Source organism: Candidatus Defluviilinea proxima (assembly GCA_016721115.1).
Lineage (GTDB): Bacteria > Chloroflexota > Anaerolineae > Anaerolineales > Villigracilaceae > Defluviilinea > Defluviilinea proxima.
Window position 1 is genome coordinate 192,844 of the sequence record JADKIW010000001.1, and the last position, 57,671, is coordinate 250,514.

General features: G+C 49.8%; 50 protein-coding genes (2 of these 50 only partly in view). 19 read left to right on the forward strand and 31 right to left on the reverse strand.

The genetic code is table 11. From position 1 onward, the window contains the following. Positions 1-245, reverse strand: the start of a protein-coding gene (locus IPP66_00950; protein ID MBK9923833.1) for a hypothetical protein. The gene continues 1,978 nt to the left of window position 1, outside the view; only the first 245 of its 2,223 coding nucleotides appear in the window; the start codon lies at positions 243-245; the stop codon falls past the left edge of the window. Between the two features lie 521 nt (positions 246-766). Between IPP66_00950 and IPP66_00955 the strand changes: the two genes are divergently transcribed. The 4 genes from IPP66_00955 to nrfD are packed head-to-tail and all read left to right on the forward strand — an operon-like array spanning position 767 to position 4,135. Further along, the gene (locus tag IPP66_00955) at positions 767-1,084 is read left to right on the forward strand and encodes a hypothetical protein (protein MBK9923834.1); all 318 of its coding nucleotides are present in this window, start codon (positions 767-769) and stop codon (positions 1,082-1,084) included. 24 nt (positions 1,085-1,108) lie between these two features. Further along, the gene (locus IPP66_00960) at positions 1,109-2,113 is read left to right on the forward strand and encodes a hypothetical protein (protein MBK9923835.1); all 1,005 of its coding nucleotides are present in this window, start codon (positions 1,109-1,111) and stop codon (positions 2,111-2,113) included. Then, the gene (locus IPP66_00965) at positions 2,106-2,879 is read left to right on the forward strand and encodes a 4Fe-4S dicluster domain-containing protein (GenBank protein ID MBK9923836.1); all 774 of its coding nucleotides are present in this window, start codon (positions 2,106-2,108) and stop codon (positions 2,877-2,879) included. The genes IPP66_00960 and IPP66_00965 overlap by 8 nt, the downstream gene beginning before the upstream one ends. Before the next feature lie 2 nt (positions 2,880-2,881). Continuing rightward, positions 2,882-4,135 carry a polysulfide reductase NrfD gene (gene nrfD, locus IPP66_00970; GenBank protein MBK9923837.1) on the forward strand — a complete coding sequence of 418 codons (1,254 nt, stop codon included), beginning with the start codon at positions 2,882-2,884 and terminating at the stop codon, positions 4,133-4,135. 73 nt (positions 4,136-4,208) lie between these two features. On the opposite strand, the gene IPP66_00975 is transcribed toward nrfD, so the two are convergent. The 3 genes from IPP66_00975 to IPP66_00985 form a co-directional block, all read right to left on the reverse strand. Continuing rightward, on the reverse strand, positions 4,209-5,375 hold the full coding sequence (locus IPP66_00975; protein MBK9923838.1) for a cytochrome b/b6 domain-containing protein: 1,167 nt from the start codon (positions 5,373-5,375) through the stop codon (positions 4,209-4,211). Further along, a complete protein-coding gene (locus IPP66_00980; protein MBK9923839.1) occupies positions 5,372-6,544 on the reverse strand; it encodes an ammonia-forming cytochrome c nitrite reductase subunit c552 in 1,173 nt (390 codons plus the stop codon). Before IPP66_00980 ends, IPP66_00975 begins: the two co-directional genes overlap by 4 nt. A 153-nt stretch (positions 6,545-6,697) precedes the next feature. Then, positions 6,698-7,210: a hypothetical protein gene (locus IPP66_00985; protein MBK9923840.1), complete on the reverse strand. Its 513-nt coding sequence runs from the start codon at positions 7,208-7,210 to the stop codon at positions 6,698-6,700. A gap of 224 nt (positions 7,211-7,434) precedes the next feature. On the opposite strand from IPP66_00985, the gene IPP66_00990 reads away from it, so the two are divergent. The 6 genes from IPP66_00990 to IPP66_01015 all read left to right on the forward strand — a co-directional run bounded on the left by IPP66_00990 (position 7,435) and on the right by IPP66_01015 (position 17,552). Continuing rightward, entirely contained in the window at positions 7,435-8,208 is a 774-nt protein-coding gene (locus IPP66_00990) for a hypothetical protein (protein ID MBK9923841.1), read from the forward strand. A 90-nt stretch (positions 8,209-8,298) separates the two neighbouring features. After that, a complete protein-coding gene (locus IPP66_00995; protein ID MBK9923842.1) occupies positions 8,299-9,456 on the forward strand; it encodes a thiolase domain-containing protein in 1,158 nt (385 codons plus the stop codon). 113 nt (positions 9,457-9,569) lie between these two features. Continuing rightward, on the forward strand, positions 9,570-9,959 hold the full coding sequence (locus IPP66_01000) for a PilZ domain-containing protein (protein MBK9923843.1): 390 nt from the start codon (positions 9,570-9,572) through the stop codon (positions 9,957-9,959). A 112-nt stretch (positions 9,960-10,071) separates the two neighbouring features. After that, positions 10,072-10,734 (forward strand): 1-acyl-sn-glycerol-3-phosphate acyltransferase, encoded by a 663-nt coding sequence (locus IPP66_01005; GenBank protein MBK9923844.1) that lies wholly within the window; start codon positions 10,072-10,074, stop codon positions 10,732-10,734. Next, the gene (locus tag IPP66_01010; protein MBK9923845.1) at positions 10,731-11,387 is read left to right on the forward strand and encodes a 1-acyl-sn-glycerol-3-phosphate acyltransferase; all 657 of its coding nucleotides are present in this window, start codon (positions 10,731-10,733) and stop codon (positions 11,385-11,387) included. The genes IPP66_01005 and IPP66_01010 overlap by 4 nt, the downstream gene beginning before the upstream one ends. Before the next feature lie 75 nt (positions 11,388-11,462). Continuing rightward, a complete protein-coding gene (locus tag IPP66_01015; protein ID MBK9923846.1) occupies positions 11,463-17,552 on the forward strand; it encodes a hypothetical protein in 6,090 nt (2,029 codons plus the stop codon). Positions 17,553-17,595: 43 nt separating this feature from the next. Here the strand turns inward: IPP66_01015 and hydA are convergent, their stop codons facing one another. The 5 genes from hydA to IPP66_01040 are packed head-to-tail and all read right to left on the reverse strand — an operon-like array spanning position 17,596 to position 23,466. Then, on the reverse strand, positions 17,596-19,008 hold the full coding sequence (gene hydA / locus IPP66_01020) for a dihydropyrimidinase (GenBank protein ID MBK9923847.1): 1,413 nt from the start codon (positions 19,006-19,008) through the stop codon (positions 17,596-17,598). A gap of 4 nt (positions 19,009-19,012) precedes the next feature. Beyond that, positions 19,013-20,851 carry an SLC13 family permease gene (locus tag IPP66_01025; GenBank protein ID MBK9923848.1) on the reverse strand — a complete coding sequence of 613 codons (1,839 nt, stop codon included), beginning with the start codon at positions 20,849-20,851 and terminating at the stop codon, positions 19,013-19,015. Beyond that, on the reverse strand, positions 20,841-21,398 hold the full coding sequence (locus IPP66_01030) for a hypothetical protein (protein ID MBK9923849.1): 558 nt from the start codon (positions 21,396-21,398) through the stop codon (positions 20,841-20,843). Before IPP66_01030 ends, IPP66_01025 begins: the two co-directional genes overlap by 11 nt. Positions 21,399-21,444: 46 nt before the next feature. After that, positions 21,445-22,911, reverse strand: coding sequence for a pyridoxal-phosphate dependent enzyme (locus tag IPP66_01035; GenBank protein MBK9923850.1), 1,467 nt, complete (start codon positions 22,909-22,911; stop codon positions 21,445-21,447). A 39-nt stretch (positions 22,912-22,950) separates the two neighbouring features. Continuing rightward, entirely contained in the window at positions 22,951-23,466 is a 516-nt protein-coding gene (locus tag IPP66_01040; protein ID MBK9923851.1) for an ATP-binding protein, read from the reverse strand. Between the two features lie 96 nt (positions 23,467-23,562). Between IPP66_01040 and IPP66_01045 the strand changes: the two genes are divergently transcribed. After that, positions 23,563-24,000, forward strand: coding sequence for a hypothetical protein (locus tag IPP66_01045; protein MBK9923852.1), 438 nt, complete (start codon positions 23,563-23,565; stop codon positions 23,998-24,000). Positions 24,001-24,321: 321 nt separating this feature from the next. Here the strand turns inward: IPP66_01045 and IPP66_01050 are convergent, their stop codons facing one another. From IPP66_01050 to IPP66_01065, 4 genes are all read right to left on the reverse strand, one after another. Beyond that, positions 24,322-25,482, reverse strand: a complete 1,161-nt coding sequence (locus IPP66_01050) for a pyridoxal phosphate-dependent aminotransferase (GenBank protein ID MBK9923853.1) — start codon at positions 25,480-25,482, stop codon at positions 24,322-24,324. Positions 25,483-25,503: 21 nt separating this feature from the next. Further along, positions 25,504-26,142 carry an O-methyltransferase gene (locus IPP66_01055; protein ID MBK9923854.1) on the reverse strand — a complete coding sequence of 213 codons (639 nt, stop codon included), beginning with the start codon at positions 26,140-26,142 and terminating at the stop codon, positions 25,504-25,506. A gap of 109 nt (positions 26,143-26,251) precedes the next feature. Beyond that, positions 26,252-27,004, reverse strand: coding sequence for a tryptophan-rich sensory protein (locus IPP66_01060; protein MBK9923855.1), 753 nt, complete (start codon positions 27,002-27,004; stop codon positions 26,252-26,254). Positions 27,005-27,065: 61 nt separating this feature from the next. Further along, positions 27,066-28,013 (reverse strand): phytoene/squalene synthase family protein, encoded by a 948-nt coding sequence (locus IPP66_01065; protein MBK9923856.1) that lies wholly within the window; start codon positions 28,011-28,013, stop codon positions 27,066-27,068. A gap of 166 nt (positions 28,014-28,179) precedes the next feature. Here IPP66_01065 and crtI point away from each other — a divergent pair, with 166 nt between their 5' ends. The 7 genes from crtI to IPP66_01100 all read left to right on the forward strand — a co-directional run bounded on the left by crtI (position 28,180) and on the right by IPP66_01100 (position 36,607). Then, a complete protein-coding gene (gene crtI, locus IPP66_01070; protein ID MBK9923857.1) occupies positions 28,180-29,715 on the forward strand; it encodes a phytoene desaturase in 1,536 nt (511 codons plus the stop codon). A 3-nt stretch (positions 29,716-29,718) separates the two neighbouring features. Then, a complete protein-coding gene (locus IPP66_01075; protein ID MBK9923858.1) occupies positions 29,719-31,038 on the forward strand; it encodes a MerR family transcriptional regulator in 1,320 nt (439 codons plus the stop codon). Positions 31,039-31,085: 47 nt separating this feature from the next. Then, on the forward strand, positions 31,086-32,315 hold the full coding sequence (locus IPP66_01080; GenBank protein ID MBK9923859.1) for an MFS transporter: 1,230 nt from the start codon (positions 31,086-31,088) through the stop codon (positions 32,313-32,315). A 23-nt stretch (positions 32,316-32,338) separates the two neighbouring features. Continuing rightward, positions 32,339-33,007: a hypothetical protein gene (locus IPP66_01085; protein MBK9923860.1), complete on the forward strand. Its 669-nt coding sequence runs from the start codon at positions 32,339-32,341 to the stop codon at positions 33,005-33,007. After that, the gene (locus IPP66_01090) at positions 33,004-34,368 is read left to right on the forward strand and encodes a deoxyribodipyrimidine photo-lyase (protein ID MBK9923861.1); all 1,365 of its coding nucleotides are present in this window, start codon (positions 33,004-33,006) and stop codon (positions 34,366-34,368) included. The genes IPP66_01085 and IPP66_01090 overlap by 4 nt, the downstream gene beginning before the upstream one ends. Then, on the forward strand, positions 34,365-35,660 hold the full coding sequence (locus IPP66_01095) for a cytochrome P450 (GenBank protein ID MBK9923862.1): 1,296 nt from the start codon (positions 34,365-34,367) through the stop codon (positions 35,658-35,660). The genes IPP66_01090 and IPP66_01095 overlap by 4 nt, the downstream gene beginning before the upstream one ends. Positions 35,661-35,788: 128 nt before the next feature. Then, on the forward strand, positions 35,789-36,607 hold the full coding sequence (locus tag IPP66_01100) for a lycopene cyclase domain-containing protein (protein ID MBK9923863.1): 819 nt from the start codon (positions 35,789-35,791) through the stop codon (positions 36,605-36,607). Here IPP66_01100 and IPP66_01105 read toward each other — a convergent pair. The 5 genes from IPP66_01105 to IPP66_01125 form a co-directional block, all read right to left on the reverse strand. Beyond that, complete coding sequence (locus IPP66_01105; protein ID MBK9923864.1) at positions 36,552-37,955, reverse strand: MATE family efflux transporter; 1,404 nt, start codon at positions 37,953-37,955, stop codon at positions 36,552-36,554. The two genes, IPP66_01100 and IPP66_01105, sit on opposite strands and share 56 nt — an antisense overlap. A gap of 80 nt (positions 37,956-38,035) precedes the next feature. Next, positions 38,036-38,968 carry a glycosyltransferase family 2 protein gene (locus IPP66_01110; protein MBK9923865.1) on the reverse strand — a complete coding sequence of 311 codons (933 nt, stop codon included), beginning with the start codon at positions 38,966-38,968 and terminating at the stop codon, positions 38,036-38,038. Between the two features lie 39 nt (positions 38,969-39,007). Next, positions 39,008-40,201 (reverse strand): AI-2E family transporter, encoded by a 1,194-nt coding sequence (locus IPP66_01115; protein ID MBK9923866.1) that lies wholly within the window; start codon positions 40,199-40,201, stop codon positions 39,008-39,010. Then, complete coding sequence (thrC, locus tag IPP66_01120) at positions 40,198-41,466, reverse strand: threonine synthase (GenBank protein ID MBK9923867.1); 1,269 nt, start codon at positions 41,464-41,466, stop codon at positions 40,198-40,200. Before thrC ends, IPP66_01115 begins: the two co-directional genes overlap by 4 nt. Before the next feature lie 67 nt (positions 41,467-41,533). After that, a complete protein-coding gene (locus IPP66_01125; protein MBK9923868.1) occupies positions 41,534-41,944 on the reverse strand; it encodes a YjdF family protein in 411 nt (136 codons plus the stop codon). Between the two features lie 199 nt (positions 41,945-42,143). On the opposite strand from IPP66_01125, the gene IPP66_01130 reads away from it, so the two are divergent. Then, complete coding sequence (locus IPP66_01130) at positions 42,144-43,016, forward strand: alpha/beta hydrolase (protein MBK9923869.1); 873 nt, start codon at positions 42,144-42,146, stop codon at positions 43,014-43,016. A gap of 48 nt (positions 43,017-43,064) precedes the next feature. Here IPP66_01130 and IPP66_01135 read toward each other — a convergent pair whose 3' ends face one another. From IPP66_01135 to IPP66_01195, 13 genes are all read right to left on the reverse strand, one after another. Further along, entirely contained in the window at positions 43,065-43,901 is an 837-nt protein-coding gene (locus tag IPP66_01135) for a thioesterase family protein (GenBank protein ID MBK9923870.1), read from the reverse strand. Positions 43,902-44,005: 104 nt separating this feature from the next. Next, positions 44,006-44,491, reverse strand: a complete 486-nt coding sequence (locus IPP66_01140; protein ID MBK9923871.1) for a hypothetical protein — start codon at positions 44,489-44,491, stop codon at positions 44,006-44,008. A gap of 126 nt (positions 44,492-44,617) precedes the next feature. Next, positions 44,618-45,754, reverse strand: coding sequence for a HAMP domain-containing protein (locus IPP66_01145; GenBank protein MBK9923872.1), 1,137 nt, complete (start codon positions 45,752-45,754; stop codon positions 44,618-44,620). A gap of 11 nt (positions 45,755-45,765) precedes the next feature. Beyond that, complete coding sequence (locus IPP66_01150; GenBank protein ID MBK9923873.1) at positions 45,766-46,449, reverse strand: response regulator transcription factor; 684 nt, start codon at positions 46,447-46,449, stop codon at positions 45,766-45,768. 643 nt (positions 46,450-47,092) lie between these two features. Further along, the gene (locus tag IPP66_01155; GenBank protein MBK9923874.1) at positions 47,093-47,419 is read right to left on the reverse strand and encodes a hypothetical protein; all 327 of its coding nucleotides are present in this window, start codon (positions 47,417-47,419) and stop codon (positions 47,093-47,095) included. 441 nt (positions 47,420-47,860) lie between these two features. Next, entirely contained in the window at positions 47,861-48,487 is a 627-nt protein-coding gene (locus tag IPP66_01160) for a hypothetical protein (protein MBK9923875.1), read from the reverse strand. Then, entirely contained in the window at positions 48,480-51,362 is a 2,883-nt protein-coding gene (locus IPP66_01165) for a molybdopterin-dependent oxidoreductase (GenBank protein ID MBK9923876.1), read from the reverse strand. The genes IPP66_01160 and IPP66_01165 overlap by 8 nt, the downstream gene beginning before the upstream one ends. 107 nt (positions 51,363-51,469) lie before the next feature. Next, on the reverse strand, positions 51,470-51,886 hold the full coding sequence (locus IPP66_01170) for a GxxExxY protein (protein ID MBK9923877.1): 417 nt from the start codon (positions 51,884-51,886) through the stop codon (positions 51,470-51,472). Positions 51,887-51,936: 50 nt separating this feature from the next. Then, a complete protein-coding gene (locus tag IPP66_01175; GenBank protein MBK9923878.1) occupies positions 51,937-52,830 on the reverse strand; it encodes an FAD binding domain-containing protein in 894 nt (297 codons plus the stop codon). A 102-nt stretch (positions 52,831-52,932) separates the two neighbouring features. Next, complete coding sequence (locus IPP66_01180; protein ID MBK9923879.1) at positions 52,933-54,501, reverse strand: ABC transporter ATP-binding protein; 1,569 nt, start codon at positions 54,499-54,501, stop codon at positions 52,933-52,935. Between the two features lie 69 nt (positions 54,502-54,570). Then, on the reverse strand, positions 54,571-55,605 hold the full coding sequence (locus IPP66_01185; protein ID MBK9923880.1) for a BMP family ABC transporter substrate-binding protein: 1,035 nt from the start codon (positions 55,603-55,605) through the stop codon (positions 54,571-54,573). Positions 55,606-55,737: 132 nt separating this feature from the next. Further along, positions 55,738-56,667 (reverse strand): ABC transporter permease, encoded by a 930-nt coding sequence (locus IPP66_01190; GenBank protein MBK9923881.1) that lies wholly within the window; start codon positions 56,665-56,667, stop codon positions 55,738-55,740. Next, on the reverse strand, positions 56,667-57,671 hold the 3' portion of the coding sequence (locus IPP66_01195) for an ABC transporter permease (GenBank protein ID MBK9923882.1). It continues 147 nt past the right edge of the window; 1,005 of the gene's 1,152 nt are visible here — the last part of the coding sequence; its start codon lies beyond the right edge, outside the window; its stop codon occupies positions 56,667-56,669. Before IPP66_01195 ends, IPP66_01190 begins: the two co-directional genes overlap by 1 nt.

The window sequence follows — 57,671 nt, forward strand, 5'->3', positions numbered from 1 at the left end:
TCCCAATGCTTGAACGGTTCGCTATCACCATTCGCATGAGCGGAACCTGCGAACAGATCAGTATTCACTTGAGCAGGATCTGGAGTTGGTGTAGGAGGAACTTCCGTGGGCTCGGAAGTTGCAGTGGGGGCAACCACTTCTTCGGTGGGCGCAGCGGTTGGTTCGGGCTTACCACCGCAGGCTGTAATGAGTACAGCCGCAACAATCAACACCCCCAGAAGCACTAAAATCTTTTTGATTGACATTTACATTTCTCCTTTCGTGGTTTTCTTACACAAGATGCTTAAGTAGGTATTCTTCTAATAGCACCTCCTGACAATATTAATTGGGGCAATTGTACCTTTTAATCTCCCATTTATTTTAATCTTAAGCTAATTATGCAATAAGAACGGATGTCATACCCTATTCGGATGAATGTAACCGATTTTACACGACTTGTAGCATTAATTCGAGTAGGGCAAACACCCCACAAACAAGCATTAAGCAGAATCAGGCATGGGGTGAGAGTAGGTATCTGACCCACGATTCAGACTTACGGGTGGGTTGAATCGCCGGCTCAAAGATTGGGAGTCTGCCGAATATCTTTTCTTATCAATTTCTCATACACTAAGAGCAGATGTAAGAAAGGAGTCCAAAATGAACGCGATCGCTATCACCGTTATCTTCCTGCTTCGGGTTGTTATCCCCTTCGGAATCCTGCTCTCTGTAGGTGAATGGATACGCCGACGAGAAGCAAATTATTGGTCTCGTAATGTGAGGTGAAACTATGGAAAATATTTTTTCTTTTCTCATGATACTTGCAGGTCTTGCGCTTCGATTGGCCATACCGATCGCATTGACCGCTGTTTTGATCCTGTTCCTGCGCAAGCTGGATGCACGCTGGCAATCAGAGGTGGAACTCCCGGTGTTGGTGGAGAAACCTCGGTGCTGGGAAATCAAAGGTTGTTCACCCGAACAACAAAGTAACTGTGTTGCCGGTCAATCGCAACTGCCATGCTGGCAAACATACCGTCTGCCCAACGGTTATTTGCGGGAAGAATGTCTCTCCTGCGAAGTGTTCCGCAAGGCTCCTGTGCCTGCATAAGTATTTTCAAGGAGAATGATTACGATGATCAAATCAGTCGAAAGACTTTTGATAGCCCTGATGTTTGCCCTGCTTGCCGCAGGCGTTACGCTTGTTGTAGTTAGTGCGCAAGATGGTGGTGAGACACCGACTCCTACGGCAAACGCCATAACGTATGATAGTTGCACCAACTGTCATAAAGACACACAAGAAACATGGCAAAACGGTCCGCATGGACACGCGACAAGTGATCCGATTTTCCTGGAAGATTGGAATGCCCAGGGAAAGCCGGGTGCTTGTTTGGTTTGCCATTCAACCGATTACGATCCCGCAACCGGCACATCACAATCTGAGGGAGTTAACTGCGCGGCGTGTCACAGCCCAATTCCGTCCAATCATCCAAAAGACAATATGCCTGTGAACTCATCGCCGGATCTGTGTGGGAAGTGCCACAGTGATCCTCGCTTTTCCACAGACAATTGGAAGCTAAGCGTACATTACCAACGCGGTATGGAGTGCACGGTTTGTCATGACCCGCATGCGGCAGGGATGAAAACAGTTGCAGGTACAACATCCGTTACCAACGGAGATGCATCAGCACTGTGCGAGAATTGCCATAAAGACGCGATGAAGAACTTCCCCACCTCCAAACATGCCGAGTCGGGTGTCACTTGTGTCAACTGTCATCTTGGGTTCAATGTGGGTGAAGATACAGGTAAAACGGACTTTGCTACCACTCACAAATCTCCGGATCACAGTTTCTTGCCGTCTTTAGATACATGCAATAAATGTCATGCCAATCAAATGCATGCGCCTGGTCAGGCTGTTGCGGCGGCCGCTATAAAAGCAGAAGAAGTTGGCGGAACTCCCACTCCTGCGCCATCCCCTGTTGTTTCACCTGTTCCGCCGGTCAGTAATGAACCTGCCCCAGTCAGCCCACTTGGGTTTGCTAGTATGGCAGGTGTACTTGGTTTAGCCGCGGGCATGGTTCTTGCCCCATGGCTGGAACGAGCATATCGTCGCCTTTCAAAGGGAGCCAACAATGAGTGATAAAACATTATCCCGACGTGACTTGCTAAAAGTTGCCGGTGCAACTGCGGCAACCGCCATCGGTTTGCGGGTCGTCAAAAAAGCTAACGCATCAGAAGCAGTTTCCAACGAGAATGGTCGCAAATGGGCCATGATCATTGACCAGAATGTATGTACAGGGTGTGGATATTGTGTACTGGCTTGTCGTGCACATAATGATGTCTCGCCGGACATCACGTGGAATCCCATTCTTGAGGCAGAGCCCATCGGCGATACGAAAGTATATCTGCCGCGTCCGTGTATGCAATGTGAAGATGCTCCATGTGTGGAAGTGTGCCCTGTGAAAGCATCCTACTACCGCCCCGATGGCATTGTGATGATGGATTACGATCGTTGTATCGGTTGCCGATATTGCCAAGTGGCATGCCCGTATGGCGCACGTTCCTTCAACTGGGATGCATTCACTGGTGCAAACCCGGCCGTCCCCGAATGGGGTGAACCTGAAGTGGATCGCCGTCCGCGTGGTGTGCCGGAGAAATGTTCGTTCTGTTACCAGCGCATTGATCGTGGTTTGGAGCTTGGCCTCACACCAGGCGTGGATAATGATGCAACCCCAGCTTGTGTAGTTGCCTGCCCCACCGGAACACGCATGTTCGGCGATGTGAACGATCCCGAGTCTAACGTCAGCAAGGCATTACACGAACAGTACACGTATCGTTTGCGCGAAGATTTGGGGACAGAACCACGCGTCTACTACATACCAGCTGTCCCGAAGAAGGAGGCGTAACCATGTTGAAGAAATTACGCGAGAAACTTGTCATCACTCCCTGGACGATATGGCTCGGCGTTATGGGCGTCATCTTATTCAGCGGACTGGTTGCGGGCATCCTGGTTTTCTGGAAAGGTTTGGTTATTACCAACCTGAGTGATCTTGTGCCGTGGGGCTTATGGATCACGATTGATCTTTCATCCATTGCATTGGGCGCAGGCGCATTCAGTTTGTGCGCAGGTGTGTATCTCTTCGGCTTGAAGCGCTACCAACCCATCGCTCGCACAGCGACATTTGTTGGGCTCATCGGCTATACCATGGCAACCTTGGCGCTTATCCTTGATATCGGCAAGCCAGAGCGCTTTTGGCATTCGATGGTCTATTGGAATGTACATTCCCTTTTGTGGGAAGTGACAATGTGCGTGATCCTGTATCTCACCGTGTTGATGCTCGAAGCGATGCCTATCATTGCCAATCTTGAATGGCTGAGAAAACGTTTCCCGAAGGTCGCAAACATGATGAGCGGGGTTCATCACTATGCACCGATCCTCGCGATCATCGGTCTGGGACTTTCCAGCTTGCATCAGTCATCGCTTGGTGCAACCTATGGCGTGATCAAAGCGCGTCCGTTTTGGTTCAAACCGGAGATGTCTGTGTTATTCATGTTCTCAGCCATCGTCGGTGGTATTTCGCTGACACTATTCGCATCCATGCTTTCGTCACTGTTGACCAAGAAAGCAAGGATCAATGATGCGCTGATCGAACGAGTCGCTCATTTCGTCGGTTACCTGCTCATCGGTTACTTCTACTTCCGCGCGTGGGATGTGTTAGCACAAACTTACACATATGATCCGGGACGTAGCGAAGGCCTGCGCTTTTTGACACAGGGCCCAATGTCTTTCAATTTCTGGATCGGTGAGATGTTGCTAGGCATGCTCGTGCCCATGATCCTATTGTTATACAGACCCACCCGCATGAATCCCTTCTGGCGTATGATTGCGTTATTGTTGGTGGCTGGAGGTGTAGTTGCCTTCCGCTGGGATACGAATATCACAGGCCAATTGGTTCTCATGTCTTACGTCCCTGGTGCGGCTGTGACTTACACAACCTATACCCCATCACTCGTTGAAATATTGACAGGTTCCGCGATCATCGCCTATGGTCTGACAGCCTTCTCACTCGGTGTGAAATATTTGAGAGTTGTAGATCATACGTTGGTCGAGGAAGAGCATGAAACTGTCCGTGTAAAAGCGACCGAACCTGTGAGAGCATAAGCAAAGAATATATAAGATAATCAAAACGCGCCCGTTTGGGCGCGTTTTGATTATCTCCTAACATATTTCAAATTTACTTTTCAAGCGCTCCCGCGTTAATCCATTCAATAATCTGAGCGATCTCTTCGGGAGTCAATTGGCCGGGGTGACCGCCTGCCTGTTGCTTCTTGATGAGCAGGCTGTTCTCGACATCACCTGCCACGATCACCGGACCCGATTTACCGCTTTTGATCGCATCAGCATAGGTGGAGAGGTTCAATCCGGCCATTGCACCAGCACCATGACAGGATGTGCATTTCGCTGTAAAGATTGCGCTGACAGCGTTATCCCAAGTTGGGGATGATGTACCAGCTATCGTTGAAGGTTGAGTCGGCACGGGAGTGGGCGTCTGAGGAACATACACTTCGACAGTTGGGACCTGTCGTTCGGTTGTAGTGATCGCAGTGTTCTCCGCAGTGACAAATCTATATATGCCGCCGATCAGGAGAAGGGCGATCACTGCGGCGATCGGCAAATAGATATTCTGCCGTTTGCGAAGCGTGACAGGATCAACAGGACGATTGGCAATACCAGCTTTGATATCGGCAAGTTCAAGCGGATGCTCGTGGAGCATATCTTCTTCACTCATCTGCCCCGTGAACATGGACTTGTTAAGGCGCTTAATGTGTACACCGTACATATGCCAGATAATAATGGCAAGGACGGCCAATACCGCCTCCCCACCATGTGCCGCTTTGGCAGCCGGGATAACTTCGCCCGGAAGAAATTTGACGGTGGAGATCGGGTTCCACATCATAAAGCCGGTAACAACCATTACAGCGGTACCCCAAACAAAAGCCCAGTATTCCATCTTTTCTTCGAAGGTATAACGTCCCATTTGTGGGAAGGTCTTCGAGATACCGATGTTATAAAGGAAAACCTGCAAGGCATCCTTCGCATCTTGAAAACTCGGCAACATGCTCAAACGGGTCCGGCGGACATAAGCCATATACCCAAAGACAAGCAAATGCCAGATCGTGCCAAGCATCATCACAACGGCGGCAAAATGATGGATCGTGCGAAGGCTCTCGATACCGCCAAGCAAACTTACAAACGCAACAGAGATACCGGATGACGGGAATTTTTGAGGCAAGCCCGTGAGACCAAGCGTAGTAAACGAGAGCAACATGACCATATGCTCGATGCGGCGCGCAAGCGGGAAGCGCTCATAGAAGCGAGGTGTGGTAACTTTTTGGCTCATTTGTGTGAGTCTCCTTTGCCCTGCGCCTTGCGCACAATAAACCTGCGGTATACATCGCTCAACACAAATACGATCATGCCTCCCAATACGGCAGGTATGAAGAATTTATAGAACAGGTTGACATAGTAAACCAACGGAAATACTTCTGGGCTGGGTTCATAATGACTCAACCATGCATCCGTGAATGTATTGGTCGTGGCGTCAGGATGACACTGCTGACATTTGACGAGCAGGTTACTCTTGAAGGCAATGCCAGCATTGGGATCATCCACTTTAAGAATATCGTGGATGCCATGACAATCGGTACAAACAGGCTTGTTCGTAGGTTGATTAGGATCTACATCTTCGAACATTTTCACGGTTGTGCCATGGAAATCGGACACATAGGAATTCAACACATTTGTTGAAAGACCATATTTATCCATGATCGTACTGTCCGTATGACATTTGGCGCAAAGGAGCGGTGTGCTGTTACGGAATGTGTTGGTGGTTGGGTCTTGAATATCATGAACACCGTGACAATCGGTACAAGTGGGAACGTCTACATTGTTTTCCTGTGCCAATGCTTTTCCATGGACACTTTCAGCATAGGTGTCGTAGATCGTACTATGGCATTTGGCACAAGTTTGCGGAACAGCAATACGCGCATCTGGTAAAAGTTCACTGGTAGCCTTATCGGTGATGCGCGTCTGTGTATGAGGGTTATGGCAATCCGTACAAACGGCGGCATTGGTATTACCAGCCGCTAATGCGGTCTGATGGACACTATCCAACACCTTTTGGTTTTGCTCACTATGACATTGCTGACAAGTGGGATACAACTCCAAAGAGAAATCTCGCGTACTCTTGGCAGTCACTTCGGGATGAGGAAAACCCGTGATGTTCGTATGACAATCCACGCAGGCAACGGCTTCTGTACCATGCACAGAAGCTGAAAACAGATCTGCGTTGATCGTTAGCGAAAGAGCCTGATCGCCTATCTGGGTTGTCATGCCTTCCTGCTGATGGCAGGTTAAACAAGTATCGTTTGACGGCTTCTCACCCTGAGGTAATGGCGCAGCAGATACAGAGTTTGTGGGGTAGATTGTCATGGCAAGGAGAAGAAATACTCCCAAAACCAGAGCGATCATCCCATACTGTATTGTGCTAACCTTGATCCTTTTGATCATTGCACTCTCCTAAAACTAAACTAGATAATTTCGATTATATCAATCAAATGCGTCCCATTACAGGTCATGGGGTATTCACCCCAATTCTGAGTAGCAATGTCACCCCTCTACAGTGAAGAAAATCATAGGAATCCTGCGTATGTGGAAAAAAGGTCATTTCCGAGTAAACCAATACCGGATCTCACGTCCCAAAGGATAGAGCGGCAGAAGGTCAATACGATAGCCCTTCCCTGCATAATCCTGCATAAGTTTAGCGGCCTTCTTGAAAACATCTCTGTTGTATTCCAAAGACAGTGACATCAACTCAGCAATGGCAGGATGCGGGTAACTCCCCCTCACGCGATAATAAACACTGAACTCCAACTGCCAGGCATCGAGTTCACCATACACAGACAAGGCAGTGAAGAATCCCTGCCTTAAGTGACGCGCTTCATGGATGATCAATGTTTTGATGCGAAGATCATCAAGCGGAGTTTCATATGAATAATAATGGGAATTCAAGTGGATATTTCCGAACACAGTCCAAAACGCACCAACATTGGGGCGCACCAATTTGAACCCGACCTTCGCCCCTCGTGCCTGCAAAAACTCGACAGCAACGCGTCCCTCTTCACCGACATCTGCTACAGCATTCATCAGGCTTCCCAACCAGACGGAGTGTTCCATAAATATCTCCTCGTACCGAACTTCACATTAAATCTTTTGCAAGTATAAACGAATTAAGATAAAGATGAGAATAAATAGAACGTTTCAGCCATATATTACTTATATTTGGATAGTTTTTCAGTATGTGATTTGGTCATTTAGTACTGTTTCAATTATGCGAAGAGAAAACCGACAATAAGCTGGTTAGAATGAATAATGTAACTCAACCAAAGAAGGAGAAAAACATGTTCAAGATAAAAGTTTTCACAAGCTTGTTGCTCATCGCCACGGTCTTGTTTGCGCAAGTTGGGATTGCAGCCGCGGCCCCGCAAACACAGGATGCAACACCCATCACCGGAACCATCCAAAGCATCAACCTTGAAACTGATACGATTGGCGCAACATCCGTCCTTGTAACGATAGCAGATGAATCGGGAGAAACTCAAACCGTCCGCCTAAGCGTGGATACAGCCATTGGGCTTGGGTTGGTCGCTTTGGACCCCGTTACAAACGAACCCATTGCAGATACAACCCAATACGGTACATTAATTGAAATCGACCCAACAACGGTACTCCCAGATGAAGAACCTGTGGAAGAGTCCTATCACCCTCTCTCGAAGATCCTGGCTACATTCTTTGAAGAAGATGCCAGTGTGATCGATGAATATCATAATGGAGGTTTCGGATTTGGCCTCATTGCACAATCCCTTTGGATGTCACAAAATCTTGGTGGCGATGCGAGCCTCGCTGGACAAATCCTGGAAGCCAAGCAAAGTGGAGATTACAGTGCCCTCTTCCCTGAAGGCACCGAGAATATACCGACCAATTGGGGACAGTTCAAAAAAGAGGTATCAGAGAAAAAGAACAACCTTGGTGTCGTTGTTTCCAACCATGCGAACAATGACGATACTACCGAACAACCATCTCAACCAGAAAACGGTCACGGAAATGGGAATGGAAACCCAAACAAGAATAACCAGGGTAACGGTAACAATAACGGGAACGGCAAAAATAAATAGGTGACAAACAACAAAAAAGGAGCGGCAAAAGCCGCTCCTTTTTTGATAGTTACTGAGAGACATATCAGTTAAAATACGCTTTGAGACACTATGAGAAAAACAGCCATTTTAGGAATCGGTCAGATCAAAATTGACGAGCACTGGGAACTTTCCCTGCGCGAGATCGGCGGCAACGCCGCCTTTGCGGCCATGCAAGATGCAGGCATGAGCAAGGTGGATGCGCTCTTCGTCGGCAACATGCTTTCCTCCAACATCAGTGGGCAGAACCAGCTTGGGACTTTCTTTTCAGATTGGATCGGGCTCTGGGGACAGGAAGCTGTAAAAGTGGAGGCCGCGTGCGCTTCAGGTGCCGCGGCGCTTCGTGCTGGACTTATAGCTGTTGCCTCCGGCGATATCGACTCTGCGCTGGTAGTGGGTGTGGAAAAAATGACGGACAAAGCCGGTCGCGATGTGACATCTGCATTGGCGGCCGCATCAGATGCAGACTACGAATTGGAACAAGGGATTTCGTTCGTTGGTATCAACGCCTTGGTGATGCGAAGATACATCCACGAGTTTGGGTGGAAACATTCAGACTTCGCACCGTTCTCGGTCAATGCACATGCCAATGCCATGCACAACCCGTTTGCGCGGTTACATCAGAAGATCAATGCAGATCAATATGAAAAATCGAGCATGGTAGCTTCCCCGATCAACTTAATGGACGCTTCCCCCATCGGCGATGGCGCGGCCGCAGTGATCATTGTCCCTGCAGATAAAGTGGCGTCAGTGAAGGGAAGGCCGAGGGTTGTTGTAGCAGGCTCGGCATCGGCAACTGATTCGATTGCCGTCCATTCAAGAAAAGACCCCATGTTCCTCTCTGCCGCGTATGCCTCATCCAAAAGAGCATATGAGATGGCAGGCCTCACGAAAGATGATATTGATTTCTTCGAACTGCACGACGCATTCTCGATCATGGCGGCTTTGTCGCTGGAGGCATGTGGCTTTGCAGAGAGAGGTCAGGGCGTGCGCCTCGGTTTGGACAATGAGATCACCCCCAAGGGACGTTTGCCCATTTGCACGCGCGGAGGGTTGAAAGCACGTGGACACCCCGTGGGCGCGACAGGAGTATATCAAATCGTCGAGGCAACCCAACAATTACGCGGTGAATGTGGCGAAACGCAGGTAGATGGCGCAAAAATCGGCATGACACAAAATATTGGCGGCTCTGGCGCAACCATTCTCACGCATATTTTGAAAGCTGAGTAGCCGTACATACCTTCAAGGTACAAAAATTACAAAGACATTCTCATTCTGATGTACCATTGAGGCAAGTTCTGAAATCTTTTATACTGATTGGGCTGAAAGGAAGGAGTTTTTTCATGGCCAACAATAAGAGAAAAAAGGACAGACGAGATTTTACATATTACATGCAGGTCAAGGACGATTCGACCAAACAGATCATCGGCTATCTGTCAGACATCAGTACGGGTGGATTTAAACTCGATTGCCAGCAACAGATCCCTACCGGGAAGGATTTCCACTTACTGATCGACCTTACCGCCGAAGTCGCTGATAAGACTTCCATGACATTTATCGCGCGCAGTAAATGGTGTCACCCCGATCATATTGACCCCACTTCGTTCAACGTGGGGTTCGAGATCGTCAATATGGCTCCCGGCGATATGGTGATCTTCAACCGTATCTTTGAGAAGTATGGGGCTGAAACCGCAAAAAGAAAAGGTTCCGATTCTTATCTGTGGGGAAGATAATAAGAATGTGTTTATGTAAAACGGGCGACATCAAGATGTTGCCCGTTTCTTATCCGTAGACACCATAAAATACAAGAGACCAAAGTGCTTCGCTTGTTGTAAAATGGGCGGTATGAATTACAAAACACTACGCTCCATCGTCCGATTTATTATGAAGTTAATTGCCACGATTGAAGTGCATGGTATGGAAAAATTACCGGCTGGAAACGCGATCGTGGCGTCCAATCATTTGGGCAGACTTGATACTGCCGTGCTATTATGTGTGCTCGACCGTGAAGACATTATCATGGCCATCGCAGAAAAATACAAGAACCATCCATTCTTCGGCACGATCGGGCGTGCCGCCAATGCCATTTGGTTAAACCGCTTTGAAACAGATTTTTCTGCAATGCGCCAGATTCTTGAGCGAATGAAACAAGGCGGCTTATTCGTTATCGCACCCGAAGGGACAAGGTCCAAGACGGAGGCGCTTCAAGTGGGAAAGATGGGTGCGGTTTTCCTCGCAAGCAAAAGCGGATACCCGGTCCTGCCAGTGGCACTGACCGGGACAGAAGATCGCGGTGTGGTTGAAAATCTCAAACACTTCAGAAGGACAAAGATCGTGGTGCGCGGCGATGATCCTTTTTATGTTGACATTCCCAAAGGCACCGGGCGCGAAGAAGCGATGCAGAAAGCAACCGATGAGATCATGTGTCGTATCGGAGCAATGTTGCCTGAGAAGTATCGCGGAGTGTATGCAGAACATCCGCGCTTGAAAGAATTATTGCGTCCATGAAATATATTCTTCGTTGGTTGGTTCGTGTCGTTTTCAATCTAGCCGCGCACGTGGAAGTTACGGGATACGAACATCTTCCCAAAGATGGGAGTTTTGTCGTCGCCACAAATCATCTTGGCATTATAGATGCGCCGATGGCGTTCTATGCGCTCAATCGCTGGGACATGTTCGTAGTGATCGGTGAAAAATGGAACGAGGTCGCGTTCCTGCGCTGGCTCGGAAAGTACTTCAACTTTATTTATATTGACCGCTTCAACCCTGACATCAAAGCCCTTCGTAAAATCATAGACCTGATGAAAGAAGATAATATCCTTGTGATCGCCCCCGAGGGAACACGTAGCCGCGCGGGTTCATTGATCGAAGCGAAGCCGGGTGTCAGTTATCTGGCGACCAAATTGAACCGTCCCATTATCCCTGTCGCGCTGACAGGTACAGAAGACAAAGTGCTATTTGGGAATCTGAAACGTTTGAAGCGCACTCATGTGACCATCACCGCTGGCCCGGCATTCACCCTTCCCCCACTGCCCAAAGAAGGACGCGACGAAGCGTTGAAACAATATACAGATGAGATCATGTGCCACATTGCGGCAATCCTGCCCGAGAACTATCGCGGAGTATATGCAGAGCATCCGAGACTGAAAGAGTTGTTGTAATACCTGAACATCGTGAAAGCCAAAACGGGGGAACTTAATTCAAGACCAGACGTCCTGACAAAGGAGGACTTTTCGATGACTGACAAAAGAACGAATATTTTCCGCAACAAACGTGCTGTGACGCTTATCGGCATACTTATCCTGCTTTCAGTAGGCGGGATCGTTTTCCTCTCGAAAAAAATCCTGCCGGGCAAATCAACAAACAATACAAATATCCCGGTCATAGTGGATACAAGTGCAACCCCAACATCACAGGATACATTCGGCATTGATGTCGGATTGAGCGATGGGAAACCCGGTGCGGACATCGTGGAAACGTTACCCGTGGCAACTGGGGAACCGCTCTCACTGGAAAATATCCAATTGATTTATGCGCGTCTACCGGACCTGACGCCTGCTCCCGGTGAACAGACCGGGTTCAACCCTCCGCAGGAACTCCTCCCGCCTCCGCGGCCAGGGAATGTGATCGAAGGACAGTTCCCGCCTCTCGAAACAGGACCAACTCCGGATGAGTCAGAAGCGGGGCCTTTGCAAGTGTCCCGATATGCACCTGAGGGAGAGATCCCGATCGCGCCATTTGTCAGTGTGACGTTCAATCAAGCGATGGTCCCTTTAGGGACATTAAACAATCTGGCCGAAAAAGATGTGCCGGTCATCATCGAACCATCCCTACCCGGCACATGGCGTTGGTTGGGAACAAAGACCCTAACCTTTGAATATGACTCTGAGTTGATTGACCGTCTGCCCAAAGCGACCGAGTATCGCGCGACCGTACCAGCAGGGACGAAATCTATCAACGGACAAACATTGGCTGAAGCCATCACATGGACATTCAAGACTCCCACAGCGAAGATCGTCACCTCATATCCATATGAGTATTCCCCACAACCGCTTGACCCGATCATGTTCATTTTGTTCGATCAACGCATTGACCCAAAAACTGCACTTGAAAATATTGAAGTGAAGGCTGGCGGCCAAAGTGTTGCACTTGTTTTAGCTACAAAGGCAGAGATCGAAGATGACGAAAGTATCAAGCAGTTGGTTGATACTGCACAGGAAGGGCGCTGGCTTGCGTTCCGTGCAACAAAACCATTACCTGTGGAAACCGATATCACGGTGATCGTCAAAACAGGAATGCCATCCGCAGAGGGGCCTCTCACCACAACAGAAGATCAATCGTTCAGTTTTCATACCTATGCTCCCTTGCGAATCGAGGAGCATCGTTGCAGTTGGTATGATGATCGTTGTCCACCATTAACTCCCTTTACGATTCGTTTCAATAATCCGATTGATACCATGCTATTCACGGAGGATATGTTACGAGTAGAGCCAGAGATCCCCGGCGTGTCTGCCAATGTGTACGGGAACACGATCGAGATCAGCGGTGCAACCAGCGGACAAACAACCTACCGTGTCACTGTGTCGGGAAAGATCCAGGATGTCTTTGGCCAACAATTGGGCGACGATACGAGTCTGACATTCAAAGTGGGTAAAGCGGATTCGATTTTGGTCAACACGGGGCAAAGTTTCATTACACTCGACCCGACGGCTTCGAAGAAGGTCTTTTCGGTCTATGCCATAAACTACAACAAACTTAATTTGAAAGTGTATTCCGTTCAACCCGCGGACTGGCCTCGTTTCAAGGAATATCTGCGGGAATGGCAACGGACAGATAATCCACCTTCCATGCCTGGCACATTGGTCGAAGACAGTTCGCTTACGTTGAACATCCCGGATGATACATTGTCACAGGTGGCTGTTGACCTCGGGAAACACATGAATGGCGACTTCGGTCAATTCGTCCTTATCGTGGAACCGCCGAAAAAGATCATTGAAGCGGAAGAGGACAAATACAGGCGTTTCTCTCAAACCATCATCACATGGGTGCAGGTCACACAGATCGGTATAGATGCATACACCGATCACAGCGAAATGGTGGCTTGGACAACCGACATCAAGGATGGTTCACCGTTGTCTGGCGTTCGCATTCAAGCGAATAACAGTAACGCATCCGTTTTGAGCGGAGGAGATGGTGTTACGCGCTTTGATATTCCATCAGGAGCCACTTATCTCGTTGCGAGTAAGGGCGCAGATCAGGCGATCCTGCCACGCTCAAACTATTATTGGGGCGACGATCCATGGACAGTCAATCCAACAAATGACTTCCTAAGCTGGTATGTCTTCGACGACCGTCAGATGTATCGTCCCGGTGAGGAGGTGCATCTCAAAGGTTGGCTGAGACGTATTGGAGCAAAACAAGGCGGCGATGTTACATTAGTGGGCAATCTGGTTTCTTCTGTGCGTTATCAGATCATGGATCCATTTGGCAATGAGTTGGGCAACGGCACAACAGATGTGAACGCCCTCGGTGGTTTCGATTTCGCATTCACCATTCCACAAACGACCAATTTGGGAACAGCGACTATTTACATCTCTACCATCGGCGATGTAGGCGGATTGGATGGTAAGGATTATTCTCACAACATCCAGATACAGGAATTCCGTCGGCCCGAATTCGAGGTAAATGCACGCAACGAGACATCCGCTCCGTATTTTATGGGCGATCAGGCAACAATCGCTGTTGAAGCGAAATACTATGCAGGCGGCGCGCTCCCCAATGCCGATGTCACCTGGCAGATCACGACATCCCCCGGTACCTACTCCCCGCCCAACTGGCCCGACTTCACTTTCGGCACATGGCAACCCTGGTGGTGGTTTTATGACTTCAATTATCAAACTCCCGAAGGAGTTCAAACACAAACCTTCAATGGCAAGACCGATGCAACCGGCACGCATTATCTAAACCTTGATATGAACCAAAAGGGCGATCCTGCCAAAGACCCGCAGCCGCAAAGCGTGGTCGCACAAGCCACGGTGATGGATGTGAACCGTCAGGCGTGGAGCAGTTCCACTTCACTTCTCGTTCACCCCGCCGATCTTTACATCGGCATCCGCAGTGACCGTTACTTTGTCGGGCGCGGCACGCCGCTCGAAATTGAGTTCATCGTCACCGATCTGGATGGAGAACCGGTCAGTGATCGTCCCGTTGAGATCACAGCAGGAAGGTTGGAATGGAAGACTCGTAACGGGAAATGGGCCGAGGAAGTGGTGGAAGTCCAAACCTGCTCGCTTCTTTCTCAACAGGAACCTGATTCCTGTTCCTTTGAAACTCCCATCGGCGGAAGCTATCAGATCACCGCACAAGTAACAGACGAACTTGGACGCAAGAATCAAAGCCGCTTCACGCGCTGGGTCAGCGGTGGAGAGCAACCTCCCTCACGCAAAGTAGAACAGGAAGAGGTCACACTTATTCCGGATAAGGAAACCTATCAGCCCGGCGACATAGCGGAAATCCTTGTGCAATCTCCGTTTGTACCTGCTGAAGGATTATTGACCGTCAGTCGCAATGGGATTTTATACACAACACGCTTTGAAGTCGAAGATGGCACAGCCACTTTGAGAATTCCCATCGAAGAAGAACACATCCCCAACCTGAACATTCAAGTGGATCTGGCTGGCTCTGCAACGCGCACAGATGACAATGGAGAACCACTTTCCAATGTTCCACCGCGTCCTGCCTATGCCAGCGGTCAATTGAACTTGAGCATTCCTCCTCAGCAGAGGACATTGTCCCTGCAAGTGGAACCAGATCAAAGCAGGTTGGAACCGGGCGGCGAGACGACTTTGAACATCATGGTGAAGGATGCGAATGGTCAACCAGTGTCGAATGCTGAACTGGCAGTTGTCGTCGTGGACGAATCCATTCTTGCACTGACAGGGTATCAACTGAAAGACCCGATCAACAGCTTCTACGCTGACCGACCATCCTATCTCTCAAGTATCTATGGTCGTGCCAGCATCATTCTGGCCGACCCGCAATCACTGGCAAGAGCACAGAATAGAGAAGAACTAGTGTTAGAAGCAGCAGCAATAGAAGCACCAGCTATGGCCGCTCCTCAACCCACAATGACCGCAACATTAGCGGACGGTGTTAAGAATCAAACACAGGCGCAAACATCAATTGCCGTTCGCACGAATTTCAATCCGCTGGCAACCTTCGCACCTACCGTACAAACAGGTCCCAATGGCGAGGCGCGGGTGTCGGTCAAACTGCCGGATAACCTCACCAGATACCGGGTCATGGCTGTGGCGGTGGATCGAGGCGGGAATCAGTTCGGGACGGGCGAGTCGAATATCACGGCGAGACTGCCGTTGATGGTACGCCCCTCCGCGCCACGCTTCCTCAACTTTGGCGACAAATTCGAATTGCCCGTTGTCTTGCAAAACCAAACCGACGAAGCAATGACAGTGGATGTTGTCCTTCGCGCCACGAACCTTGAATTTGAAAATACGGGCTTGCGTGTCAACGTCCCAGCCAATGATCGCGTGGAAGTGCGCTTCCCAGCCTCCACAGTGATGGCAGGGACCGTCCATGTGCAGATCGCGGCGACATCCGGGAATTACGCTGACGCCGCCAATGTGGAGTTGCCTGTTTACACTCCGTCAACGACCGAAGCCTTTGCTACTTATGGCGTGATCGACGATGGAGCTATTGCACAGCCCGTGCAATATCCTTCGGGCGTTTTCCCACAATACGGCGGATTGGAAGTTTCAACATCATCTACTGCATTGCAGTCATTGACCGATGCAGTGTTGTATCTGGTCTCGTATCCATACGAATGTTCCGAACAATTGGCATCTCGCATTTTGGCGGTCGCTTCATTGCGTGACGTGTTGACTGCTTTCAAAGCCGACGGGTTGCCCTCGCCCGCTGAAATGGAATCAGCCGTGAACCGCGATATTGAGCGCCTGCAAGGGATGCAAAACTTCGATGGCGGATTCCCCTACTGGCGACGCGGATTCGAGTCCAGTCCGTTCAATACCATCCATGTGGCACATGCCTTGTATCGTGCAGAGGAAAAGGGATTCGATGTGCCCGAAGAGATGCAACAGAATGCACTAGCATATATGCGCGACATCGAAAGCCACTATCCATCCTGGTACAGCGAAGATACACGCCGAACGCTCAGCGCGTATGCGCTTTATGTGCGCAATTTGATGGGTGACCGTGACTCAGCAAAAGCTGAAAGACTGTTGAACGATGCGGGGCTGGAAAACCTTTCGATGGAAGCCATCGGCTGGTTATGGTCTGTAATCGATGATGAGAGTCAATTGGATGCCATTCGACAGTTTGTGAACAACCATGTTGTTGAGACGGCAGGCGCAGCGAACTTCACAACGTATTACAGCGACCAGACCTATCTTCTGCTCAGTTCCGACCGCCGCACCGATGCCATCCTGTTGGATGCGTTGATCGAAGATAATCCACAAAGCGACTTGATCCCCAAGGTGGTCAACGGTTTGCTTGCACATCGCAGTAAAGGCCGCTGGAACAACACGCAGGAGAATGTTTTTGTCCTTCTCGCGCTTGACCGTTACTTCAACACCTATGAAACCCAAACGCCGGACTTTGTGGCGCGCATTTGGCTGGGAGATACCTACGCCGGAAGCAATGAGTTCCGCGGACGGACGACAGACATCCACGAAACACTCATCCCGATGAATTATGTGCTCACTGAAACAGAGGCTGGCGGTGGGATGGAGAATCTGATTCTCAGTAAGGATGGCACGGGCAGGTTGTATTACCGCTTGGGGTTGCAATACGCTCCCACTGACTTGAACCTCGATCCGCTGGATATGGGCTTTGTCATTGAACGCCGCTATGAAGGCGTGGATGATCCCGAAGATGTGTATCAAGACAGCAATGGTGTCTGGCATATCAAGGCTGGCACGCGCGTGAAAGTGAAGATCACGATGGTGGCCGATAATCGCCGCTATCACGTGGCATTGGTCGATCCGCTCCCCGCTGGCTTGGAGATCATCAACCCAGACCTTGCCGTTTCACAAAGCGCGCCACAAGACCCAGCCAGCCCGGACTATCGTTATGGTTGGTGGTGGTGGGGCACATGGTATGAACATCAAAACATGCGCGATAATCGCGCCGAAGCCTTCACATCCTTGTTATGGGATGGGGTGTATGAATATACCTACATCGCCCGCGCCACCACGCCCGGCACATTCGTTGTCCCGCCTGCCAAAGCGGAGGAGATGTACTCTCCTGAAGTCTTTGGCCGAAGCGGAAGCGATTGGGTGATCGTGGAATAAGAGTTACAGTTGGAGGTGCAGTACATACTGCACCTCCAACAAGTTAAATGACTTCGCCTTGACCGCGTTTCAAAAACTGACCCATCCCCCTCTTGCCTTTCCACTCATCGCCATCCACAATCAACTGTCCGCGCAGGAAAACTTTTTCGGGGTACCCCGTCAACTCCCAGCCTTCATACAAGTTATAGTCCGTGCGTTGATGTGACATCGCGACGCCGTACTTCACTTTCTTCTCCGCATCCCAGATCACAATGTCTGCATCGGAGCCTTCGAGCAATGCACCTTTACGCGGATACAGACCAAATATCTTCGCGGGGTTCGTGCTCGTATATGCCACAAATTGATTCTGCGTCATCTTCCCCGAACGCACGCCATGCGTCCATATTACTGGCATGCGATCCTGGATGCCCGGCAAGCCATTCGGTATCTTCGTGAAATCATCCTTCCCCAACTCTTTCCCGGGGATGGCGATCTCGCTTCCTTCATAGACGATGGGATTGGTTCCGTCAAAATAAAATGGGCAATGGTCCGTGCCGACTGTCTGCAAGATCCCCTCTGTCAACCCTTCCCACAACCGCGCATTATCTTCCTTCGTTCGCATCGGCGGAGAACAGATCCATTTCGCGCCATCAGGTTGACGCAAATTATCAATCGTGAAGAACAGATATTGCGGACACGTCTCCCCCATCACTTTGACGCCGCGCTCACGAGCATACTTCAACATATCCACTTCGCCTCCCATATTCATGTGGACGATATACACACTCGCATCAGCACTAGACGCCATGCCTGCCATCCGCAAAGTAGCTTCTACTGCGCCCCAGCCTGGTCTTGTCAACGCATGCCATTCGGGAGTCGTATGTCCAGCCGCAAGTGCTTGTTCGGTCAACGTATCGATGACATCGCCGTTCTCACAATGTGCCATGACCAACATGCCGTTATCTCTGGCAACTTGCAAGGCTTTGAAGATGCCACCATCATCGAGCCGTAGACGTCCGTTATAGGCGGTGAAGACTTTCAAAGTTTGAATCCCCATCTTCATCAGAGAGGGGATTTCTTTCGCGATCTTGTCATTGAAACGAGTCAGATTCATGTGAAAGGAATAATCAATGGCGGCCTTCTCCGCCATCTTCATCCAGAGATCCACTGAATAATCAAATCCTTTATCTTCCAACACAACAAAGTCCATAACGGTTGTTGTCCCGCCGAAGGCTGCGGCTTTGTGACCAGTGTAATGGTCATCGGAGGAGACTGTATCGAACATTGGCAAATCCAAATGGACGTGAGGGTCCACGCCGCCGGGCAGGATCAGCTTTCCCGTAGCATCGATCAATGTCGCTGAATCAGCTTGAAGTCCAGGAGAGACGCGGACGATCTTTTCGTCCTCGATCAAGATATCGGCTTGAAACGTTTCGGTTGCGGTGACGAGGGTCCCGTTTTTAATGAGAGTAGTCATGAGTTTATAATCTCCAGAAAAGAAGTAGACCAGCGATTAACATGAGGAAAACAACGATCATCAATCCCAACCCAACACGGAAGAAATCGCTGAAACGATAGTTGCCGGGACCCATCATGATGAGGTTAACGGGATGCGCAATGGGCGTGAGGAAAGATGCGGAACATCCGATAGCCGCGGCAATGGCAATGGCTTGAGGATTCGTGTTGAGATGAAGCGCCGCACTAATGGCAATAGGGCCGATCACAAAAGCAGTAGCCTGACTGCCCATGAATTGTGTGAGAAGTGCGGAAAGTAAAAAGGTGGTAGCGGCCAACCCAAGCGGACCGATGCCAAGGTTCGTTATTAGCGTGATCACATTAAGGCCGATCAAATTTGCAAGACCGGTATGGATCATACCCAGGCTGGCAACATACATGCCTGCAATGAAAAAGATGACCTGCCATTCGATGGAACGATATACCTCTTGCAAAGGCAACAGACGCAACAAGATGGAAAGTAACGCCGCCGCAAGAACAGATAAATACACAGGAACACCTGCAACGGAAAAGGCTATGGCACTGACAAACACAGCAACACTGATCAGCGCACGCCTTCGCGGAATAGCACGAGGTGTGGGGTCAGTTTCGAGGATGACAATATCGGGGTTGATGCGCAAATCTCGCGTGCGTTCGGGTGGACCGATCAGCAAAAGCGAGTCACCCATTTCAAGGGGAATGTCGCCCACATCGGTGCGGTAACTGCGATCACGTCGAAACAAGGCAACGACCATGAAGCCATATTTGCGACGGAAATTCATTTGCTTGATGGTCTGACCAACATATGCAGAGTGAGGAGCAAGGATCAGCTCAAGAAAGGCCACATTGAAGTTGGTCAGCGTTTGAAGTTCCCGACTGATCTTGAAACCGATCTCGGACAATTGATCGACACGTTCTTTACGCCCGACAACGAGAAGGACATCGTGCGCCTCGATTTCCACTGTGGGATCTGGCGTGACAATGATCCCACGTCCACGGCGGATGGCGATAACGGCCAGCCCAAACCGTTCGCCGATCCGCGTTTGTTTGAGGGTTTTACCGATCAACGAACAATCCGGTGTGAGGCTCGCTTCCCAGAGACGTTCGCCAAGGGAGTAGAGAGTCTCCACTTCATCACTGGCACGACGTGCAATGGCTTGTTCTGGTCCGGGTTCGCGGTTGGGCAAAATGCGGCGGCCGATGGTGGTCAAGTATAAAATGCCCGCGATGGCGATCAATCCGCCAACGGGAAAGAACGATAAAACACCAAGCGGTAGTTGAGGAGGTTTGGCAACTGATAGCAGGTTACTGAGAACAATGTTCGCTGTCGTGAAGTAGGTGGCCATGCCACCCAATGCTGTTCCAAAAGAGATAGGGATCAACAATTTGCTTGGCGCTATCTTCGATTTTTTCGCAACTTGTATGGCACTTGGAAGAAGCAAGGCTCCCACTGCCACATTGTTCATCAACAAAGATAAAGATGCGGATGCAAATGTGAATAAAAAGATCAATCGCGATTCAGATTTTCCACCCATGGCGGCAAGACGTTGCCCGAGCCAGAGCATGACACCGTTGTGAGACAGAGTCTGTGTAAGGATGAAAAGCCCGATCAACGTCACAACGACGGGCTGACTAAATCCCGAAATAGCGAGCAGTGTCTGTTGAGGGGATTTCTCGTCACCGAGAATGCTAAAGCCCAGATATTGTGCCAACCCCAAAGCGACTATCACAAATAGCGCGGCAACATCCACCCGCCAACGATTGAACACCACTTGCAACAGCGGGATGGCAATCATCGCAACAACGAACCACATTTCAAGGGTCATATGGTTCCTGCATTTCCTTGATTCCCAACAATGCGATCAATACTTCAGGTGGAATATCCGCTTCGGGGAGATCGGTTTTGTAGAGTTGTTCATTTTCGGCTCGTTCACGCAAAGACCGCCAAAGGAGTTGACGTTCGTCGCCGTTCACGACGAGATCATTCAGGGATTTGGCTTTCAGCAAGTACTCCCCCGTTGTATAGAGAAACGTCAGGCGTTTCCATTTCTCTGATTTGACTGGCTCTTTCAATTTCTCCAATGCACCGATCTGGAGTTTGTAATACTCTTCTTTCGCACGTGGATGGTTTGCTTCGTCTTTGAGAAGTTCGCCACGCGTAGTGAGTTCATGGCCTTTGACTTGCGAGATGAATTCGATCTGTCCGCCACGGTCACCGAAAGCTGAAGGTTGGTAAAAAGCTAGATAGTCCACGGCTACAACTTTGGGAGCGGTGCGAAGCGGGATTCTATACCAGCCCAAGAGTCGCGCGATCTCCAAATCACGTGGAATTGGGAGAAGGCAGACGAGAATCAAGTCCGTTGGTTTCAGCATGAGGATATTATAAAGGTAGGGACGGGCAGTTGCCCGTCCCTACAAATTACACCAACCCAACTTCCTTGTTGAACTCAACGATCAGTTCGTCAATTTCATCGGCCTGCTTCTGGACATCGGTCCAATAGTTGGGGTGATACCATTGTTGTTGGATCTCTTCGTAGGTGCGTCCCTGTTGTTCGACCCATGTGTAGTATTTGAGATTGTGCACGCGACGCTTATCAGTGTAGCGGAGTTCGAGCATGTTATCGGTGGATTCGCCATGCAGATAGCGGGCAAAGTCTGCGGCGGCATCGCGCTCAGAGTATTCGCCGAATTCCTGATGCATCTCGTGCAAACGCGAGCGATAGAGTTCCATCGAGTCAGTGAGGACGGTGAGCATGATGTCGTTCTCGTCCATCTCGTAATATTTAGCGGCTTTGATGCACGAGAGAACATTCGAGATGCCTGAGAAACCAAGCAAGTCAAGTTGACTGACTGTCGCTTCGGGGACGCCTTTCTCGACGAGGAACTGTCGTCCATTTTCTTCGTTGAAGAGACGAGCGATGTTGACAACTGCGTTATCGTCAATGGCTGTGACTACATCCGTATTCTTGGTGTTATGCACCCACGGTACATGTTTATCGCCAATACCTTCGATGCGATGTGCGCCGAATCCGTTTTCGAGCAGTGTAGGGCATTGCAACGCTTCACTCGCAACGATCTTTGAATCGGGGAATAATTTTTTCATGTAATCGCCAGACGCAATTGTGCCTGCGGAACCTGTGGCCGAGGCCATGCCGCGATAGCGTCCGTTTTTGCCTGCGACTTGTTTGAACACTTCTTCCATGGCATGACCCGTCACTTCGAAATGCCAGAGGTAATTGCCGAACTCTTCGAATTGGTTGAAGATCATCAGGTCTTGCCCGGAGTTGCGCAACTCCCAACACTTGTCAAAAATCTCTTTGACGTTCGATTCAGAACCGGGTGTTTTGATCGTCTCGCCTGCGACTTTGGACAACCACTCGAATCGTTCTTTGGACATCCCTTCGGGCAAGATCGCAATGGACTCACATCCCAACAAAGCGGAGTCATATGCGCCACCGCGACAGTAATTCCCTGTGGAGGGCCAGACTGCTTTTTGAGTCGTCGGGTCAAATTGACCTGTGACCAGCCTCGGCACGAGACAGCTAAACGCCGCCCCGACCTTGTGCGCTCCGGTTGGGAACCATTTGCCAACGATGGCAATGATGCGCGCGGGAACACCCGTCAACGAAGAGGGAAGCTCGAGAAAGTTGACGCCGCCAAAGGTCCCGCCTGAGGCGAGCGGTTGGTTATGCCAGTTGATGCGGAAGAGATTGCGCGGGTGAATGTCCCAGAGTCCGATACTCTTTAATTCATCCTTCACCTTGGCTGGAATTTTTGAAGGGTCTTTCATCTGTGCGTAGGTTGGGATAACGATATTACGTTCCTTCGCACGTTTGATGGAATTTGCACGACGTTCTTTTTGTATGGTCAAGTCAATGGTTGTCATAGGGTCTCCTGGATGTTTCAATTGTAGCGCAGGACAATTTCACTCACAATATGACTTAACTCTGGAAATATTTTCCTCAAGAGGCTCGGCCATATCCAATACAAGACGATCTTCGTTCCACGGTTGGTAGTATTGTTTTACTTTCTCGATATCAGACCATTCCAGTTCATGCCAGCCGGGGATGTTACGTTTACGAATTGCCAACCGTGAACGATGTAACGCTTCATCAGCACAAACACACTCGATCACTCGCCAATCGGCCTGATATTGCGCGGATAGTTCTCGCCATGTCTTTCGTATCGACAGTGTCGCGGCGACGCTATCCAAAATCACTGACTGCTTCAGCATGAATTGACGCTCTGCAAGAACGGTCATTAATTCATAACCTACGTAACCCAGCGGCTTATCATTCGATATTGACTGCAAATCATTTCGCAATAAAGTCGCTTCCAACCAGTCTCTGGCAAAGACAGGAATTTGAAGTTGTTTGCCAAGCGCTTCCGCCAATGTACTTTTACCAGTGCCGGGCAAACCAGAGAAAACGATCAATTTCATTCTGACTCCTCCAATGAAGTGAGACATGTATACTATTCATCTTCAGGGTATTTCGTTGTATTGTAACTTCACACTTTTATCAATAAGGAGAAAATCATGAAAAATGCAGCAGCAGGGGCCTCGTCGGGATGTATCATCTGGGTGGTTATCTTCTGTATCATGGCTACATGTGTGATCCCTATTGCCGCCACCGCTGGGGGCATTTCTTCCGGGAGCGACCTCGCAGTACGGACAGTTGGCCCAATGGTATGTCCGGAAAACACCACTCCAAAGATCGACACTTACTCAACAACATCCATCGATGACAATGGCTTTGAACGCCCAGCCACAGGATACCAAATCCAATGTTTTGATACGAACGGAGAAGTTGTAAAGACCGATCCTGTTGCCTTTGCTTTTATCTGGATCGGGATCTTTGCAGGCATTGGTCTTGTGCTGGCAGGTATCCTTGCCTTTGTTTTCGCAGCCCCCGGAGGCGTGTTGATCGCAAAATTACTCAACAGAAACAAACAACACCCAGACAATATGTATTGAACTGCGAGAATGTGAATTTCATCTACACAAATCTCAAGTGTGTTTTAACAAAAACGTATGCTGATTTTAATGTATCGGTTTTTATTTGGAGTATTATGTGTTCAAGAGAAAGGAGGTAGCCATAGAGACACCGCCTGAAATGTTTACCCACGGAAGGATTGGGCAGCCTTGACCTGGTCAATAAGCAAAAGTAAGCTTTAGAACCAGACGTTCTCCTAACGAAAGGAAGGCGCAAATTCCCACTCCTTCCCAGCCATCTAAATAGCAAGATCTACTCGACGGATGGGTGTTCCCGTAATTGGGTTCCCCACCCGTCTTTTTTTATTTCATCGCCCTACGGATACGATCGAGACCCTGCTTGAGAAGCCTGCGCGAGGTACCGAAATTGATCCGCACATGACCGTCCCCTTCTGGTCCAAAGATCTTTCCATCACTTAAGGCAACTTTAGCCTGATCCATAAAGAACTTAAAAGGGGAACCCGTGATGTCGGTCTGCGTGAAATCAAGCCAACCCAGATAGGTGGCATCTGGAATGGTCATGCGCACACTGGGCATGTGCTTGGATACATATTCCACGAGAAAGTCACGGTTGCCTGTGAGGTACTGACGTAATTCTTTCAGCCATCCATCACACTGACCGGAGTACGCGATCCGTGCGGCTTGCAAACCGATGCTATTTACGTGCAGACTCATGTTTGACACTTCCTTTTGATAGCGGTCGCGCAAGTCTCGATTTGGGATAATTGCAAACCCACAAAACAGCCCAGGCACATTGAATGTTTTGGAGGGTGCTACCAACGTGATAGTATGCCTTGCTATCTCAGAGGAAAGCTTCGCAATGGGAGTAAATGAGTTGCCACCAAGGAACAACTCTGAATGAATCTCATCTGAAACGATAATTACGTTATTCTTAATGCAAAGTTCCGCCATTCGTAACAGATCTTTACGAGAAAAAATGATCCCTAATGGATTATGAGGATTGCAAAGCAGGAACATCCCCGCCTTTTTTACTTGCCGTTCAAAAGCAAACCAATCGATCTCATATCTCAATACATTTCCATGCACAGTCTTGATCAATGGCACATTCAACTGCGGTACGCCAATATTATTTTTGATCGAGTGAAACTCATTGTAGACCGGGGTCTGAATAAGCACGCCTTTTTGACGCGATGCAAACGCACGCGCCGCTACGCTAAAGGCACTCACAATTCCAGGAGTAGCAATGATCGCATCAGGTTTCACTTTCCAGGCATACAATTCATCCATGCGCGCGGCAACGGTCTCATATAAAGCTCTCGACGGAATTTCATAGCCAAGGACTCCCTGATCCACCACCTTGTGAAGTTCTTTCAAAATCGGTTGAGGGGCGGGGAAGTCCATATCCGCCACCCACATGGGAAGCACATCTTTAGGATAGTAGGTCCATTTGTTATATAGGTTTGGGCTACGACGATTGGGTGTAATGTCAAAGTTGTATTTCATAGGTTCCTGTCTGCAATGTGATTATTTTTTATAGGCTACGATCATTCCATCCCGCAACGGGGCAAGAGAAACGGCCCAATCAGGATCGCTTGTAATATCATGCGTGAAGCGGCGAATGGCTTTCGTAGATTTTTCATGGTTATTTGGGTTGAGTGTTTGTCCGTGCCAGAGCATGTTATCAATGATGAGAATACCGCCAGAACGTAGCTTCTCTTTGATAACGGGAAGTGAATCAGGGTAGGATTCTTTATCAATATCGTTGAAGATAATATCGAATGGACCTTCCGTCTGGCGAAGCGTCTCAACTGCTTCGGCAACGTGATAATGGATAAGGCCATCGAATCCCATCCTCGACAAATGCTCCTCTGCCATCTTCGAAAGCTCTTCATCCCAAACCGTATGATGCACAACCCATCCCTCGTTTTCCTGTACCGCCTTCGCAAACCATGCTGTGGAGTATCCATACCCTGACCCCATTTCAAACACAGAGGTTGCATTTATTATGCGGGCAAGTTGATAACAGTAATATCCACTTACCGGGCCAAGAATAGGAAAGTCCTTTTCTTCGGCATATTTTTCCATTGCCTGCATTTCGGGCGGACGCGGCGGGACGAGAGTGGCGAGGTACTCTTGTAATTTATCGTAGTTGATGTCAGGCATAGCGACTCCTTTTATGGATGGGAAAATACACCCCGCGATTATATTCCTAAAAACAAACAAGGGCATGGATCACCATACATCCATGCCCTTGTTTTAGAAAAAGAAAAAGTTATGCAGTCTGTTTGTTTGTAAGGCTATAAACCGAAAACACAAGCATCAGGAATGCCGCAAACCATGCGGCAAGAACTACATCAGGCGCAGGCGTCTGCTTGACCGCAATTCCAATGAAAGACCATGCCAGAACAGATGCATAAGCCACATCACGTCGAGTGATGGTCATCAACAAAGCAACGATACATGCCACGCCGATCATAATGATCGCCCATGTAGGAGCCGCAATCCCGAAGGCATCCCATTGGACGAGATACAACCAGTCTGTGACGTTCGCAACGGCGGCAACTGTGATCCAGCCGAGGTAGATGCTAAATGGAATATCCACGGACCAGCGCTCGGAGCGTGAGACAGAGACGCGGTTCACGTCAAGGCGCAGGTAACTGGCGATCAACAACCCCAGCAAGGTCAGCATAACAAGTACGCCCAAACCGAAGTAGTTATAGTGCCATGTGAACAACCAAGCCGCATTGAAGATTCCGCTCAAGGCAAACAGATAACCAAGTTTACGCAATCGCGGACTTTCCTTCTGCGAAGGAAGAAACTGGAAAATCGTAAAAGCGATCCAGCCGATGTAGATGATGCCCCAGATGGCAAAGACATAACCCGCAGGAACGAAGTAGACCTGGAAACGATCAGAGATCTCGCCGGTGTTCTGTCCGTTGAGAGGCAGGGCTGAGGCGAGGATGTTCACTGTCAATGCAATGATGGCAGAAACGAGATTAGCAACTTGACGTAATGTGTCTTTCAATTCGAATACTCCTGATTTTATTTTTCATGTAGGGGCGATCCAATGGGTCGCTCCTACGGTTTTATTGCAAAGCCTTGATCTTCAACCACAAGGCAGGGATCTTGCTCACCTTCCCTATTGCAGACAAACTTGCCCGTTGGGTGAAGACGTCGTAATCGTTCTTTTCGATCTCATCGAGAATGCCTTGATAAAAAACGGATGCGGCACCAATCGCGAGTTGGCCTTCGCGTTCGAGCATCTTCACGCCTTCCCATGATTCAGCATAAAGTTGACGTGTACGTTCGATCTGAAATTTCATGAACTGACGCCAGTTGTCTGTGATGCGACCTTCGGCAATGTCCTGTTCACGGATGCCGTAGAAGGCAAGTTCTTCGCGAGGGAGATAAAGGCGTCCGTTGCGGTAGTCTTCGCCGATGTCACGCAGGATGTTGGTCATTTGGAGGGCAACGCCTAGTTTGATGGCATAGGGCACGGCTTCATTTTTCTTGAACCCGACAATGTACATGCTCATCAGTCCAACCGTGGAAGCGACGCCGTAGCAATAAGTAGCAAGTTCATCAAAGGTCTGATAACGAGATTGGGTCAGGTCTCGGTTGACGCCATCAATTAATTGCAGGGCGTAGTGGCGCGGGATATGGTATCGGGTTAAGGTATCGGCCCATGCGGCAGCGACCAGGTCATCGTCCGAGAAAGAAGCGTGCTCTATCATCCCACGCCAGTAATCGAGTTGGGACTCGCGCTGGTCATCCGTGGACTCGTCCACGATGTCATCCACGGTTCGGCAGAACGCATACAAAGCACGGACAGCGGAACGCTTCTCTTCGGGGAGCAATCCTGATGCGAAGTAAAAGGATTTGGAATGCTCGGCTGTGATCTGCTCTGCTTGCTTATACGCAATTCGAAGAGTGGCATCACCAGCCCAATAGGAAAAGAAGGGACGGGTATGCGGGTGTGGGATGTTCCCAGCGAGTGCGAGAAGTTGGTTCTCCCAGTTGGCTTGTACTTGCATGGTGTACCTCCAAGGTCAGGATTTATATATTGTACGTGTCTTGTCATATTTGTCAAGGTTTTGCAAAGAAATACATTGACAAATTCTGTGCAACATGTATAATGACTGTACTAGCCCTCACCCATGCCCTCCTCCCAAAACGGGAGAGGGAAGTAAAAGGAAAACCATGAACAAACCAACTGCAATTGTGATCGGCGCTGGGATCGGCGGAATAGCCACTGCCGCCCGTCTCGCCAAAAATGGATACGATGTAACCGTTCTTGAAAAAGAAGCGACCCCCGGCGGACGCTGTAACCAGATCGTTCAGGATGGCCACCGCTTCGATATTGGTCCGACCCTGTTTCTCATGCCCGAGGTTTGGGAGGAAACTTTTGCCTCTCTCGGTGAAAAGATGAGCGACTACCTCGACCTGCGCCGCATTGACCCCACATATAAAGTTCACTTTGATGATGGTTTGCGCTTGGAGTTAACTTCCGATATTGGCAAGATGCAAGAACAACTCGAGGCCGTCGATAAGACCGCTTTTACTGGTTTCCTCGGTTACATCGCAGAGGGAAGCAAGCACTACAAGATCTCGCTCGAGAAATTCGTTGGGCGCAACTTCTATAACATCTTCGAATATTTCAGCTTGAAGAACCTGCCGCTTATCGTGCAACTCAAAGCGCTTCAAAAGCACTTCACCAATACAGGTCGCTTCTTCAAAGATGAACGTCTCAAGGCCGCATTCACTTTTCAGAACATGTATCTCGGTCTCAGCCCTTACGACGCACCTGCCACCTACTCGCTCCTTCAATACACCGAATTAGCCGAAGGCGTTTGGTATCCCATGGGCGGGATGTACGCCGGCATTCAGGCATTGGTCAAAGTTGCTGAGAAATTGGGAGTCAAGTTCCATTACAACGCACCCGTGAAGCATATTGAAACCAACGGCAAAAAAGTGCTAGGCGTAGTCTTACAAGATGGACGCACATTCACATCCGATATCTTTGTCGGCAATGCAGACTTGCCCTACATTTACAAGAATCTTCTGCCCGATGTAAAAGAAGCCAAGAAACTCGATGAAAAACTCTACACCTGCTCCACGATCATGTTCTACTGGGGCGTGGACAAAGAGTACTCACAGATCGCGCACCACAACGTATTCCTCGGCGGCGACTACAAAGCTTCGTTCGACCAGATCTTCAACGATCACACACTACCTGAAGTGCCTTCGTTCTACGTCCATGCACCAGCACGCACTGACAAAGCCGCCGCACCCGAAGGGCAGGACACACTTTATGTACTCGTACCAGTCGGTCACCTCGATGCACGCACCGAACAGGATTGGGATGCTTTAGTCAATCGCGCACGCGAAACCGTGTTCAACCGCCTCGCCAAAGAGATGGGCGCAACAGACCTAAAGGACCACATCAAGTTTGAGATCGTGTACCAGCCCAAAGTGTGGAAAGAGCGCTTCAATCTCGAAAAAGGCGCGGCGTTTGGGCTCAGTCACAATTTCTGGCAGGTTGGCTACCTCCGCCCGCACAACCGTCACAAACAATACAAGAACCTGTACTTCGCAGGCGCATCCACGCACCCCGGCACCGGACTTCCGATTGTTCTCTTATCTGCAAGGCTCACAACCGAGCGCATTTTGAAGGAAAGCGTTACAATACCTGAACAAAAGGTGGTCAAACCCCACCTAACTCCCGCTCAAGGATAAAACATGTTCAGTACAACGCCCGCCTACAACCTCAAGGTCGTTCTCAAAGAAACAGGTCTCGCCGCAGACACTTTACGCGCCTGGGAACGCCGCTATGGACTTCCCAACCCTAACCGGACGGCGGGCGGGCATCGTTTGTACTCCCAACGTGACATCGAAACCATCAAGTGGCTGATCAATCGACAGGCCGAGGGGCTTTCCATCTCCCGTGCCGTGGATATGTGGAACGAACAGATCGCCTCAGGCTCGGACCCGTTAGCTGGTGCGGCCTCAATGGCATCTACCTCTTCTTTAGCTGTTCCTCCCGTCTCCTCCGATTCAAACCTCGCATCCCTGCGCGCGGACTGGATCAGTGCCTGCTCTGATTTCGATGAAGTTCTCGCTGAGCAAATTCTCAATCAGGCGTTCTCGGTCTTTCCCGTTGAATCCGTTTGCACCGATATTCTGCAAAAAGGGATGTCTGAGATCGGTAACCTTTGGTATCAAAATAAGTTGAGCGTGCAACAGGAACATTTCGCATCAGGTCTCGCCATGCGCCGCCTCGATGCATTGCTCAGCGCTGCCCCCCCGCCGACACGAAAAGAAACCATCCTTGTCGGTTGCCCTGCAGACGAATGGCACACGTTCACGCCGCTTCTCATCGCTCTGCTCTTACGCCGCCGTGGATACAAAGTCATCTACCTCGGCGCGAATGTACCTGCGGATCGTTTCGTAGAAACTGTCAGAGACACCAAAGCCGATTTGGTCCTGTTGGTTGCACAACAACTCATCAGTGCCGCCACACTGCAAGGCACCGCACATGCTCTCGTGAACAAAGATATCCCTGTCGCTTTTGGCGGGCGCATCTTCAATCTACGCCCCAACCTGATGGACTATATCCCCGGTCACTTTCTAGGCAGTGACATTGGTTCTGCAATCAGTGAGATCGAAAAGATACTAAAAGCCAAAGTCGTGCCCAACGCAAAAAAAGCCGCATCACAAGGACACATCGCCGCGCATCAGGCATATACATCCAAACGCACAAAGATCGAAGCCTCGATCAAAGAAATCCTTCAACCCCTCGCCATCTCGCCCGATGATGTCAACACAGGCATGCACTTCCTCGGCGACCAGATCACCGCCGCTCTGCAACTGGGCGATATGTCACACGTCTCTGCCGAAATAGATTGGTTGCAAATGCTCCTCACCGCACACGCCACACAACCCGAGCAACTTGTCAACTTTATGGAAGTCTACTCCCAAGCTGTAGACAAGAACATCAATGGCCAAGGCAAGCCCATCTCTGAATGGTTGGGGGCTGAAATGCAAAAGCTGAAAGCATAAATGCACTATCAACCCGCCTATCAATCGAAATACGCATCTAAAGGAAATTGATGAATAACAAGCTTCTCTTCTCGATATTATTGGTTGTCTTCATTGACTTGCTCGGCTTCAGCCTGATCCTGCCCTTGCTCCCTTATTATGCAGAGACGTTCAACGCCAGCAAATTCACAACGGGATTACTCATTGCTGTATATGCCCTCATGCAATTGATCGGCGCACCCATCCTCGGCCGCCTCTCCGACCGCTACGGACGTCGTCCCATTTTATTGGTCAGTGTTTTTGGCACTTTCCTCGGCTTTCTGTTGCTGGGCTTTGCCAATACACTTTGGATCCTTTTCGCCGCCCGTATCATTGACGGCATCACTGGCGGCAACCTGAGCGTGGCACAAGCCTACATCTCCGATGTAACAGATGCCCAAAACCGCGCCAAGGGACTTGGCCTGATCGGCGCCGCTTTTGGTATCGGCTTCATCATCGGCCCCGTCACTGGCGGGTTGTTGAGCCAGTATGGATACAACGTCCCTGCGTTCGTTGCAGCGGGTTTGTCGTTCTTCAACTTCATCCTGATCTATGCCTGGCTTCCTGAATCGCTGACAAAAGAAAAGCGCGAGCAAATCGGTGAACAAAAGAAACCCGCCGTCACCCTCGGCGCACTTCTCACCGCTTTGCAGCGTCCTTTCACGGGTTCATTGCTTATCACTCGTTTCTTCTTTGGTCTGGCATTCGCCATCTTCCAAACCATCTTCTCGCTCTATGCGCTTGCCAAGTTCAATCTGTCTGCCCGTGATACGGGATTCGTCCTCACTTATGTTGGCGTGTTATCTGTCATCGTGCAGGGATTTCTCGTTGGCAAACTCACTGCTCGCTTCCGTGAAGATCATCTCATCATGGCATCCGTTGCACTGATGGCCATTTCTCTGTTTGGCTGGGCATTGGTACCCTCCGTATTCTGGTTATTGGTCGTTCTAACGCCCACGGCTTTATCTGGCGGTATTCTTAACACGTTGCTCTCCAGCACGCTCACCAAAGCCGTTGCCCCGCATGAGATCGGCGGCATCCTCGGTCTATCTGCCGCAGTGGAAAGTTCCACGCGCATCATCGCCCCGATTCTTGGAGGCGCATTGCTCGACAAAGTCGGTACCTGGTCACCTGGCGCATTTGGTGCGGTCGTTATGATCGGTGTAACCATTTATGTTTCAGCAAAGATCCTGAACCATCCGATCGTCATCTCCCTCAAACAGGAGCCTATCCCCGCCCCCGTTATCGTGAACGATTAGCTATCTTTCAAAAAGGAGTCCCCATGTTGATCGAAACCGCCCGTTACGAGTTACCGCCCGAAGGCATCACATTGCTCGGTTACATTGTGCGCCGTATGCACAAGACCGAATGGCTTGCCAAAGCTCCAGAAGCGCTTGCCAAAAAGCAGACTGCCCAAGCGCTCGAATACTCAGCGGTCTATGCGGTTACATCATCCACATCGTTCGGGCGTGCTTACTATCAACCACAGTTCAATCGTGCAGGTGAAACTGTCAGCGAAGCAGACCCAATCACAGGCGCAACGGTCACAGCCAAACTCAACAGCACCTCCCCGCACTACGATATTTCCTATCAAGCCGTCATGCCCAATGGTGACACCTTCCAAGGTTCAGAAACGATCACAGGCACCACTGTCGGCTTGCGCGGCCTCGGTATGCCCGCGCCATCCAAATTCACGTTCACATCTGGCAACTACACAGCCGAGTTCGAAGGTCTCATCACAAGTGAATTGGCGCTCTCCATCTTTCGCAACACACGTATCCGCGCCTACGGCTTTCTAAACATAAAGGACAACAAAGGCAATGCAGGCCGCCTCGAGCTCAATCGCGCAGGAGATATCTCGATCAAGATCAACGAGGGTCCCGCATCGGCTCACTCCATCGCCAAGATCACGTGGATGAACACACAACTCCCCGCACCACAACCAGCATGACAGCAATCTGGTGGATTCGCCGCGACTTAAGGCTGACGGACAACGTTGCGCTTCATTCCGCGCTCGGAGTTGATTCGGTCCTCCCGGTCTTTATCATCGATCCGGCCTTTTCCTCCCAATCCCCCCGTCGGAGAGATTTCCTTTACGAAGGGTTACATGCACTCGATAAGGATTTGCGTGAACGCAATTCGTATCTCGTAATCCGTAAAGGCAGTCCCCTTGATGTTCTAAAACAACTCGTGGACGAAACCAAAGCGGACGCCATCTTCGCTGAAGAGGACTTCACTCCCTATGCCCGCAAACGCGACCTCGAGATCGAGCATCATCTCCCCCTCCACCTCGTCAACGGACAAACTGTCCATCACCCGAATGCAGTTTTGAAGGCAGATGGTAAACCTTATACAGTCTACACACCGTACTCAAAAGTATGGAAGGCAAAACTTCCAGCGCAATTAAACTTATATCCTGCACCTGAAAAAATAAATACACCGTTTGAGATCACAAACGAGCCTTTGCCACCCTTCAAGGTCAATCCACTTTTCCCTGCGGGAGAAAAAGAAGCATTGGTTCGGCTAGAAGAGTTCTTGCATAAACGCATCTATGAATATGGTGACAACCGCAACCGCATGGATTTAGATGGCACATCATCATTGTCGCCCTATCTGCGTTTTGGAATGCTTGGACTGAGACAAGCTGTCAGTGCAGCGATACAGGCTGAAGGTAAGGCAAGAGTCGAAGCACCTCGTAAAAGTGCAGAAACTTGGTTGAATGAATTGATCTGGCGCGAGTTCTATATTCAGATCCTGTATCACTTTCCGTATGTGTCCAAGACATCATTCAATCCTTCGCTGGCGAATATCCCGTGGCGAAACGATGTGTCAGAGTTTGAAGCGTGGAAGAGGGGCGAGACAGGTGTCCCTGTGGTGGATGCGGCGATGCGTCAACTCAAAGAGACCGGCTGGATGCATAACCGCGCGCGGATGATCGTTGCATCGTATCTCGTGAAGGACTTGTTGATCGATTGGCGTTGGGGCGAAGCGTGGTTCATGGAAAATCTGCTTGATGGCGATATTGCAGCGAACAATGGCGGCTGGCAATGGACAGCGGGCACAGGCACTGATGCCGCACCATATTTCAGAGTGTTCAACCCCGTTCTGCAAAGCGCCAAATTTGACCCAAACGGCGAGTACATCCGCAAGTGGGTTCCCGAGTTGCGCGGCGTGGACGCGAAAGACATTCATGCGCCGTGGGAAAAGGGAATCAAAGTAAAAGACTATCCTGAACGACCGATTATTGAACGAGATAAGGATAGAACGTTGCAAGCGTATAAGTTATCAAAGGAAAGTATCAAAGCACGATGACACAAAGTATTTCTCCAGAAACTGGGCGCGCCGCATTGAGCGCGCTTTTCAAAGAAGGTTCACCGCTTGGACCATTGAAAGTGATGGCAAAGCATGTGGGTTACTTTTTTCAAATCCCCTTGCCGATGTTCAAGCCATATGTGGTCTTTGGTCCTGAAGCGAACCGCAAAGTGTTAGTCACCGAACGCAATAAGGTTTTGTGGCGGAACACCGATCCCGTCACGGACCTGTTACGTCAAGGCGTATTGATCGTCGATGGCGAAGAACATGACCGTTATCGCAAACTCATGGAGCCACCACTTCATCCGTCACAGTTACCCAATTACACTGAGATTATGATTTCTCAAACTGAGCGCGTTGCATCGCAATGGAAAGATGGCGAGACAGTGGACATGCTCATCGAGAGCCGCAAAATCGCCCTGCTCATCATCATGGAAACGCTGTTCAACAAAGATGTATGGGATGACCTGCCACGTATCTGGACACCCATCCTCAAAGCCATCGAATACATCTCACCTGGGATGTGGATCATCTGGCGCAAGATGCCGAGGCTGGGGTTTGGTAAACACTTGAAGGTGTTGGATGAATATCTATATGGAATTATCGAAGACCGTAGACGATTGACCATAGACCGTGAAGCAGTCGGTCCGTCGTCCACCGTCCACCGTCCAAACGACCTTCTTCAACACTTGATAGATGCTGGGCTTACCGACGATGTGATCCGCGACCAAATGTTGACAATGCTCATCGCGGGACACGATACATCCACTGCCCTGCTGGCATGGACGTTCGCCTTGCTTGGCCAGCACCCTGATGTTCATCAACGTGTAATTCATGAAGTGAGCACGATGGACAAGTCTCCATTGCTCGACCAAGTCATCAAAGAAAGTTTGCGTTTGTATCCTCCTATCCATATCGGCAATCGCCGCATCGCAGAAGAGATGGAGTTTACAGAAGGGAATGTCCCTAAAGATGAGAGGATGTTCTATTCAATCTACCTCACCCACCGTGACCAGTCCATTTGGGAGAACGCTGAATCCTTCTGCCCTGAACGTTTCGCCCACGGACGAAAGACGCCGCCGTTTTCATATGTGCCATTCGGTGGAGGGCCACGGGCATGTATCGGTGCGGCGTTCGGTCAAGCCGAGGCGCGCATTGTCATGTCAGAGTTACTTCGCAATTACAAATTTGAATTTACGAATCACAAGATCCACACCCACATGGGCGCCACATTGGAACCGCGACCGGGGGTGATGATGAAGGTAGCAAAAAGATTTTCGGTGGTTGAGTAGGCGGCGTGATTGTTCGCTGCCGTATCGAAACCACCAAGTAATCAAAGAGATTTTAGTTAGTGGTGGTTTCGATACGCCCTTCGCAACGAACGCTCAGCACTACTCAACCACCGAATTAGAAAGATACTATGACATATTTCGGATTTCTACTTCGTTTTGTATTCATCCCCATTCTGATCTTCCTTGCCATCACCCTATGGGACAACAGGAACGGCAAACAGAGTCACGGCTTCCGTAATGGACGTGCCGTGTGGACTGCGATTGGTATTCACGTTTTACTTGCAGTGACGTACACTACTCCGTGGGATAACTATCTCGTAGCAACGGGCGTCTGGTATTACAACCCCGATCTCGTAACAGGCATCGTACTTGGATATGTCCCCATTGAAGAATACACGTTCTTCGTCGTCGAAACAATCCTTGCTGGGCTATGGTGGTGGTTCTTATCGAGAAGGCTATCTCCCCCATCAGCACAATTTGCGCCAAACAAAAAACTTATACAAGTATCCAGCGGCATACTGATCGTCGTTTGGATGATCTTCACTTATCTCTTTTTCTTCGACGATGAAAAATGGACGTATCTGTCCATCATCCTATTCTGGGCCTTACCCGCGATTCTTCCCCAACTTCTGTTTGGTGCTGATATTCTCTGGCATTATCGTAAGTTGGTATTTTGGGCGATCATGGTCCCAGGGACGTATCTCTCACTGATGGATATCGTTGCATTGAGAGATACGACCTGGTCCATTTCAAAGTCACAGACGACAGGAATTTTGTTCTTTGGCATCCTTCCCATCGAAGAAGTTTTATTTTTCTTCATCACGAATGTTCTTATCACATTCGGTATGACCCTCCTGCTGGCAAACGTCAGCGAGGGAAGGGTTGCAGAGATCAAGGAACAATTTCGGGCATGGAAAGAGGCGGGGCTTCGTCTACAGAAGAGTTGACGAGGTCATGGATCCATTTGCGGGATCGGAATCGCCAGATGCTGACGACCGCCTTCGCAACTTCTTCCAAACCCACCATGAGATATACATAATAAACAGGCAATTTCAAAACGAACGCGCCGATATACGCGGCAGGGACGCCGATGAGCCAGATGGAACAGATCTCCATGACGAGGGCAAAGATCGTATCTCCACCCGCACGCAAGGCACCGATAAAAGTAGTGAAGTTGATCATGCGGATCCATAAGACACCTGCCATCACCAACATCAACATGCGGACGTTATAGATACCCTCGGGGGAAAGGTTATACCAACCGGCCACGATATCACGCACGAGAATTACGATCGCTCCGATCACCAAGGCAAAGACGACACTTAACCTTACGATATGTTTGACGGTCTCGTAGGCTTCGTCTTTTTTACCCGCTCCGATACGGTTACCCACCATAACGGCACAGGCGTTTCCCAACCCTATGAAAACAACAAAGCCAAGCTCTTCAATGGTCGCATTGACATTGATGGCCGCGATCGCCTCCGTGCCAATGCGTGCATAGATGGCATTATAGGTGGCAATGCCCACAGACCAGAAAAGTTCGTTGGCAACAGCAGGCAAGGCGGTTTGGAGAACTCGGCGGAAGAAGGGGAATTCAAATTTGAAGAAGGTCAACGGGTTGGCGGCGAGAGGGGTCTTTTGAGTGTAGATCAAGACGAGGAGCAGGATCAGTTCTAATACGCGGCCTGATGCGGTAGCAATCGCCGCACCGCTAACCCCGAGGGCAGGGAATCCCCAATACCCAAAAATGAGCAGGATTCCCAATATCGTTTTAAAAATGAGCGCAACAATGGTCGCAACAACCGTCAGGGCAACGAGTTGAATACTTCTTAATGTGGAAACATATGACGTAGTAATGGCAACCGCAATGTAGGAGAAACCCACGATGAAAAGATATTGCGAGCCAATATCGATCACGTTCGCGTCATTGGTGAAGAGACTGAGAACCGGGCGCGTAAAGACAGTGGCGGCGATCGTAAAAATAAGGGCAATGACCGATGCACTGAGAATGCTCATGCCCAGCACTTTGCGGATGGGGTCCATTTCGCGCCTGCCCCAGAACTGCGCGGCAAAAATAGACATGCCACTGGTCAGTCCGAAGAGCAGGAGGATGAAGACAAAGAACACCTGGTTGGAGAGGCCGATACCCGCAATGGAGGCTTCGCCCAACTGGCCAACCATGAGCACATCGATCAGGTTAAGAGATGCATTGATGAGTTGTTGCAGGGAAATTGGAATGGCAATTTTGAGCATTTCACGCAGAAATGCACGGTCTTTGAAAAAGGAGAGGGACATATGAGATACAGGATGTAGAATGCAGGAGGCAGAGTTGGAATGCAGATTATGTTCTGCATTTTCGATTCTGACTTCTACATTTATTTATCTTCGGGTGCTTCCCGGACAATATACAGTGGGCGGCCTTTGGCTTCGTCATACAGACGGCCAATATATTCGCCCAGGATCCCAAGGGAGATGAGTTGTACACCTCCAAGGAAGAGGACTGCGATCAATGTGGTGGTTTGCCCCTCGAAGAAGTGTGTTCCAGCTAAACGCAGAAGTGCAACAACAGGAATGGCAATGATGGCAACACTTGCAGAGGCAAAACCGAAATAGGTCGCTACTTGTAATGGGAAGTAGGAGAAACTTGTGACAGCATTGATCGCAAGGCGGAACATCTTGCGGAAGGGATACTTGGTCTCGCCAGCCTTGCGCGCTGCACGTTTGTATTCCACACCGATCTGTTTGAATCCCACCCACGCAGACATACCTCGCAAGAAGCGATGCTTCTCACGCATACGGTTCATCACGTTAACCACGTTGCGATCCATCAGGCGGAAGTCGCCCGTATCGAGTGGGATCTTCACATCAGTGATGCGATAGATGATGCGATAGAACATTGACGCGGTCCACAATTTAAACCACGATTCTCCCTCACGTTCGGCGCGGACAGCATATACGACTTCGTAGCCTTCTTTCCATTTCTTCGACATCTCAAGGATGAGTTCAGGCGGGTCTTGCAGGTCTGCATCGATGATCACGATGGCATCCCCTCGAGAGTAATCAAGGCCAGCGGTGACTGCTACTTGATGTCCGAAGTTACGAGCAAAGATGACGGGGCGAACACGCTTGTCTTTTTTAGCAAGTTCACGGATCATATCTGTGGAACCATCTGTGGAGCCATCGTCCACGAGGACGAGTTCCCAGGGCTCGTTGGTGGAGTCCATTACTTCGCTGACACGGCGATGAAGTTCAGCGATGTTATCTTTTTCATTGAAAATAGGGGCAATGATCGAATAAGTAGGGTTCATTTGATTTTCTCTTGATCAGGATTCTGTTCGAGAATGAGTTCAGGCTTGTGATGCTGAATCAGGTTCCGTCGAGTCGGAAGCGGGCTTTACTTCCTGAGTTTTATTTTTCTTTTTGGGTGGATTGACCTTTTCAGGCGGTGCGACAAACTGCTGGCTTTCATTATCTTCAAAAGCTGGAAGGCCCAAAATCTTTCGGCGCAAATATCTGATAATGATGGAGAGGGTTGCAAATACAGGCACGATCAGCAATGCACCGAGAATACCTTCGAGAATGGTCGCCACGATGATGACGATGAAGACCAGTCCTTCGTTCATGTGGACGCTTCGCCCCATGATGATCGGGCGAAGGAAAAAGTTCTTGGCGTTGATCAGCACAATGTAAACAGCAATCACAATACCCGCCACCCAAAAATTGGAGAGGGGTATCCATGTGGAACCTTCAAGCAAAGCCACAGCGGCGGCAAGCACAGCCGCGATCAAGGGTCCCACATCTGGCACGAGTGTGAACAACCCTGCGATCATACCCAATACAAGTGCACCGGGGATGCCCATGATCCACCACACGATCGTGAACACAACACCAACGACCAACATCAATACGATCTGTCCGCGCAGGTAGGCCATCCAGATGTTGCGAATACGTGTGTATAGCTCGTTGATCTCCGGTCGATACGGCGGCTGAACAAAGGAATACAGGCTTTCGCGCATATCAGGCCAGTAGGACAGTAACAGGTATATGCTCACGAGGATCACGAGAAGCCACAACACCCCCACCGATGTGGTCTCCAAGAACGAGAACATCTCCTCAGGCAATGGCGCCAACAAATTACTTTGCACACCCGCCAGGCTTTGTGCCCAGCCTTCCAGGTGAAACACGATGTTCCCGATGTATACAGGTTGCGCAAGCATCGTGCTGATCTGTGTCGAAAGGTCGAGCACATCTTGCACAACGATCTTCACTTCATCATAAAAAATAGGGGTCAACGCGGCGGGAATGCCAACGAGAAGAATGACCGATGAGAAGAACACCAGATTCACAATCGTTGTGCGTTGCATCTTCGTACGTGTTCTAAGATATTCAACAGCGGGGCTCAACAGATACGCCACAAACCCGGCGATCACAAAATTCTTTATAGCTTCATGCGCATAAAACAAGAAAGCGACAAATGCGGCAAACAATAAAATGCCAGCCACATATCGAAATGTAAGAGACCATTGAGTATTTTCTTTCATAAGACCTTTTTAACTGCATTCAAAGTTGGTTCAATAATAGGAGCTTCTTTGACAGCCTGCATGGCCGCACGGACATCTTTGAGACCGCTACCGGTATTCAACACCAGGATGGGATCTTCGGCTCTTACGACGCCGGAACCTGCTCCTTTGACCAGCCCGGCATAAGCCGCCGCCCCAGCCGGTTCGGGGAAGACTCCAACCTTACCCAGCTCGGCAATGGCTTGCAAAATTTCATCGTCAGTTACTGTGATATACGTACCATTGGTTTCTTTCGCTGCACGGACCGCTCTCACTCCATCACGAGGCAAGTCGACGGAGATCGAATCGGCAATCGTCTTTGCAGAGACGGGCGTGATGGTCTCTGTGTTCCCGTGGAAGGCATTGGCTACAGCGGCAGAACCTTCAGCCTGCACACCGATGATGCGCGGAAAACGGGGAAGCCAACCGAGTTGGACGAGGTCTTTGAATCCTTTATGGATACCGTAGATGATATTCCCATCCCCCACTGAGACAAAGACCGTCAAAGGTGAGTGGTCTACATCTGCGCCAACCTTTTCATGCCATTGACGATGGGTCTCTTCCCACCATTCCCAGATCTCAAAGGCGGCGGTCTTCTTACCTTCCGCTGTGAATGGATTGTAGCCCGTGTTGCGACAGTACCATCCAAACTCATTTGCACATTTGATTGTCAGATCAAAGGCGTCATCATAAGTTCCGTCAACGAGAATGACTTTCGCGCCGAAGATCAACAACTGCGCCACTTTGGCTTGTGGAGCAGACTTCGGGGCAAAGATGACGGCCTTTTGCCCCACGGCCGCAGACATGCCTGCGAGGGCCGCGCCCGCGTTGCCAGTGGAAGCGGTGACTACGACCTCAGCCTTGATCTCTTTTGCGCGTGCTACAACGATGGCCGAAGCGCGGTCCTTGAACGAGGCGGTGGGATTCCGCGATTCGTCTTTTAGCCACAGGTTTTCTAAACCAAGTTTTTTGGAAAGAGAAGTTAATTTGAATACCGGGGTCCCGCCCACAACATGGAGAGGAGTCGAGTCGCCTTCGGGCATGGTAACAGGCAATAGCGGACGATACCGCCAAAGCGACGGATCGGTCCGGGAGAGGATGTCCTCTGGCTGGTATTTGGCTTTGATGGCCTCGTAATCGAGGACAATATCCAAATTGCCACCATCCTTCAGACAAGTGTAAGTCACCTCACCAGGAGCGTATTCTGTTTGGCACAAAGAGCAACGATAACCGACGAATTTTCCCATACGTTGATTTTACCCGATATAAACCAAGAGGGCCCTCAGGCTTGAAGCCTTGAGAGTCCCTTTTCCATTAATGCCCACGGCGTTTTTCTTTCTTTTTCTCCTGCTTCAATTTGAACTTCATCGCCTTCTCTTCCTCCTGCCGTTCACGGGAGATGACCTGCCGTTCTTTCTTGTTCAACTCGGTTTGTAGCTTCATCGCCTGTTGGGCTTTCGTCCCAACACCTTCTTCGTACACTTCCTTGCGGACCTCGCGCTGCATCCGTTTGAAATTCTTCTTGCTGACAATCTTCACCTGATTCTTGAGCGGCTCCCCAAAATCAATGTGACTGTACTCGCGCTGAATGTACTCATACAACTCCGCATCCGTTGGCTCAGAGCCAAACACAACCCGCGACACGCGAAATCCTGTTTCATCATCACGCTCGAACACACCAACCCAAAACGGATCGTCAAAATAAACTATCAACTTGCCTTCCATGGGTAAACTCCATAATGATTAATTGAAAACACAACAAACTGGCGGATTCGTCACGCCAGTGGAAATAGATATTCAATTGTTGGAAAGAAGTTTGAGTTTAGATGCGCGGAGTATATCACGCATAAAAGTGATAGTCATGTAAGATTTCCAATTTAGAAAAGCTCATACTATTGTTGTAAATTCACCTTAGGAGAAAAACTTGACCAGCGACATCATCCAGGCATGGTCCGCAAAAGGAACACGTCTCAATATCCCCGGCACCGCATCAACCCACATCTGGCGGCAAGGTAACGGACCTACAGTGGTATGCCTGCATGGCGTTCCCTCATCCGCGTATCTGTATCGAAAGGTTCTACCCGAATTGGCGAGCCGCGGATTAGAAGGCGTGGCGTTGGACCTTCCCGGTATGGGATTGGCAGACCGCCCAGAAAATTTCGATTACACGTGGACAGGTCTCTCCGCATGGTTGGAAAAAGCCTTGAACGCCGCGAAGATCGACAAGTTCCATTTGGTTGTGCACGATCTTGGCGGGCCCGTTGGCTTTGACCTGATACGACGCATCCCTGAACGGATCCTTTCTCTCACAGTTTTGAACACGCTCGTTAAAGTGGACGGATTCAAAAAGCCCTGGGTCATGCGTCCCTTTACTGTGCCTGTGTTGGGATATCTCTGGTCGCTTCAAATGAACTCCCCTATCATCTTCCCCTTCTTCCATTGGAAGGGCATCCTCGCAGGCCCCAGTTATACAGAGATCCGCGCATACGGCGAATTGCTCATGCGGGATGATGGAGGAAAAGCATTCCGAAAGATCATGGGCAGGTTCGAAACGACTCGCGAGTTCGAAGAACGTATCCTTCTGCCTCTGCGTGACCGCAAATTCCCTGCACAGATCATATGGGGCAAATACGATACAGAGCTAAGCCTTAAAACTCAAGGTGCCGACTTGAAGCGTGTGCTCAACCTTCAGGCCGAAATTCACGAAGTGGAAGGAAAACATTTTTTACAAGAGAACCGCTCTTCAGAGCTCGCGGACAGAATTTCTCTGTTAGTGAAAACAGGCAAAGACATATAGTTTTACAAAACGGACTCTCAAACATGAGAGTCCGTTTTGTTTATATGCTCAAGGTAATTCATCAGGCAGAGACCGCGCTTCCCCACTTTTACGATCCACCAGTTCCCAATCAAGGATGCATTCCGCCACGGACGAACCATCTGCACGCGTGATGCCCACATACCGCGAACCGCCCGTCTCGTTGACAGCAAGTTGGTGCGTGGATATGTTCAACGTCTCGCCCCAACTTGCAATGGACAGATACTGAACCTGCGCTCGCTTCGTGACTACGCTCAAGCCTGCCTCCGCCAATTTGACTGGGCTCCACCCCCGAGCCGCAAGATCCTGCGCGGCGACTTCTTCCGCGTAATTGACATAGATCACGTTGTTGACATGCTCATACGAGTCCAAGTCCATCCACTCCACTTGTCGTTGCATCACAAAAGAATTTTCGACAGGTGCGATCTTCGGGAAGCGCTCAAACGGAAACACGCGCGGATTCTCCAATCGAAACCGATCTACTTCTCCATCGGGTAAATTCGTCGGTCGCCCTGTCTTCGCATCCATGTAGACGATATGTTGCGTGCCTTGTGCGATCACCTCATCACTATCTTTGAACTTCAACTCGAAACAACGCGTCCCACGGACTCTTTGCCAGTTGACCATCCAAATGATGAGATCAAACTCATCGTTATGCCGCAACGGACGCATAATACGAATCTCCGTCTCGCGGATCACCCAGAATACATCAGGGTTCTGGCTGTAGTTCACATCCCAGCCCATCGCCGTCCCCCAATCCCAGGCAGTTTCGATAAGGTAACGTAAATAATTTGCAGGGCTGACTGTCCCACTGGGATCAAGCTCTCCCCAACGCACACGGAATGAACGTGTAAATATTTTTGACATGCGGCTGATTGTACTTGAAACAAATGCTGACCTGTTAGGTCTCTTAACAAAAAACAACTCGCGAAGGATATTTGCCTTCGCGAGTTATTTTATTTACCGAACTGTTACGGGTTGGTTTGTTGATTCTGCCAACCGCCACGGCCCATCATACCGCCGCCGCGACCAAAGCCGCCACCGTTATTCATCGGGCAGGTTCCTGTACCCATCCCATTGCCGCCCTGACCAAAACCACGAGACTTCATCCAATCAGCCTGTGACTGAGTGATCACGCCATCTTTCACAGCCGCATCCAATGCCGCCGTGCGGACGGTCACCATCAGCGCAGGGAAATCTTCGGCTTTGACACCGTCTGCAATGGCAATATCGTACATACTCTCACCAGCCGTAAGGCGGGCGTTGACATCTTCAACGGTCAAGCCGAGTTCTTTGGCAAAAGCAGTGACCATATACGTGTGCAAATAGCCGCCGCCGTTCCCCATCATTGGGCCATTACCACCATATGGTGCAGGACCTTGTGCAAAAGCGACACCGACACCGAACACTGCGAGTACCGCCACCAGCAAACCAACGACCAAAATTGTCTTTTTCATTATCTTATACTCCTTTTGAGTGAATTTTCAGGTTCTGCCTGACTTACACTCAAAGGATACAACTAGAATGTAAAGGTTTGATAAAGAAGACTTCAAGATTGGGAAAAGAAGAATAAGGCTTACGCCTTATTCTTTGGCAACTTTCAGGCTGAAAGTAAACGTGCTCCCCTGCCCGTCGCCCGTGGATTCTGCCCAGATGTGACCGCCATGCGCCTCGACAAGATGTTTGGCTATGGTGAGACCGATCCCTGAGCCACCACCCGCACTGCGCGAACGGGACTTGTCCACACGATAGAAGCGGGTAAAGAGATTCGCAAGATGTTCAGGTGGGATGCCAATGCCCGTATCTTTCACTGAGACATGGATCTCATCAGCCTGACGTGCGGCGGAGATGGTCACATCACCGCCCTCAGGCGTGTATTGAATGGCGTTCGCCACCAGGTTGACCAGCACCTGCGTGATGCGGTCTTCGTCAGCTTGGAGCGGCGGAAGGTCAGCGGGCAGGCTTGAGCGGAGGTTGATGCGTTTGGCATTCGCTTGAGGCGAGAGTCGTTTAACGGTCGTCTGCACGAGATCGGGAACGGTCACGGAGCGGAGGTCCAAAGAATAGGCTTTGGCTTCCACACGACTCAGTTCTTGCAGATCATCGACCAAACGGGAAAGGCGATCTGCCTCTCGATGGATTTGATCGAACGTTTCGGGGGTGGAGGGAAGCACGCCATCCACAAGACCTTCCATGTAACCCTTGATGGAAGTGAGGGGCGTGCGCAATTCGTGTGTGACATCACCGATGAGTTGACGCCGCATCAACTCGACCTGCTCAAGCTGTGCGGTCATTTGATTGAAACGCGTTGCGAGTTGTGCGATCTCATCGGAACCGTTGACTTGTACACGTTCCTCATAATGCCCATCTGCAATGTGCTGTGACGCGTCGATGAGCGTGCGCACAGGCTCAACAATACGGCGACTCAAGAACAAACTCACTAGTAACGCGGCGAGCACGGAGGCTGTCACGGCATATCCCAACGATTGAAACATACTGGCGCGAAAATTTTCGAACAACGTTCTGCCAAAGCCCGGCCCTTGCCCCTGTCCCTGCCCCATCATCCCCATGCCATTATTGGCCATCATCCCCAAGTGATTATTGAACGCGGCAGGCACTGTCAATTGAATGGTGATCGCAAGGATGACCACACCCACAAGAATGACAGCGAGATTGGCAAGAAATAATTTTGCGCTGAGACGTTCATCAATATATTTCATAGGATCACTTTCTAGAGAGGTTCATCTTCAAAACGATACCCCACACCGCGCACCGTGGCGATCAACGCTTCATCCCCAAGTTTTTGACGCACATGCCCAAGATGCACATCCACCACGCGCATCTCGCCAAAATATTCTGCGCCCCAAATCTTTTCAAGCAGTTGTTCGCGCGAAAGGACACGTCCGCGATTCTCAGCGAGGGCACGCAGAAGATCGAATTCGATGGATGTCAACTCAACAGGGACATCATCCACGCTGACAGTATGTGCGCCTACATCGATGCGGACATGCTTGAACGAGAGCACGCTTCTTTCCTCGCCCGAGGCTGTATCTGTTTTAATACGCCTTAACGCCGCCTTGACCCTCGCCACCAACTCACGCGGACTGAACGGCTTCGTGACGTAATCATCAGCCCCCACCGAAAGCCCGACGATCTTATCGGTCTCATCGGTACGGGCCGTGAGCATGATGACATACACATCCGATTCGCGGCGCAGACGGGAGAGCACTTCGATGCCGTCGATGCCAGGCAGCATCAGATCGAGAATGATCAGATCAGGTTTGAAAGCACGTGCGGCTTTCAAACCTGCATTCCCATCAGCGGCGGTATAGACCTCGTACCCTTCTGGCTTGAGATACGCGCTGACCAGATTAATAATGGACGGTTCATCGTCGACCACGAGAATTTTTGTCATGAATTGATTCTACTCCAGACCATGGTATCGACTGGAGTGTAGCTCTGGTTTGTGCAGTTGGTTCAAACGTTTTGTAAAGATTTGGTAAAGAAAAACGGACTCTCATGCTTACCCCATCCCAGCCTCCCCCAAATACGACGATTTAAACTCTTTAGACGCATACCAATTTTTTCTCGTCGTATTTGGGGGAGGTGCCCGAAGGGCGGTGGGGGTTAGACATCTTAACCAAAACGGACCCTCAGGCTTGAAACCTTGAGAGTCCCGTTTTACTTTTTATTTATCAATGAAATGGCTGTTAAGTACTCAAACCAAATCGCTAGTAAAAGTATCGGCACACAAATCAAACCAGCCAATATTGGATAATAAATTTCGAAGCTAATCAATCCACAAAACGTTGCCATTGAATAATAAATTGCACGTTTCTTATGATTTTGCAGTTCGCCAGTGCTCTGTATCCCAACCATACCGCCTTTAATTCCTAGCCCTATGGTTGCAAAGAGAAATATGATTGCAAAGAAATATCGTATCAAGTTAAACATGGTCACTATTCTTTGCTAGGTTTCCTCTCCCAAATCTCCCTCGCAATGACCTCCTGATCCACAGGCAATCTATCCTTACTATTCGACATTAACCTCACCAATCTTCACCAAAGCTCATCGGGCGCAAAATCATCAAATTGTTTGAATGGCGTATACATCTTTTCTTGTCTTTTCCAATTTTCATACAAAAGCCGCTGAGTTTCATTATGAAAAATGACGTACTTTCCCCATACGGCAGGATTTCGAACATCAAATATATCAAAGAAGTTTTTTTCGTAATATTCCCATATCCTATTATGAAGCCTTAAATCTAAGATTACGCCTGAAAATTGTCTTTCGCTTGGCAAAATTTGATTTAGATTTGATTTCTTAAACTCCTGAAGTATTGGAATCTCCTCTTTAGCAGTATATATTCCTTCTTCAGGTGACATGCCAGCTAAAAATTTGAGTACATCGTAATATATCGAATGCCAATATATAGTTTTTTTCCTAGGCTCAAATCTATTCTGACTATCACTCAACGTGTACAATCTGCCATACCAAATTTGTGTCTCTCGTCGATTATGATAAACGTGTCCGTAATCAACAGTATTGTATTCAAACTTTATACGACACTGTTGAGAATCATAAATAAGAGTAAAGGGAAGGGTATCTCTAGTAATACTAGAATAAGTTTGAACAAATCCTCACCGCTCTAGATCCATGTTCTTGTTAATTAGTTCCAATAAACCATCATTCTCTTGCTTAAGTGATTTTGAATTATCGTCGCTCATCCCTTCCCTCCACCAAATCTCCCGCGCAATGACATCTTAATCCATGGGCACCTTATCCACGCGGACATCAGTCAGCATTGACACTGTACCGTCCATGCCTCAACAAACCTGATATTCAGGTAATTTACCTGGTGGAAAGTATCTTTCATAATCATCTGGCTCGAAGGCATCTCTCAGGAAATTAGCATATTTCTCCCACAAATCTGGGCGGCGCAGGTCAAACAATTCAAAAAAGCGAATTTTGTAATAGGACCAAATCGAAGAATGAAATTTTAGAGATTCCCCAGTACGTGATTCTATTGAAAGAGACACGGTGTTTGAATTTCTAGAATCAAGGTCTTTTTGAAACAATGGATGCTTTGGACTATCTTTTTCGTAGAATGAAAAAAATGCTCTGTAAGCCTCATGCGGAGACAAATCGTCAAGAAAGCTGAAAATTAAGGGAAGATCACGATAATCGAACCAACAACGGCAATCTTTACCATTCCATTTCATTATCCGACTAGAATTCTGGGCATGTAACCGACCATAGGAAATATGTAAGTATTCTTCATATCTATCCCTTTCAAGAAAAAATCTGATACGACACCATTCTGAGTTATAAATAACAAATGGTTCCTTTGCTTCGACTCTCACATTCTCAGTAAAGCCCCACTCCTGAACTGGCAGGAATTGTTCAATCAAATCAGTCAAAGTTTCCAAACTCATTCGCGGTACTTCACTCATTCTTCATCTCCCAAATCTCCCGCGCAATGACCTCCTGATCCACAGGCAATTTATCCACCCGCACACCGACCGCGTTGTAGATCGCGTTCGTGATCGCGGGCGTGGTGGGGATACTGCACATCTCGCCCACTCCCTTCGCACCATAGGGACCTGCCTCCACGGGATGCTCCACGATAATGGATATGATCTCAGGCGTCATCATAATGCCAGGGATGCGATAACGCGCCAGTCGGTCAGTGACCACATAGCCATCTTCGACGATGAACTCCTCAGTGAGGGCATTGCCGAGTCCCATCATCACGCCGCCTTCGACCTGCCCCTGCAAACCCAGCGGGTTGACCGCCATGCCCACGTCATTGGCAGAGATGACTCGCAGCACGCGCACTTCACCTGTCAACTTGTTCACTTCCACTTCAGCGGCTTGGACACCGAACGAGAAGGCGAAGTGCATGTCACCGCCTGTGCCGAGCGGCTGGGTCTTCGGCGCTTCGTATTCATAGCGGACGCGCGGCTGTTGTCCGAGGGCGTTCATTTCTTTGTAGACTTCTGCATAGGTCAATGAAGTTCCATTGACATGGACGATCCCATCTTCATAGCGGATCTGTTCAGGGCGGATGTCATATTTCTCTGCCATGACCGCCGTGATCTGGTCGCGCAGAGTCTTCGCCGCATAACGGGATGCATTCCCTGTGACAAAGGTTTGACGTGATGCCGTGGTCGGACCGCCATTGGGAGTCAAGTCCGTATCCATCACCAACACTTTGACTCGGTCAGGTGAAACCGACATTTCCTCCGCGACAATGGTACGCATCACGGTGACCAGTCCCTGCCCCATCTCTGCCGCCGAACTGCGGACTTGGAAAGTCCCGTCTTCGTAGAGTTCCACGTCCGCACCAGATTTGTCAGGCGCTCCGCCGCCAAGCCCCGTGTTCTTGTATCCCGCCGCAAAACCCCATGCACGAACCAAACTTCCGTCCTGAGCGGAGCGAAGCGCAGTCGAAGGACGACTTGCAACTTGCGCTTCGACTACGCCTACGGCTCCGCTCAGCGCGGAGGCTTGTGAGGAAGAAACAACTATCGGCTTGAAAGGAAGCGGATTGTGTTTCCGCATCTCCGCATCCACTTTATCAATGCATTCCATCAATCCCACCGACTCGCGTAATTCCTGTCCTGTATTCGTGATGCTCCCAACATGTAACGCATTCATACGACGCAGTTCAACGGGATCCATGTTCAATTTCTCGGCGAGCATATCCATCATCGACTCGACCGCGAACGCCGATTGCGTCACACCGAATCCACGGAACGCACCCGCGGGCGGATTGTTGGTGTACATGGCATAACAATCGGCACGCACGTGTTCGATATCATACGGACCTGCCGAGTGTGTGGTGGCGCGCGTCATCACTTTTTCACCGAGCGACGCATACGCGCCCGTATCGCCATAGAGTTCCGACTCGCACGCCACGATGCGTCCATTTTTCTTCGCGCCGATCTTCACGCGGATTTGCGTGGCATGCCGCTTCGGATGCACCACCAAACTTTCATGCCGGTCGAACAACAACTTCACGGGTCGCTGCGTCGCGTCCGCCAGCATCGCCACATGGATCTGCCCCATGATGTCTTCCTTGCCGCCGAAACCGCCGCCCATCAACTGCCCCACAATGCGCACCCGCGCCTCATCCCAACCCATCGCGCGCGCCACTTGCGTCCGATCCTGATACGGGATCTGCGATCCACAATAAATTTCCATGCGCCCGTCAGCCAGCGGCACACCGATACTACATTCAGGTTCGATGAACGCGTGGTCGGTCGTCGCCGTGTGGAACGTATGCTCAAGGATCACATCCGCTTCGGCAAAGCCCTGCTCCATATCGCCCTTGCGTACCTTGATGTGCTTAAGCAAATTTCCGTTCGCATGGATTTGCTCGACTCCATCCTGACGTGCCTGCACTGGATTTGTGATCACTGGATGGAGATCAAATTCCGCTTCGATCAAAGCCGACGCCTGCTCGGCGATCTCAAGCGTTTCTGCCGCTATGATCGCTACCGTATCCCCCACATAGCGGACGCGTTCTCCCACACCCACGATCACCGGCCAATCGAAGATGACCAATCCATGCGTGCGTTCACCTTTGATATCTTCCGCAGTGAGAACTGCTACAACACCATTGAGTGCTTTCGCCTTCGATACATCGAGTCTCTTCAATATCCCATGCGGAATTCCCGCGCGTTTCGCTTTGGCAAACAACATGCCATCGAACACAAGGTCATCGGTAAAGATGGCTGTACCATTCACTTTCTCAATGCCATCGTGACGTGTGTGTGTATGTCCAACGGAATCATGTTGGTGAATTGAATCAGGAATATGAGACGGCTTCTTGACAGGTTCCCCCGTCCGCAATGACTCTGCCGCGGCAAGGATCGCATTCTCGATCGTCGGATATCCCGCACAACGACATAGCGTATCCTTCAACGCAAAACGGACCTCGTCACTGTTCGGGTTTGGATTCCGCTTGAGCAACGCATACGCCGTCATGATCTGCCCAGGGATGCAGAATCCGCATTGGACAGCGCCATGCTCAACGAATGCTTCTTGAAGAGGATGTAATTTCATCTCTTCATGCACACGCTGAGCAAGTCCTTCGATAGTCACAATCGCTTTCCCATCCGCTCGCGCGGCAGGATAAATACACGAGACCACCGGCTCACCATCCACAAGCACAGTACACGCGCCACACTCTGCTTCTTCGCAACCGATCTTTGTCCCTGTGAGGCGCAGACGATAGCGCAACAAATCCGATAATGTCTCATTCGGCTTCGCTTCGAGAGTATGTTGTTGTCCATTTACAGTAAGAGTAATTTTGTTATTCATAATTCACCTCAAAAATTCTAACCACGGAGACACTAAGGCACGGAGATTTTTAATTCATTTTCTCAGTGTCTCTGTGGCTCAGTGGTTAGCTTCTGCGCCGCACTCCATCAGAGAACTCGGCGATAAATACCGTCTTTCAAAACAGGGACATTGAAATTGAGCAATAATCCAACACGAATCCCCGTCAGTTTCATATAAGTCAACAATTGCGCTTCATGAACAGGGATAACGCGCTCTACGGCTTTCAATTCAACGATTACACGTTTGTCATAAACAAGGTCAATTACATAACCAGTATCCAAATCAAGACCTTTGTAATTCAAAGGTAAATCTACAAGACGTTCAAAAGGAATATCTCTCAACTTACTTTCATGCTCCATGCATACTTGATAAGCTGACTCTAGTAATCCAGGTCCAAGTATCTTATGAACTTCAATCGCCGCGCCGATGATCTTATCGGTTAAGTCTTTTTCCAATAGCGGTTGATTATTCTTATTCTGCAGAACAGGAAAGTTACGTTGCATTGCCAATCCTTTCGCCAAGAAAGACCTTTTAAATCTCAGTGTCTCAGTGGTTAGTCTACTCTCGACCACGCCGTTTCAACCACATCCCTAAACAACCCGCTGACAATATGCTGACGATAATCGGCACTGGCTCTTCTTGCACTCGTGCGAAACTTGGCTTGGGCGAGCAAGGCTTCGAGCGCGGATTCAAATGTTGTTTCGTTGAGAGTTCCTCCACGTAAAGTATCTTCGGCTTGGGTGGCACGGAAGGGTGTCCCGCCGCCGGGGCCGATGGCAATGCGAATATCTTTGATACTGTCGTTCTCGCGATCAAGCCAGACGGCGCAGTTCAAGATGGGAAGTGCTACGCCTTGCGGACGCATGATGCGTTTGAAACAGGAGGCAACGCGCGAGACCTCCGAGTTCTTTAAGAACTCGGAGGTCTTAACGTAAAAGCCAACGATAAGTTCTTCACCATGCTTGAGAGATGATTTACCCGGCCCCAAAAATAATTCTTTGAATGGGATGCGACGTGTGCCCGTTGTGCTTGCGACTTCCACTTGCGCGTTCAACGCCAGCAGTGCAATCGTCCCGTCTGCGGCGGGGAGGGCGTGCGCGACATTGCCTCCAAGCGTTGCCACATTGCGGACTTGCGGCCCGGCGATCAGGTTGCAGGCTTCGGTTAAAGCTTGGGCGTGATGGGCAACTTTGGGGTTGGTCGCGACGCGGTTGACCGGGACGGAGGCACCGATGAAGAGTTCATCCCCTCTTTGCTCGAGGAGAGTCATCTCAGCGATGGAAGTCACATCCACAAGTGTTTGGACGGGAGCATGACGGCCTTGTTCAAGGTCGAGAAGAAGATCGGTTCCCCCAGCGATGGGAAGCAACGGACGTGGCGCGTTCGCCAACGCGTCCATGGCTTCGGTTAAATTTTTGGGTCGAATGTAATTCTGCCAAAGGTTCATTGGTGGTGCCTCTTTCTTTGGACGGCGGCACTTTTCGATGGGCTGCTTTGCACCAACGCCGTGACGTTGACACGCCACGACCACCGAACCGATGGAATGATTTTATTGTACTGCGAGATTCTCTTTATCAGGATGGACTCCTGCCATTAACAAGCCCAAACGTTCCGGTGTGGCTTCTGCACGTGGCAAGGTATCCATAACCTGTCCTTCATACAAAACAGCGATGCGGTCGGAGAGGGCAAGGATCTCATCAAGGTCTTCAGAGATAAGGATAATAGCTGTGCCCTTACGGCGTTCTACGAGAAGTTGTTCACGGACATATTCAGTAGCACCGATGTCAAGTCCACGCGTGGGTTGGGCGGCAATGATAACGCGCGGCGCACGCGAAATCTCGCGCGCAAGGACGATCTTTTGAATGTTACCGCCAGAGAGGTTCTTGGCAAGCGTATCACGTGATGGCGTTTTGATGCGGAACTTTGCGATCAACTCGTCGGTGTGTGATGCGATACCTTTCAGGTTGAGAAATCCATAACGGGAATAGGGCTGTTGTTGATGTTCCCGCAAGATCATGTTCTCGGCAACAGTAAAATCTTTGATCATGCCATCGCGCATGCGTTCTTCAGGAATATAAGAAAGCATTCGATCTGTGATGGTGCCCGGTGGGTTGTTGGTGATATCGGTCCCATCGAGAAATACTTTTCCGCCTGTTACATTGCGCAAGCCTGTGATCGCTTCTGCCAATTCACGCTGTCCGTTGCCAGAAACACCCGCGATGCCAAGTATTTCACCAGACCGCACCTCGAGATTGACATTCGACAAGCCTGTAATACCACGGTCACTGCCACAGGAAAGATTCTCCACCTGCAGGCGGATCTCTCCAAGCTCAGCCTGACCACGATCCGGTATAAAGCCAACTTCACGTCCCACCATCCAGTTCGCCAGATCTTGCTTGGTGATCTCAGATGTAGGGCGGGTTCCCATCTTTCGCCCATCGCGTAACACAGAGACTCGATTGCTGATCTCAATGACCTCATGCAACTTGTGAGAGATGAAGATCAGGCCATGCCCATCTTTAGCCATTTGGCGCATGATGACAAATAATTCGTCCACCTCCTGCGGGGTGAGGACGGCGGTCGGTTCATCCAAAATAAGTAAAGCGGCTCCGCGATAAAGAGCCTTGATAATTTCAACACGTTGTTGTTGTCCCACTGAAAGTTGCCAGATGTAAGCGGATGGATCGATCTTCAAGCCGTAGCGGTCGGCCAGTGACAAAATGCGCTTCGAGACCTGATCGAGGTCGGTTAACATCCCACGCGAGGAGGGCATTCCTAAAGCGACGTTCTCTGCCACGGTGAGCGTTTCCACAAGCATGAAGTGCTGGTGGATCATGCCAATGCCAAGTTTGATGGAGTCGTTCGGGGAATCGATGCTGACCGCTTTTCCATTCAACAAGATCTCCCCTTCATCAGGGTGATACAACCCGTACAAGATCTTCATGAGTGTGCTTTTGCCTGCACCATTCTCACCCAATAACGCATGCACCTCACCAGCCTGCACATCAAAGTCAATGTGATCGCTGGCAAGCACACCGGGAAAACGCTTGGTGATCCCTCGCATTTCAAGCGTATCGATACGGGGTTGTCCTGAAGAAAGTGTATGGAATTCGGTCATCGCATCCAGACTGTTAGAAAGGCTTCGGAAGCCTTTATCAGACTTCCGAAGTCTTTTATGTAAAACGATTTACGGCAGAGTGATCGTGATAGAGCCGTCGGAGATTCCAGCAATGGTGGTTTCAGCCAAAGCCTTAACATCATCCGTCAATGCATAATCAGGATTGAACTCGATCACTTCCCCACCGTTCGCAAGAGTGATTTTGAAGGATTCGCCGCCATACGTACCGGCCTGAACCTTTGTAATGATCTCTTTCAAAACGCCTTCCCAGTGATACACCTGGCTGGCAACCACAATGGAGGGAGCCAGAGATGTCTGGTTCGACTGGGTTCCAAACCAAAGCGCCTTGGCTTCTTCAGCCTTACCGATCGCGCCCACGACCATCTGCGCAGTTCCAGTCAGGACATCGGCACCAGCGGAGATATGAGTCGTTGCGGCTTCAGAGGCAAGCGCCACGTCTGAGAAAGAGCCGATGTAGTTCACGTTCACAGTGACTTCGGGGCTGGTCGCAGCGACACCGGCCTTAAAGCCCTCGATATAGAGTTTGGCATCACCTGTTTCGATCGGTCCCACCACACCAATGACCTTGCTGGTGGAAAGGGTCGCGGCCAAGACACCATTGACGTAACCACCCTCTTGAGAAGCGGCTTCGTAGGCAAAGATGTTCGGCAGTCCAAATGTATCGGCAGTGGTGCCCCAGGCAAAACTCGTCTCAGGGAAATCCGGCGCGATCTCCTGAAGTGAGGAACCATACTGGGAACCATGTGCAATGACCAAGTCATATCCCTGAGAGGCGTAATCCCGGATTGCTGCGGCGGCGTCATCCACAACAAACATGCTCTCAGAGTAGACGAACTCGAAGTACTCGGGTCCACCCATTTCTTCCTGAATACGTACCAGGGCATCATACATGCTCTGGCTGAAGGCCAGATCATTGATGGCACTGGGCATCACCACAGCAACACGGAAAGGTTCCATTGCTGGGGCTTCTGTAGGCGCTTCTGTTGCGGTCGCTTCAACAACCGGCGTTTCTGTTGCTGGAGCTTCCTCAGTTGCAGGGGCCTCTGTGGGGGTGGCGGCTGTTCCACAAGCGCTGATGCTCATTGCGAAAACAAGCATCAGTGTAACGAGCCATGTAAATTTCTTCATTTTCTTCTCCTTTTCGATTTGTGTTTCTTAGAACCAAGTCTTATCTTACTCTTCATTGCCGCACAAGCAATACCTCTTTTGAGGTAATTAAGCTTCCCGCTCAAAGGGTTTGGTCAAGGCCGAAGGCCCTTTAACGCGTGAAACAGAAGCCGCCAACACTAAAATTGTCAAGACATATGGCATCATGATCGCAATTTCAGAAGGGATCGGGATATTCAGCACCTGTATCCACAACTGCAAGGCATTAACCAGGCTGAACAAAAGCGCACCGCCCAACACCCCGATGGGTCTCCATGCGCCGAAGTAGACCAAGGCCACGGCTATGAATCCTTGTCCGCTGGTCATATTCTGTTGAAAGACATTCAACAACGCGATGGACATGGACGCGCCAGCGATTCCTGAAAAACAACCGCCTAGGATCACAGTAAAGTAACGGATGCGTCCCACGTTGACGCCGAGTGAATCTGCGGCATCTGGATTCTCGCCCACAGCATGGATCTTCAACCCCAGCGTGGTCTTGTTCAACACGAACCAAACAATTGGCACCAGCAAATATGCCAGATAGACCATAATGTTCTGGCTGAAAAAAATCTCGCCCAAGATCGGAAGATCACTCAAGCCAGGGATATAGATCTTCGGAAACCCTTTCACAGTTTCCACGGTGCCCAACAGCTTTTGAAAGAGCAGGTCGCTCATGCCCAAGCCAAAGAGATAGAAACCGATCCCGCTGATTCCCTGTTGCGCATGCAAATTGACCGTGACATAAGCCATCGCCAATCCCATCAATGCTCCGACAAAAATAGCGGCAAAAACACCCAGCCAAAGATTTCCCGTTGTAAGAGCGACATAAAAAGCTACAAATGCTCCTAAAAGCATTTGGCCTTCCACACCAAGATTAAGTACACCACTCCGTTGACTGAACGTCTCACCCAATGCCGCATACAAATAGGGAGTGGCAAGACGAATCCCAGAGGCGAGAATGCCAATTAAGGTCGTGACAGATAAAAGGTCAGAAATCATGAATCGCTCTCTATCGGATCAACTTTTTTCGTATCCACCGGTGATGATGTTTCATCCTGCTTTGCGTGTGCCAACCTGTGTCTCTGCCGCCTACGACGCCAGATTTCACTACTGACGACGAACACGACGACCAATCCGTTGATCGCGGTGACCAATGCGGAAGGAACTTGTACGGCCCTTTGCATCGTATTCGCACCGACCAAAAGTGCGCCGAATAGGATCGAAGCAGGGATCGACCATAGTGGATGCAACTGACCAAACAGTGCAACAACAATTCCATTGAAACCTGCACTGCCAGTAAAGCCCGATGCAGAGCCATCTGTGATCATGCGATAGTTCACGCCATAGACTTGTACAGCCCCAGCCAAACCAGCGAATGCACCGCTCAACAACAACGACAAAACCATGTAACGTTTTACTTTGATGCCAGCGTACAGTGCGGCATACACGTTCTGTCCCACCGAACGGATGCGATATCCAAGCGTTGTGCGCCAAAGCAGAATATAGACCAGAATGGCGAGAAGGACAGCGATCAATGCACCAAGGTGTAATCTTGTTGGAGCCAAACGCGGTAGGCGAAAGATCTCTGCCAATCTGGCTGTTTGTGGAATCTTGGAAGCCAATTTAGCTTGCGACGGATCGATCAGCAAATCACGCAATAGGAAGTTCATCAACTGCACTGCAATAGCATTCATCATTACAGTGCTGAGAATTTCATTCACCCTGAAATATGCTTTCAATAAACCGGGGATACCTCCCCAGATCGCGCCGCCAATGAATCCCGCCACCATCGCCATGACGATCACCAACCACCCCGGCAAATTCGTGAACGTCAGGCCGAGCCATGTGGCGAGGAGTGCGCCTACGATCATCTGCCCTTCGCCACCGATATTGATCATATCGCCACGGAAGGAAATACAGATCCCCAAACTTACCAACAGAAGCGGTGTGGCCTTGACCAAGGTCTCAGCCAACGCATTCGTACTGCCAAACGCGCCATC

What these genes read in the sequence shown, in the direction of transcription:
- IPP66_00955 (MBK9923834.1), top strand. Translation starts at nt 767, where the DNA reads ATGGAAAATATTTTTTCTTTTCTCATGATACTTGCAGGTCTTGCGCTT.
- IPP66_00960 (MBK9923835.1), top strand. Translation starts at nt 1,109, where the DNA reads ATGATCAAATCAGTCGAAAGACTTTTGATAGCCCTGATGTTTGCCCTG.
- IPP66_00965 (MBK9923836.1), top strand. Translation starts at nt 2,106, where the DNA reads ATGAGTGATAAAACATTATCCCGACGTGACTTGCTAAAAGTTGCCGGT.
- nrfD (MBK9923837.1), top strand. Translation starts at nt 2,882, where the DNA reads ATGTTGAAGAAATTACGCGAGAAACTTGTCATCACTCCCTGGACGATA.
- IPP66_00975 (MBK9923838.1), bottom strand. Translation starts at nt 5,375, where the DNA reads ATGAGCCAAAAAGTTACCACACCTCGCTTCTATGAGCGCTTCCCGCTT.
- IPP66_00980 (MBK9923839.1), bottom strand. Translation starts at nt 6,544, where the DNA reads ATGATCAAAAGGATCAAGGTTAGCACAATACAGTATGGGATGATCGCT.
- IPP66_00985 (MBK9923840.1), bottom strand. Translation starts at nt 7,210, where the DNA reads ATGGAACACTCCGTCTGGTTGGGAAGCCTGATGAATGCTGTAGCAGAT.
- IPP66_00990 (MBK9923841.1), top strand. Translation starts at nt 7,435, where the DNA reads ATGTTCAAGATAAAAGTTTTCACAAGCTTGTTGCTCATCGCCACGGTC.
- IPP66_00995 (MBK9923842.1), top strand. Translation starts at nt 8,299, where the DNA reads ATGAGAAAAACAGCCATTTTAGGAATCGGTCAGATCAAAATTGACGAG.
- IPP66_01000 (MBK9923843.1), top strand. Translation starts at nt 9,570, where the DNA reads ATGGCCAACAATAAGAGAAAAAAGGACAGACGAGATTTTACATATTAC.
- IPP66_01005 (MBK9923844.1), top strand. Translation starts at nt 10,072, where the DNA reads ATGAATTACAAAACACTACGCTCCATCGTCCGATTTATTATGAAGTTA.
- IPP66_01010 (MBK9923845.1), top strand. Translation starts at nt 10,731, where the DNA reads ATGAAATATATTCTTCGTTGGTTGGTTCGTGTCGTTTTCAATCTAGCC.
- IPP66_01015 (MBK9923846.1), top strand. Translation starts at nt 11,463, where the DNA reads ATGACTGACAAAAGAACGAATATTTTCCGCAACAAACGTGCTGTGACG.
- hydA (MBK9923847.1), bottom strand. Translation starts at nt 19,008, where the DNA reads ATGACTACTCTCATTAAAAACGGGACCCTCGTCACCGCAACCGAAACG.
- IPP66_01025 (MBK9923848.1), bottom strand. Translation starts at nt 20,851, where the DNA reads ATGACCCTTGAAATGTGGTTCGTTGTTGCGATGATTGCCATCCCGCTG.
- IPP66_01030 (MBK9923849.1), bottom strand. Translation starts at nt 21,398, where the DNA reads ATGCTGAAACCAACGGACTTGATTCTCGTCTGCCTTCTCCCAATTCCA.
- IPP66_01035 (MBK9923850.1), bottom strand. Translation starts at nt 22,911, where the DNA reads ATGACAACCATTGACTTGACCATACAAAAAGAACGTCGTGCAAATTCC.
- IPP66_01040 (MBK9923851.1), bottom strand. Translation starts at nt 23,466, where the DNA reads ATGAAATTGATCGTTTTCTCTGGTTTGCCCGGCACTGGTAAAAGTACA.
- IPP66_01045 (MBK9923852.1), top strand. Translation starts at nt 23,563, where the DNA reads ATGAAAAATGCAGCAGCAGGGGCCTCGTCGGGATGTATCATCTGGGTG.
- IPP66_01050 (MBK9923853.1), bottom strand. Translation starts at nt 25,482, where the DNA reads ATGAAATACAACTTTGACATTACACCCAATCGTCGTAGCCCAAACCTA.
- IPP66_01055 (MBK9923854.1), bottom strand. Translation starts at nt 26,142, where the DNA reads ATGCCTGACATCAACTACGATAAATTACAAGAGTACCTCGCCACTCTC.
- IPP66_01065 (MBK9923856.1), bottom strand. Translation starts at nt 28,013, where the DNA reads ATGCAAGTACAAGCCAACTGGGAGAACCAACTTCTCGCACTCGCTGGG.
- crtI (MBK9923857.1), top strand. Translation starts at nt 28,180, where the DNA reads ATGAACAAACCAACTGCAATTGTGATCGGCGCTGGGATCGGCGGAATA.
- IPP66_01075 (MBK9923858.1), top strand. Translation starts at nt 29,719, where the DNA reads ATGTTCAGTACAACGCCCGCCTACAACCTCAAGGTCGTTCTCAAAGAA.
- IPP66_01085 (MBK9923860.1), top strand. Translation starts at nt 32,339, where the DNA reads ATGTTGATCGAAACCGCCCGTTACGAGTTACCGCCCGAAGGCATCACA.
- IPP66_01090 (MBK9923861.1), top strand. Translation starts at nt 33,004, where the DNA reads ATGACAGCAATCTGGTGGATTCGCCGCGACTTAAGGCTGACGGACAAC.
- IPP66_01095 (MBK9923862.1), top strand. Translation starts at nt 34,365, where the DNA reads ATGACACAAAGTATTTCTCCAGAAACTGGGCGCGCCGCATTGAGCGCG.
- IPP66_01100 (MBK9923863.1), top strand. Translation starts at nt 35,789, where the DNA reads ATGACATATTTCGGATTTCTACTTCGTTTTGTATTCATCCCCATTCTG.
- IPP66_01105 (MBK9923864.1), bottom strand. Translation starts at nt 37,955, where the DNA reads ATGTCCCTCTCCTTTTTCAAAGACCGTGCATTTCTGCGTGAAATGCTC.
- IPP66_01110 (MBK9923865.1), bottom strand. Translation starts at nt 38,968, where the DNA reads ATGAACCCTACTTATTCGATCATTGCCCCTATTTTCAATGAAAAAGAT.
- IPP66_01115 (MBK9923866.1), bottom strand. Translation starts at nt 40,201, where the DNA reads ATGAAAGAAAATACTCAATGGTCTCTTACATTTCGATATGTGGCTGGC.
- thrC (MBK9923867.1), bottom strand. Translation starts at nt 41,466, where the DNA reads ATGGGAAAATTCGTCGGTTATCGTTGCTCTTTGTGCCAAACAGAATAC.
- IPP66_01125 (MBK9923868.1), bottom strand. Translation starts at nt 41,944, where the DNA reads ATGGAAGGCAAGTTGATAGTTTATTTTGACGATCCGTTTTGGGTTGGT.
- IPP66_01135 (MBK9923870.1), bottom strand. Translation starts at nt 43,901, where the DNA reads ATGTCAAAAATATTTACACGTTCATTCCGTGTGCGTTGGGGAGAGCTT.
- IPP66_01140 (MBK9923871.1), bottom strand. Translation starts at nt 44,491, where the DNA reads ATGAAAAAGACAATTTTGGTCGTTGGTTTGCTGGTGGCGGTACTCGCA.
- IPP66_01145 (MBK9923872.1), bottom strand. Translation starts at nt 45,754, where the DNA reads ATGAAATATATTGATGAACGTCTCAGCGCAAAATTATTTCTTGCCAAT.
- IPP66_01150 (MBK9923873.1), bottom strand. Translation starts at nt 46,449, where the DNA reads ATGACAAAAATTCTCGTGGTCGACGATGAACCGTCCATTATTAATCTG.
- IPP66_01155 (MBK9923874.1), bottom strand. Translation starts at nt 47,419, where the DNA reads ATGTCACCTGAAGAAGGAATATATACTGCTAAAGAGGAGATTCCAATA.
- IPP66_01160 (MBK9923875.1), bottom strand. Translation starts at nt 48,487, where the DNA reads ATGAGTGAAGTACCGCGAATGAGTTTGGAAACTTTGACTGATTTGATT.
- IPP66_01165 (MBK9923876.1), bottom strand. Translation starts at nt 51,362, where the DNA reads ATGAATAACAAAATTACTCTTACTGTAAATGGACAACAACATACTCTC.
- IPP66_01170 (MBK9923877.1), bottom strand. Translation starts at nt 51,886, where the DNA reads ATGCAACGTAACTTTCCTGTTCTGCAGAATAAGAATAATCAACCGCTA.
- IPP66_01175 (MBK9923878.1), bottom strand. Translation starts at nt 52,830, where the DNA reads ATGAACCTTTGGCAGAATTACATTCGACCCAAAAATTTAACCGAAGCC.
- IPP66_01180 (MBK9923879.1), bottom strand. Translation starts at nt 54,501, where the DNA reads ATGACCGAATTCCATACACTTTCTTCAGGACAACCCCGTATCGATACG.
- IPP66_01185 (MBK9923880.1), bottom strand. Translation starts at nt 55,605, where the DNA reads ATGAGCATCAGCGCTTGTGGAACAGCCGCCACCCCCACAGAGGCCCCT.